Origin of the sequence: Pseudonocardia sp. Ae717_Ps2, assembly GCF_001932475.1 — a bacterium.
Taxonomy (GTDB): Bacteria; Actinomycetota; Actinomycetes; order Mycobacteriales; family Pseudonocardiaceae; genus Pseudonocardia.
In genome coordinates, this window is the sequence record NZ_MCIS01000001.1 from 1,739,678 (window position 1) to 1,797,348 (window position 57,671).

Annotated in this window: 49 protein-coding genes (2 of these 49 running past the window's edge); 37 read left to right on the top strand and 12 right to left on the bottom strand. The window is 75.5% G+C overall.

Features of this window, described 5'->3' with window-relative positions:
- Window positions 1–107, bottom strand: the 5' end (the start) of a protein-coding gene (locus Ae717Ps2_RS37265) for a cupin domain-containing protein (RefSeq protein WP_075305620.1). Its footprint begins 379 nt before the window's first position; only the first 107 of its 486 coding nucleotides appear in the window; its start codon is at window positions 105–107; its stop codon lies beyond the left edge, outside the window.
- A gap of 157 nt (window positions 108–264) precedes the next feature.
- On the opposite strand from Ae717Ps2_RS37265, the gene Ae717Ps2_RS37270 reads away from it, so the two are divergent.
- The 3 genes from Ae717Ps2_RS37270 (at window position 265) to Ae717Ps2_RS08380 (ending at window position 1,983) form a co-directional block, all read left to right on the top strand.
- Entirely contained in the window at window positions 265–603 is a 339-nt protein-coding gene (locus Ae717Ps2_RS37270) for a hypothetical protein (RefSeq protein ID WP_158071477.1), read from the top strand.
- An 82-nt stretch (window positions 604–685) separates the two neighbouring features.
- Window positions 686–1,333: a thioredoxin domain-containing protein gene (locus tag Ae717Ps2_RS08375; RefSeq protein WP_020626884.1), complete on the top strand. Its 648-nt coding sequence runs from the start codon at window positions 686–688 to the stop codon at window positions 1,331–1,333.
- Window positions 1,330–1,983 (top strand): vitamin K epoxide reductase family protein, encoded by a 654-nt coding sequence (locus tag Ae717Ps2_RS08380; RefSeq protein ID WP_083696105.1) that lies wholly within the window; start codon window positions 1,330–1,332, stop codon window positions 1,981–1,983. The genes Ae717Ps2_RS08375 and Ae717Ps2_RS08380 overlap by 4 nt, the downstream gene beginning before the upstream one ends.
- Before the next feature lie 100 nt (window positions 1,984–2,083).
- Here Ae717Ps2_RS08380 and Ae717Ps2_RS08385 read toward each other — a convergent pair whose 3' ends face one another.
- Window positions 2,084–3,742, bottom strand: coding sequence for an HAD-IC family P-type ATPase (locus tag Ae717Ps2_RS08385; protein WP_158071478.1), 1,659 nt, complete (start codon window positions 3,740–3,742; stop codon window positions 2,084–2,086).
- Between the two features lie 56 nt (window positions 3,743–3,798).
- Window positions 3,799–4,821, bottom strand: coding sequence for a cation-transporting P-type ATPase (locus Ae717Ps2_RS37275; protein WP_075333201.1), 1,023 nt, complete (start codon window positions 4,819–4,821; stop codon window positions 3,799–3,801).
- Window positions 4,822–4,907: 86 nt separating this feature from the next.
- Here Ae717Ps2_RS37275 and Ae717Ps2_RS08395 point away from each other — a divergent pair, with 86 nt between their 5' ends.
- The 3 genes from Ae717Ps2_RS08395 (at window position 4,908) to Ae717Ps2_RS08405 (ending at window position 7,426) form a co-directional block, all read left to right on the top strand.
- Complete coding sequence (locus Ae717Ps2_RS08395; protein WP_020627231.1) at window positions 4,908–5,258, top strand: helix-turn-helix transcriptional regulator; 351 nt, start codon at window positions 4,908–4,910, stop codon at window positions 5,256–5,258.
- A 221-nt stretch (window positions 5,259–5,479) separates the two neighbouring features.
- The gene (locus Ae717Ps2_RS08400) at window positions 5,480–6,724 is read left to right on the top strand and encodes an LCP family protein (RefSeq protein ID WP_083702555.1); all 1,245 of its coding nucleotides are present in this window, start codon (window positions 5,480–5,482) and stop codon (window positions 6,722–6,724) included.
- Window positions 6,725–6,805: 81 nt separating this feature from the next.
- Window positions 6,806–7,426, top strand: a complete 621-nt coding sequence (locus tag Ae717Ps2_RS08405; RefSeq protein ID WP_233147493.1) for a DedA family protein — start codon at window positions 6,806–6,808, stop codon at window positions 7,424–7,426.
- Window positions 7,427–7,444: 18 nt separating this feature from the next.
- On the opposite strand, the gene Ae717Ps2_RS08410 is transcribed toward Ae717Ps2_RS08405, so the two are convergent.
- On the bottom strand, window positions 7,445–8,125 hold the full coding sequence (locus Ae717Ps2_RS08410; RefSeq protein ID WP_075333204.1) for a DUF3153 domain-containing protein: 681 nt from the start codon (window positions 8,123–8,125) through the stop codon (window positions 7,445–7,447).
- Window positions 8,126–8,162: 37 nt separating this feature from the next.
- Window positions 8,163–8,774: an N-acetyltransferase gene (locus tag Ae717Ps2_RS08415; protein WP_075311555.1), complete on the bottom strand. Its 612-nt coding sequence runs from the start codon at window positions 8,772–8,774 to the stop codon at window positions 8,163–8,165.
- A gap of 326 nt (window positions 8,775–9,100) precedes the next feature.
- Between Ae717Ps2_RS08415 and Ae717Ps2_RS08420 the strand changes: the two genes are divergently transcribed.
- Window positions 9,101–9,421 carry a hypothetical protein gene (locus Ae717Ps2_RS08420; RefSeq protein WP_051050348.1) on the top strand — a complete coding sequence of 107 codons (321 nt, stop codon included), beginning with the start codon at window positions 9,101–9,103 and terminating at the stop codon, window positions 9,419–9,421.
- Window positions 9,422–9,865: 444 nt separating this feature from the next.
- Complete coding sequence (locus tag Ae717Ps2_RS38910) at window positions 9,866–10,345, top strand: SAV_6107 family HEPN domain-containing protein (RefSeq protein ID WP_233147494.1); 480 nt, start codon at window positions 9,866–9,868, stop codon at window positions 10,343–10,345.
- A gap of 84 nt (window positions 10,346–10,429) precedes the next feature.
- Here the strand turns inward: Ae717Ps2_RS38910 and Ae717Ps2_RS08430 are convergent, their stop codons facing one another.
- Window positions 10,430–11,260 carry a ParA family protein gene (locus Ae717Ps2_RS08430; protein WP_020623749.1) on the bottom strand — a complete coding sequence of 277 codons (831 nt, stop codon included), beginning with the start codon at window positions 11,258–11,260 and terminating at the stop codon, window positions 10,430–10,432.
- Window positions 11,261–11,387: 127 nt separating this feature from the next.
- Between Ae717Ps2_RS08430 and Ae717Ps2_RS08435 the strand changes: the two genes are divergently transcribed.
- The 3 genes from Ae717Ps2_RS08435 to Ae717Ps2_RS08445 all read left to right on the top strand — a co-directional run bounded on the left by Ae717Ps2_RS08435 (window position 11,388) and on the right by Ae717Ps2_RS08445 (window position 13,440).
- A complete protein-coding gene (locus Ae717Ps2_RS08435) occupies window positions 11,388–12,146 on the top strand; it encodes a bifunctional 2-polyprenyl-6-hydroxyphenol methylase/3-demethylubiquinol 3-O-methyltransferase UbiG (protein WP_233147495.1) in 759 nt (252 codons plus the stop codon).
- A gap of 312 nt (window positions 12,147–12,458) precedes the next feature.
- A complete protein-coding gene (locus Ae717Ps2_RS08440) occupies window positions 12,459–12,869 on the top strand; it encodes a DUF3040 domain-containing protein (RefSeq protein ID WP_020623751.1) in 411 nt (136 codons plus the stop codon).
- Window positions 12,870–13,173: 304 nt separating this feature from the next.
- Window positions 13,174–13,440, top strand: coding sequence for a hypothetical protein (locus tag Ae717Ps2_RS08445; RefSeq protein ID WP_075305623.1), 267 nt, complete (start codon window positions 13,174–13,176; stop codon window positions 13,438–13,440).
- Window positions 13,441–13,550: 110 nt separating this feature from the next.
- Here the strand turns inward: Ae717Ps2_RS08445 and Ae717Ps2_RS08450 are convergent, their stop codons facing one another.
- The 4 genes from Ae717Ps2_RS08450 to Ae717Ps2_RS08465 are packed head-to-tail and all read right to left on the bottom strand — an operon-like array spanning window position 13,551 to window position 18,862.
- Window positions 13,551–14,153 carry a TetR/AcrR family transcriptional regulator gene (locus Ae717Ps2_RS08450; RefSeq protein ID WP_075305624.1) on the bottom strand — a complete coding sequence of 201 codons (603 nt, stop codon included), beginning with the start codon at window positions 14,151–14,153 and terminating at the stop codon, window positions 13,551–13,553.
- A gap of 44 nt (window positions 14,154–14,197) precedes the next feature.
- Complete coding sequence (locus Ae717Ps2_RS08455) at window positions 14,198–16,546, bottom strand: DUF3488 and transglutaminase-like domain-containing protein (RefSeq protein ID WP_083696102.1); 2,349 nt, start codon at window positions 16,544–16,546, stop codon at window positions 14,198–14,200.
- A complete protein-coding gene (locus tag Ae717Ps2_RS08460) occupies window positions 16,543–17,907 on the bottom strand; it encodes a DUF58 domain-containing protein (RefSeq protein WP_083696100.1) in 1,365 nt (454 codons plus the stop codon). The genes Ae717Ps2_RS08455 and Ae717Ps2_RS08460 overlap by 4 nt, the downstream gene beginning before the upstream one ends.
- A gap of 1 nt (window position 17,908) precedes the next feature.
- Window positions 17,909–18,862, bottom strand: coding sequence for a MoxR family ATPase (locus Ae717Ps2_RS08465; protein WP_060712583.1), 954 nt, complete (start codon window positions 18,860–18,862; stop codon window positions 17,909–17,911).
- Between the two features lie 694 nt (window positions 18,863–19,556).
- On the opposite strand from Ae717Ps2_RS08465, the gene mraZ reads away from it, so the two are divergent.
- The 25 genes from mraZ to Ae717Ps2_RS36035 all read left to right on the top strand — a co-directional run bounded on the left by mraZ (window position 19,557) and on the right by Ae717Ps2_RS36035 (window position 52,361).
- Window positions 19,557–19,988 carry a division/cell wall cluster transcriptional repressor MraZ gene (gene mraZ, locus Ae717Ps2_RS08470; RefSeq protein WP_043276508.1) on the top strand — a complete coding sequence of 144 codons (432 nt, stop codon included), beginning with the start codon at window positions 19,557–19,559 and terminating at the stop codon, window positions 19,986–19,988.
- Between the two features lie 386 nt (window positions 19,989–20,374).
- Window positions 20,375–21,373 carry a 16S rRNA (cytosine(1402)-N(4))-methyltransferase RsmH gene (gene rsmH, locus Ae717Ps2_RS08475; RefSeq protein WP_075305627.1) on the top strand — a complete coding sequence of 333 codons (999 nt, stop codon included), beginning with the start codon at window positions 20,375–20,377 and terminating at the stop codon, window positions 21,371–21,373.
- Between the two features lie 64 nt (window positions 21,374–21,437).
- Complete coding sequence (locus Ae717Ps2_RS37285) at window positions 21,438–22,157, top strand: hypothetical protein (RefSeq protein WP_075305628.1); 720 nt, start codon at window positions 21,438–21,440, stop codon at window positions 22,155–22,157.
- Window positions 22,157–23,983, top strand: a complete 1,827-nt coding sequence (locus tag Ae717Ps2_RS08485) for a penicillin-binding protein 2 (protein ID WP_083702302.1) — start codon at window positions 22,157–22,159, stop codon at window positions 23,981–23,983. Before Ae717Ps2_RS37285 ends, Ae717Ps2_RS08485 begins: the two co-directional genes overlap by 1 nt.
- A gap of 367 nt (window positions 23,984–24,350) precedes the next feature.
- Window positions 24,351–25,961 (top strand): UDP-N-acetylmuramoyl-L-alanyl-D-glutamate--2,6-diaminopimelate ligase, encoded by a 1,611-nt coding sequence (locus tag Ae717Ps2_RS08490; RefSeq protein WP_060714742.1) that lies wholly within the window; start codon window positions 24,351–24,353, stop codon window positions 25,959–25,961.
- 94 nt (window positions 25,962–26,055) lie between these two features.
- Window positions 26,056–27,501 (top strand): UDP-N-acetylmuramoyl-tripeptide--D-alanyl-D-alanine ligase, encoded by a 1,446-nt coding sequence (gene murF / locus Ae717Ps2_RS08495; protein WP_075305629.1) that lies wholly within the window; start codon window positions 26,056–26,058, stop codon window positions 27,499–27,501.
- Window positions 27,498–28,568 (top strand): phospho-N-acetylmuramoyl-pentapeptide-transferase, encoded by a 1,071-nt coding sequence (gene mraY, locus Ae717Ps2_RS08500; RefSeq protein WP_020627574.1) that lies wholly within the window; start codon window positions 27,498–27,500, stop codon window positions 28,566–28,568. Before murF ends, mraY begins: the two co-directional genes overlap by 4 nt.
- Window positions 28,565–29,983, top strand: a complete 1,419-nt coding sequence (gene murD, locus Ae717Ps2_RS08505) for a UDP-N-acetylmuramoyl-L-alanine--D-glutamate ligase (protein ID WP_075305630.1) — start codon at window positions 28,565–28,567, stop codon at window positions 29,981–29,983. Before mraY ends, murD begins: the two co-directional genes overlap by 4 nt.
- A complete protein-coding gene (ftsW, locus tag Ae717Ps2_RS08510) occupies window positions 29,980–31,260 on the top strand; it encodes a putative lipid II flippase FtsW (RefSeq protein WP_075333205.1) in 1,281 nt (426 codons plus the stop codon). Before murD ends, ftsW begins: the two co-directional genes overlap by 4 nt.
- A 2,220-nt stretch (window positions 31,261–33,480) precedes the next feature.
- On the top strand, window positions 33,481–34,557 hold the full coding sequence (locus tag Ae717Ps2_RS08515) for a glycosyltransferase (protein WP_051050412.1): 1,077 nt from the start codon (window positions 33,481–33,483) through the stop codon (window positions 34,555–34,557).
- Complete coding sequence (murC, locus tag Ae717Ps2_RS08520) at window positions 34,554–35,969, top strand: UDP-N-acetylmuramate--L-alanine ligase (RefSeq protein ID WP_075305631.1); 1,416 nt, start codon at window positions 34,554–34,556, stop codon at window positions 35,967–35,969. Before Ae717Ps2_RS08515 ends, murC begins: the two co-directional genes overlap by 4 nt.
- A 77-nt stretch (window positions 35,970–36,046) precedes the next feature.
- Window positions 36,047–37,120, top strand: a complete 1,074-nt coding sequence (locus tag Ae717Ps2_RS08525) for a cell division protein FtsQ/DivIB (RefSeq protein ID WP_075305632.1) — start codon at window positions 36,047–36,049, stop codon at window positions 37,118–37,120.
- Window positions 37,121–37,333: 213 nt separating this feature from the next.
- Window positions 37,334–38,752 (top strand): cell division protein FtsZ, encoded by a 1,419-nt coding sequence (gene ftsZ / locus Ae717Ps2_RS08530; RefSeq protein WP_075305633.1) that lies wholly within the window; start codon window positions 37,334–37,336, stop codon window positions 38,750–38,752.
- 71 nt (window positions 38,753–38,823) lie between these two features.
- Window positions 38,824–39,546 (top strand): peptidoglycan editing factor PgeF, encoded by a 723-nt coding sequence (gene pgeF / locus Ae717Ps2_RS08535; protein WP_075311565.1) that lies wholly within the window; start codon window positions 38,824–38,826, stop codon window positions 39,544–39,546.
- A 64-nt stretch (window positions 39,547–39,610) separates the two neighbouring features.
- A complete protein-coding gene (locus Ae717Ps2_RS08540; protein ID WP_083696093.1) occupies window positions 39,611–40,393 on the top strand; it encodes a YggS family pyridoxal phosphate-dependent enzyme in 783 nt (260 codons plus the stop codon).
- 128 nt (window positions 40,394–40,521) lie between these two features.
- On the top strand, window positions 40,522–41,271 hold the full coding sequence (locus tag Ae717Ps2_RS08545) for a cell division protein SepF (protein ID WP_064485438.1): 750 nt from the start codon (window positions 40,522–40,524) through the stop codon (window positions 41,269–41,271).
- Window positions 41,272–41,292: 21 nt separating this feature from the next.
- Window positions 41,293–41,571: a YggT family protein gene (locus tag Ae717Ps2_RS08550; RefSeq protein ID WP_043278632.1), complete on the top strand. Its 279-nt coding sequence runs from the start codon at window positions 41,293–41,295 to the stop codon at window positions 41,569–41,571.
- Window positions 41,572–41,618: 47 nt separating this feature from the next.
- Window positions 41,619–42,473 (top strand): DivIVA domain-containing protein, encoded by an 855-nt coding sequence (locus Ae717Ps2_RS08555; RefSeq protein ID WP_020624184.1) that lies wholly within the window; start codon window positions 41,619–41,621, stop codon window positions 42,471–42,473.
- Between the two features lie 88 nt (window positions 42,474–42,561).
- Complete coding sequence (locus Ae717Ps2_RS08560) at window positions 42,562–44,187, top strand: hypothetical protein (RefSeq protein ID WP_075305635.1); 1,626 nt, start codon at window positions 42,562–42,564, stop codon at window positions 44,185–44,187.
- A gap of 275 nt (window positions 44,188–44,462) precedes the next feature.
- Window positions 44,463–47,648 carry an isoleucine--tRNA ligase gene (ileS, locus tag Ae717Ps2_RS08565; RefSeq protein WP_075305636.1) on the top strand — a complete coding sequence of 1,062 codons (3,186 nt, stop codon included), beginning with the start codon at window positions 44,463–44,465 and terminating at the stop codon, window positions 47,646–47,648.
- A 153-nt stretch (window positions 47,649–47,801) separates the two neighbouring features.
- Window positions 47,802–48,611, top strand: a complete 810-nt coding sequence (locus tag Ae717Ps2_RS08570) for a bifunctional 2-polyprenyl-6-hydroxyphenol methylase/3-demethylubiquinol 3-O-methyltransferase UbiG (RefSeq protein WP_075305637.1) — start codon at window positions 47,802–47,804, stop codon at window positions 48,609–48,611.
- Window positions 48,612–48,624: 13 nt separating this feature from the next.
- Entirely contained in the window at window positions 48,625–50,118 is a 1,494-nt protein-coding gene (locus Ae717Ps2_RS08575) for a potassium/proton antiporter (protein ID WP_075305638.1), read from the top strand.
- 43 nt (window positions 50,119–50,161) lie between these two features.
- The gene (lspA, locus tag Ae717Ps2_RS08580; protein ID WP_075305639.1) at window positions 50,162–50,710 is read left to right on the top strand and encodes a signal peptidase II; all 549 of its coding nucleotides are present in this window, start codon (window positions 50,162–50,164) and stop codon (window positions 50,708–50,710) included.
- Between the two features lie 10 nt (window positions 50,711–50,720).
- Window positions 50,721–51,632 (top strand): RluA family pseudouridine synthase, encoded by a 912-nt coding sequence (locus Ae717Ps2_RS08585; RefSeq protein ID WP_060714737.1) that lies wholly within the window; start codon window positions 50,721–50,723, stop codon window positions 51,630–51,632.
- 3 nt (window positions 51,633–51,635) lie between these two features.
- On the top strand, window positions 51,636–52,361 hold the full coding sequence (locus Ae717Ps2_RS36035) for a hypothetical protein (RefSeq protein WP_139318680.1): 726 nt from the start codon (window positions 51,636–51,638) through the stop codon (window positions 52,359–52,361).
- A gap of 379 nt (window positions 52,362–52,740) precedes the next feature.
- On the opposite strand, the gene Ae717Ps2_RS08595 is transcribed toward Ae717Ps2_RS36035, so the two are convergent.
- Window positions 52,741–53,388 carry an HAD-IA family hydrolase gene (locus Ae717Ps2_RS08595; RefSeq protein ID WP_083696088.1) on the bottom strand — a complete coding sequence of 216 codons (648 nt, stop codon included), beginning with the start codon at window positions 53,386–53,388 and terminating at the stop codon, window positions 52,741–52,743.
- 345 nt (window positions 53,389–53,733) lie between these two features.
- On the opposite strand from Ae717Ps2_RS08595, the gene dnaE reads away from it, so the two are divergent.
- A complete protein-coding gene (gene dnaE / locus Ae717Ps2_RS08600; protein ID WP_020623479.1) occupies window positions 53,734–57,282 on the top strand; it encodes a DNA polymerase III subunit alpha in 3,549 nt (1,182 codons plus the stop codon).
- 112 nt (window positions 57,283–57,394) lie between these two features.
- Here dnaE and Ae717Ps2_RS38915 read toward each other — a convergent pair whose 3' ends face one another.
- Window positions 57,395–57,671, bottom strand: the 3' end of a protein-coding gene (locus Ae717Ps2_RS38915) for a PaaX family transcriptional regulator C-terminal domain-containing protein (RefSeq protein WP_233147497.1). Its footprint extends 758 nt past the window's final position; 277 of the gene's 1,035 nt are visible here — the last part of the coding sequence; its start codon lies off the right edge, out of view — the gene reads right to left on this strand; the stop codon is at window positions 57,395–57,397.

Below are 57,671 nucleotides of genomic sequence, written 5' to 3' on the forward strand. Positions count from 1 at the left end.
TCCGTGCCGGGCGCGGCGAACCGGGTCCACGAGCCGGTCGGGGAGGTCACGGCGCGCTCGGTGGTCGCGGCGGGGCGCCACACCGCGCCGGGCTCGGGAAAGCTCACGCACCGAACGTAGCGGACCGATGACCGGGCGTCCCGGCGCTGTGGCCGGTCACCGCCCGCGCGGGGCCGTGGGGGAGCGCCGGGGCGGCGAGCGCCCCTCGGTATCGTCACCGACGCTGCCGGAGGCGTCCGGCCGTGGCCGGAGCGGAGAGGTGGGGTGAGGCACGTGCGCGTCCTCGCCCCGCTGACGTTGCTGGTCCTGGCCCTGGTGCTCTGCGCGGGACCCGCCGTCGCCACCGCCTCGGGCGGCCACGGCGCCGCGCCGGCGGTCGTCGTCGGCTCGGACTGCTCGCAGCACCCGCTCACGCTGCTGCACCCGGGGGACTGCGAGCAGGCCCCCCGCCGCGACGACGACGTGCCGGTCCCCACGCTGGTCCCGGTCGCCGTCGTCTCCGTCCTGCCCTCCGGGCACGCGGGCGTCGCGCCACCCACCGCACCGGAACGGACCCTGTGCGCGCCGTCGCCGGTGGAGCACCTCTGCGTGGACCGCAACTGAGGCGTGCGGTCACCCCGCCACCGTGTCCCCGCACCCGTTCCGACCCGGCCACCGTGCCGGGCCCCGTGGAGGAAGACTCCCGATGACCCGCAACGTGAAGATCTCCCTGGCCGCCCTCGGCGCGTTCGCGCTGATCGTGGCCGCCCTGCTGTTCGCGACGCGCCCCGACACCCCGGAGACCGGCGCCGCCGCCGGCACGCCCGACAGCCTCGTCACCGCCGACGCCGCCCGCCTCAACGACGCCCCGAACGCCTCGGCCACCCTGGTCGAGTTCGCCGACTTCCAGTGCCCCGCCTGCGGCCAGGTCCAGCCGATCATGGACCAGCTGGTGGCGCAGTACGGCGACCGCGTGCAGTTCGTGTTCCGCAACTTCCCGCTGCCGATGCACCAGAACGCCGAGGCGGCGGCACTCGCCGGTGAGGCCGCCCGCGCCCAGGGCGCGTTCCACCCGATGTACGAGCGGCTGTTCCAGACCCAGCGCGACTGGTCCGAGTCCCCGGACGCGGCGACGGTGTTCCGCGGCTACGCCCAGGACCTCGGCCTCGACCTGAACGCCTACGACGCCGCGATCGCCGACCCGGCGACCGCCGCGAAGATCCAGGCCGACAAGGACGCCGGGACCGCCGCGGGCGTCGAGGGCACCCCGACGATCTTCGTCAACGGCGAGAAGGTGCAGCTCCGCTCGGTGCAGGACATCACCGACGCCCTCGACGCCGCGGTGAACCGATGAGCGTCCCGGCGGCGCCCTCCGCGGCACGGACCGAGGAGTTCTCCCGCGTCACCCCCGATACCTCGGCCGTGCCGGGGCCGGTGCCGCGGTTCCTACCGTGGCTGCTCGTCGTCGGCGGCGTGCTGGGGCTGGTCTCGGCGTTCACACTGACCGTCGAGCGCATCGAACTGCTGATGGACCCGAGCTACACGCCGTCGTGCAGCATCAACCCGGTGCTGTCCTGCGGGTCGGTCATGACGACCCCGCAGGCGGCGTTCTTCGGGTTCCCGAACCCGCTGCTCGGGATCGGGGCGTTCGCGGTCGTGGTGACGACGGGTGTGGCCCTGCTGGCCGGGGCCCGCTTCCCGCGCTGGTGGTGGGTGGGGCTGACCGTCGGGTCCGCGCTCGGCGTCGTGTTCGTGCACTACCTGATCGTCCAGAGCCTGTACCGGATCGGCGCGCTCTGCCCGTACTGCATGGTCGTGTGGGTCGTGACGATCCCGATCTTCTGGTACTCGCTGCTCGCGACCCTGGACGCCCTCGGCGGCGGCGCGCGTGCGCTGCACGCCCGGATCGCCGGCTACCACGCGGTGCCGGTCGTGCTGTGGTTCCTGGTGATCGCGGCGCTGATCCTGCAGCGCTTCTGGACCTACTGGTCCTCGCTGCTCTGACCGAGCCGCTCCGAGCCGCTCCTGAGCTGCTCTGGGTTGCTCTGGGTTGCTCCGAACCGGTCCGCGGGGCCGGGGACGCACGTCCCCGGCCCCGCGACGGTCAGCGCTCCCGGCGGAGGTCCGCGGCGTCGATCCCCAGCACGTGACGCAGGTACAGCGGCCGGATCGCGGCCACGCAGGCCAGGAACGGCAGCACGACGGCCGCCAGCAGCGGCCACACCGCGGGCGGCGGCGCCGCCATCCCGAACAGGGGGGCGAGCGGGGTGTAGGGCACCGCGAGCCCGGCGAGCACGACGGCGCACACCGTCGCCACCACCGGCCGCGACGCGCGTCCCGCCCTGGTCCGCAGCAGGAGCAGCACCAGGACCTGGGACAGCATGCCCTCGGAGAACCAGACGGCCTGGAACACCGCCTGCTCCTGCGGGGTGTCCAGCCCCAGGAAGCGCCACACCGCCCAGAACGTGACCAGGTCGAACGCCGAGGCCAGCGGCCCCAGGACCGCCATGAACCAGAGCATCCCGCGGGTGTCCCAGCGCCGGGGCCGCGCCGTCCACCCCGGCTCCACCCGGTCGAACGACAGCGAGAGCGCGGCCACGCCGAACAGCACGCCCTGCAGCAGCAGCTGCGCGGGCAGCAGCGGCAGGAACGGCAGCACCGCCGAGGCGACCAGCACCGACAGCGTGTTGCCGACGTTCAGCGCGGCGGTCACGGTCAGGTAGCGGGTGGCGCGGCCCAGGGTCCGCCTGCCCTCCTCGACCGCGGAGACGACGACGTCGGGGCTGCGGTCGGCCAGCACGATGTCCGCGGCCGCCCGCGCGGCGGGCACCGCCCCGTCGACGCCGATCCCGACGTCGGCGATCCGCAGCGCGCCGACGTCGTTGAGGCCGTCGCCGAGGAACCCGACGGTGTGCCCGCGGGCCTGCAGCGCGCCCACGACCCGCTCCTTCTGCAGCGGTCCGAGCCGGGTGAACAAGGTGGTGCGCTCCACCGCGCGGGCCAGCGCGACGTCGTTGAGCCCGTCCAGCGCGGCGCCGTCGAGGACTCCGGTCACGGCGATCCCGGCCCGCGCGCACACCTGCTCGGCGACCGCGGTGTCGTCGCCGGTCAGGACCTTCACCGCGACACCCTGCTCGGCGAAGCGCTCCACCGCACGGGCCGCGGACTCCCGCACCGGGTCGACCATCCCGACGAAGCCCAGCAGCAGCAGGTCGCGCTCGGGGTCGTCGTCGTCACCGGCGCCGAGCGGCCGCAGCAGGGGCGTCCGCCGGGTGGCGACGGCGACGACCCGCAGCCCGGTCGCGCGGTGCCCGGCCACCGCGTCGGCGGCCGCGGCCCGCAGCGACGCGGTCAGCTCGACGGGCCCGCCCGCGCGCGCGACCCGGGTGCAGCGGGGGAGCACCGTGTCCGGGTCACCGCGCACGATCACCAGCTCACCGGGGTCGTGCGCGTCGCGCAGCACCACCGCGGAGCGGCGACGGGAGTGGTCGAACGGCAGCTCCTCGACCCGGGTGAGCAGGCCGTGGGCCAGCAGCGCCGACCCGTCCCGGTCGGCGGCGGCCATGGCGTCGTCGAGGCAGTCGCGCGGGGTGGTCTGGAAACGCACCGCGACCGCCGCCGCGTCCGCCGGGGCGGGTTCGGGACGGCCGTCGACGTCGATGGAGTGGGTGAACACCACCCGGTCCTCGGTGAGCGTGCCGGTCTTGTCCAGGCAGGCGACGTCGATCGACCCGAGGTCGTGGATGGCCTCCGGGCGGGTCACCAGCACCCCGGACTCGCGCAGTCGGGTGGTGCCGCGCAGCAGCGTGGTCCCGACGATCAGCGGCAGCAGCTCGGGGCCAGCCCCACCGTGACGACGACGGCGAACAGCAACGCCTGCCGCACGTCGCCGGACACCTCGACGTTCACCAGCAGCACCAGCGGCGCCGCGAGCAGCATGCAGCGCACCAGTGCCCGGCGCACCGACCGCAGGCCCCGGTCCACCTCCGACTCCGGCCGGGGACGGCGGCCGCGCCCGGCGAGCTCCTCGGTGTGGGTGTGCGCGCCGGTGGCCAGCACGACCGCCGTCGCGGTGCCGCGCACCACGGTGCTCCCGGCGAACAGCAGCGCCGGGTGCGCGGTGACCGGCCCGTCGTCGGACCCGGCCCGCGACGGCCGTCGCCGCGGCGCCGGGCGCGACCCCCGTGACGACGGCCCCCGTGACGACGGCGGGGCCTTCGCCACCGGCAGCAGCTCCCCGGACAGCGACGACTGGTCGACCAGCAGGTCCCGGGCGCGCAGCAGCCGCGCGTCGGCCGGGACGGGGTCGCCCGCGCCGAGCAGCACGACGTCGCCGGGCACCAGGTCCTCCGGCGGCACCTCGCTGTCCCGCGGTGTCGTCCCGGGGGCCGGGCGGCGGCGGACCGTCACCGTGGTCGCGGCGTGCGCCCGCAGCTCCCGCGAGAGCCGGTCGCTGCGGACGGCGTGCCACAGGCGCAGCACGACGCCGAGCGCGGCGACCACGAGCACCAGCGTCGCGCTGCCGGGGCTGCCGGCGACGGCGAGCAGCACCCCGAGCACCGTCATCAGGCCGGAGAACGGGCCGGCGAGCGCGCGGCGGGCACGGGCGGTCGCGCCCGTGCGTCGGACGGCGTCGGCGGCGTTGTCGCCGTGGACGTGCAGCCGCAGCGCGGCGGTGTCCTCACAGAGTCCGCGGCGCGAGGACTCCAGGCCCCGGAACAGCGCGAACGCGTCGGCGTCCGCCCAGTGCCGCAGCGCGGGCTCGCCGGGCGTGGCGGGCGGACCGGCGGGTGCGGGTGGTGGCCGCGCCGCGGCACCGTCGCGTCCGATCGTCCGGTCCAACGGTGCTCCTCCGGTCCCCGGCACCGCGTCCGGCACCGCCCGGTACGGTAACAGTTGCGTAAGTGACGCAACTGTCTGGAGGTCCGGTGGAGACCGCCCCCGAGGGCCCGCAGCCCCTCGACCCCGAGCTGCTGGCCGACGCGGCCGCGGCGTTCGGGATGCTCGCCGCGACCTCGCGGCTGCAGATCGTCTGGCTGCTCGCCGACGGCCCGCGTGACGTCGGCACGCTCGCCGCGGTCCTCGGCCAGCCGGTGGCGGCGGTGAGCCAGCACCTGGCGAAGCTCAAGCTCGCCGGGCTGGTCCGGGCCCGTCGCGAGGGCCGCCACCAGATCTACGTCATCGCCGACGCCGGCATGGTCGAGGTGGTCCGCACCGTGGTGGCCGCGCAGGACCGCCGTCGCGGGCCGGACGCCGTCCGCGACCGGGGGAGCGCGTGACGCCGCCGGGTCCGGTGCCCCCGGGCCGTCCGCGTCCGGACCGTGCCGGCACGCCCCGTCCGCCCGGCGCCCCGACGGCCCGGCGCGACACCCGGGCGCCGCAGGGGTGGCCCCGCTCCGGCGGACCCGCCGGACCCCGGTCGTCACCGGCGGTCCCCGGCGGTGCGTCGGCCGGTCCGCGGTCCCGGCCCACCGACCCCGGTGCCCGTCCCACCACGCCGATGCGCCCGGTCGCCCCCTGGCCCCGCGCCGAGCAGCGCACCCCCGCCCCGCGGTGGCACCGCGTCCGCGGCCTCGTCGCGGCGCTGTCGGTCGCGGTCTTCCTCGCCACCGGCGCCGGCTGGGCGATGGTCGGCGGCACCAGCGGCCTGACCACCGCCGACGTCACCGGCCCGCACGTCGCCGACGGCGCGACCGACATCCTGCTGGTCGGCAGCGACTCCCGGGTCGACGCCCGCGGCAACCCGCTCCCGCGCGAGGTCCTGGACGCCCTGGACGCCGGCGACGCCGACGGCCAGGACAACACCGACACCCTGATGCTGGTCCGGATCCCGGACGACCCCGACCTCGGCGCGTCCGCGGTGTCGATCCCGCGCGACTCCTGGGTCGACGTCCCCGGCCTCGGCATGCACAAGATCAACTCGGCGCTGGCGCGCGGCGCGGCGATGGCTCGGCCGGACCTGGTCCGCCAGGGCCTGAGCGGGCCGGACCTGGAGCGGGCGGCCAACGCCGCGGGCAGCAGGCTGCTCGTGCGCACCGTCGAGGAGCTCACCGGCGTCTCGATCGACCACTACGCCCAGGTCAACCTCGCCGGGTTCGCCGACATCACCCGCGCGCTCGGCGGCGTCCCGGTGTGCCTCAAGGCCCCGGTGCACGACAGCTACTCGGGCGCCGACTTCGCCGCGGGCCCGCAGACCGTGCAGGGCGCCCGGGCGCTCCAGTTCGTCCGCCAACGCCACGGCCTGCCCGAGGGGGACCTCGACCGGGTCCGCCGCCAGCAGGCGTTCCTCGCGGGGCTGACCCACCGGCTGCTGTCGGCGGGCACCCTCACCGACCCGACGGCCGTCGCCGACCTGATGCAGGCGATCAACGGGGCCGTCGTGCTCGACCAGGGCTGGGACCTCACCTCGATGCTCGCCCACGCCTCGCAGCTGCGCGGGGACCGGGTCACCTTCCGCACCATCCCCACCGGCCGGGCCGACTACCGGACCGGCAGCGAGGGTGTCGCGGTGAAGGTCGACCCGGCCCAGGTCACCGCGTTCTTCGCCGGGCTGACCGCGCCCGGGGCGCCGGCCGACCCCGGGGCCGGCGACGACGCGGACACCGCCGCGCCGACACCGTCGTCCCCGGCCCCGGCCACCACGGAGAGCAGGACCGGACGGGCCGCGGCGCCCCGGGGTGACCCGACCCCGGCCGCCGACACCCAGCCCGAGTTGACCGCCGACGGGGTGCCCTGCGTCGACTGACGCGGCCCCGTCACCCCGGCCGAGGAGCCTCCCATCATCACCGAGATCATCGACTTCCTGACCTCCGTCCCGTTGTGGGTGGTGGTGCTCGTCGCGGGGCTGGTCACCCTCGGCGAGACCACGATCGGCGTCGGGCTCGTCCTGCCCGGCGAGACCGTGCTCATCGGCGCCGCGATGGCCGTCCCGGACGTCCCGGCCGCGGTGCTGGTCACCGCGGTGGTCGCGGTCGCCGCGGCCTGCGGCGACTCGATCGGCTACGCGATCGGCCGCCGTTTCGGCCCGCGCCTGCGCGAGTCCCGGATCATCGGCCGGATGGGCCGCGACGCCTGGGACGACGCCGCCCGCACCCTGCTCCGCTGGGGTCCGTGGGCGGTGCTCTGCGCCCGGTTCCTGCCGGTGGTGCGGACGATGACCCCGGCCGCGGCGGGCGCGTCCGGACTGCCGCTGCGGCGCTTCCTGCCCGCCGTCGTCGTCGGGGCGACCGTCTGGTCGGCCGTGCACGTGACCGCGGGCTTCCTGCTGCGCGAGGCCGCCGAGCAGTTCGAGAAGGCCTTCGGGATCGCCGGCTGGGTGGTCCTCGCGTTCGTGGTCGTCGCCGGCGTCGTCGGGTGGCGGGTGCGGCGTCGTCGTGCGCAGGCCCGCCGGGCCGCCGCCCGCGAGACCGTCGCCGTGCTCGCCGACGACCGCCGCGACGCCGCCTGAGACCGGACGGGCGCGCCCTCAGCGCCGGATCGGCGGGTTCCGGTCGCGCCGGGCCAGCAGCACGGCGGCCCCCGCCGCGACGACGACGAGTCCGGCCAGCAGCAGCGACCAGCCCAGGATCGACGGCGCGTTCGGATCGGTCGAGATCACCGAGGCGTTGATCTGGGAGACCTCACCGGGGACGAACTCCCAGGTGACGGTGCCGCCGTCGGTCTCGCCGTCGGACTCGACGACCTCGCCAGGGAAGCTCATCGCGAGCCGCACGTCGGCCCGGTCCACCGGCATCGTGGTCAGGTCGGCCCGGCCCTGCACGGCGATCCGCTCCCCGACCCGGTGCAGCTCCAGGTTCGCCCGGCCCGACGCGTTCCCGCCGAGCAGGTTCAGCTGCGAGACCTGCGCGAAGGTGAGGTTCTCGAAGGCCGCGCGGGTGCCGACGAAGCCGTCCTGGTCGTACGGCGACAGCTCGACCTCGTCCGTGAGGTCGGCCGGGACCGCCAGCTGCGGGCCGCGACCGTCCGGCGCGCCCGCGGGCGTCGCGACGACGATCGTGCCGTCGACGGTGTCGTCCGGCTGGACGGCGAGGGCCACCTGGACCCGGGCACAGCCGGTCAGCGCGAGCAGGGCCAGCACCGCGAGCAGCACGAGCGCACGCGTCCGGGATCGACGGCGTGCGGGTGGCGCGGTGTGGTGCGACGGCATGGCGTCATCGTGCCACCCGGGTACGACGGTCCCGGTGTCACTCGGGGGCGTGTGTCGGGTGATCCGTGGGGAGCAGGGGAAGCTCGCGCCCGAGGACGGCGAAGGGGCGCGGGTCGCCGGTGAACAGGTGCTCGCGCAGCACGTCGACGAACCCGGCGCGACGGTAGAGCCGCCAGGCCCGGCCGGGCCTGGCGCGGCCGTACTCGGGGGTGGACAGCAGCATCCGGCTCCGGGCGGCGTCGCGGGCCAGCGCCCGCAGCAGCGCCTCACCGATGCCCGAGCCCTGGGCCTGCGGGTGGACGTGCAGCTCGGTCAGCTCGAAGTAGTCGGTCAGCCAGTCGGCGCTCACGGCGTCCGGCTCCCCGCGCCGGGCCCGCAGTCCGCGGCGGACCTCCTCGAACCACCACTGCCCGGGGCCGCCCCAGTAGCCGTAGCCGATGCCGGTGAGCCGGTCCTGCTCGTCGAGCCAGCCGACCGAGCGCCAGCCCGGCCGGTAGGAGTGCTCGAGCCACAGCGAGCGGCGCTGGCGTGCGGTCGACCGCGGGTAGCCCATCGCGGTGACGTAGACGTCGATCGCCTCGCCCAGCCGGTCGGCGAACTCGCTGCGGCCGAGACCGACCAGACGCGCCCGCGACGGCGCGGCGGTCACCGCGACCACCGGCCCCGGTGGTGACCGCACGCCCGCGCGGGGGCGGGGTCGGTGTCCGGGTGCATGTCCCCATCACACCACGCCCGGCCGGTTGCGGCGGGTCCGGACCGGGTGCCCCGCCACGGAGCCGGTGGGTGAGTGGCGCCACCCGGGCACCCGACTTGACGCGACGATCGAACACGCGTTCTACTGTCGTATGTCGAACGCGCGTTCGATGCCGGGGCGTCCGGTGGGCGGAGTGGGGGAAGCACCCCGTCGCCGGGCGTCCCGGAGACCGATTCCGGTGGTGGGAACCGAGGCCCGGCCACCGGGTGGAGGGCGTGGTGATGCCAGTGGGCGGCTTCTCGCGTTTGTTCCGGTCCCGCCAGCCGGCGGCGATCGACGTGCGCTGGCAGAACGGTGAGCCGGTCGAGTTCTCCCGGCGTCCGTCGCGCCGCGGGGAACATTTTCTGGTCACCGGGGTTCGAGACCAGTGGATCGAGGAGTCCCCGTGGCCGTTCCCGTCGCCGATGCCGGTGGGCGGGGACCGGCTGAGCTGTTGGCGGGTGCTCGCCCGGTCGGTGCAGGACCCGCAGGAGCCGCCGCGTGAGGTGGTGCTGCGGATGCGGTCCGGTCCGGGCGTGTGGGACCTGGTGAAGGTCGACTGAGTGGTGCGGGAGGTGCGGGAGGTGCACGTGCGGAGCAGGACGATGGAACTGGACCTGGCGCTGCCGGCGCCGCGGTCCGCCGGGACACGACGGCCGGGCGACGCCCCGGTGTCCGCCGCCCCACCGGCGCGGCGGTCCGCCCGGGTGCGGCCGGTCGCCGACGGGCTGTGGCCGCTGGACTGCGGCGCGGCACGGGGCTCGGGGCGGGGCTCGGCACGGGCCGCTGCCGACCGTACGGAGTCCGCGTCCGGGGCGGCGCCGTCCCGGCGGGGGAGCGGCCGGACCGGTACGGACCCGGCGGGGGCCGGGTGCACCGGACGGCCGGGTCGGCCCGGATCGACCGGAGCCGCCGGCCGGTCCGGGCAGGTGATCCCCCTGCCGGGCACGTCCGCGCCGGCGGGCGGCGGCGCCGCCCGACCGACCGGAGGTCCGGGACGACCGACCGTGGGCAGCACCGTCGTGCCCGGAGGCCCCGCACGACCGGATGGGGGCCCTGCACGACCGGCCGGCGAGACCGCGCGGCCGGCGGCGCCGCTCGGGTCGCCCGCGCCCGCTCCGCCGTCGCGGGACGCGCTCGGGCTGCTGCGCCAGGCTGCCGAGCAGCTCGCCGAGGCGCACCGGGAGACCGAGCCGCTGCGTCGCTACCCGGCGGCCTACCTCGCCGCGCTCCGTGCCGGGGCGGCGGTGCTGGCCATGCGGGCCCGGCCCAGGACCCGCCGGGGAGCCCCGCGCGACGTCTGGCGGCTCCTCGCCGAGGTCGCCCCGGAGCTGGAGGAGTGGGCGGCGTTCTTCGCCGGCTGCTCGCGGCTGCGGATCGAGGCCGAGGCCGGGATCGGGCGGCACGTCGACCGGCGCGCCGCCGACGACCTGCTGCGCCAGGCCGAGCAGTTCGTGACCCGGGTACAGCTGCTGCTGCCCCGGTGAGGCCCCCGCCGGAGCGGCGGACGGCGCCGGGGCAGGTCGGGCCGCCGGGATCGGGCGCGGCGAGCAGATCCGGGAGGAGGTCGGTCAGGCCGAGGCGGCGGGGCGCGAGGCACTGCGCAGCACCCGGCCCAGCAGCGCGGTGAACACCGCGGAGATCTCCCGGGCGCCCGGGGTGTCCCAGGCCTGGATCGGCAGGCAGGCGCCCTGGGCCTGCTGGACCGCCGAGCGGTCGGGCAGGACGCTGTTGAACACCAGGGGGCCGAACAGCTCGCGCAGCTCGGAGATCCGGAACTCGTGCTCGGTGTTGCGCGGCCGCACCCGGTTGACCAGCACGCCCAACGGCTGCAGGCGGTCGTTGGACCGCTCGCGCTCGGTCTGGACCGCGTCGAACGCGCGCTGCACGCCGGACACCGAGAACATCGTCGGGTCGGTCACCAGGATCGCCCGGTCCGCGGCCGACAGCGCGCTGCGGGTCAGCTGCCCCAGCGACGGCGGGCAGTCCACGATCACCAGCCGGTAGCGCTCCTCGGCGGGCTCGGAGCCGCCGGAGTCGTCGGTGATCAGCTCGCCCGCCAGCCGCTGCAGGGCGCGGTCGAGCCGGTACAGCTGCGCCGCCCCCGGGTCGGGGTGGTTGTGCCGCTCGGTCTGCTCCGCACCGACCAGCACGTCGAGGCCCTCGCCCCACGCCGACGGCGCGATGGCCCGCTCGACGACCGCGCGGCGCGGCTCGTCCAGCACGTCGGCGACGGTGGCCGTGGTCGGCTCCGGGTCGAGCGCGGTGGTGGCATTGGCCTGCGGGTCGAGATCCACCACGAGGGTGGAGACGCCGTGACGCTGCGCCGCGCCGGCCAGACCCAGTGCGACCGTGGTCTTGCCGACGCCACCCTTGAGACTGAGCGTGGCGACGACCTGCACTCACCCAACCTACCGTGCGGTCCGGCACGGTCGCCGGGCGGAGTCCACATGATCGTCGGCGCCCCGCCGTGGGTGTCGTGGCGGGCGGGCGGGCCGGGCACCGGCAGGGGCCACTAGTCTCGGCGCCGTGGGATCGCCGACACGCGAGCAGGCCGGAGCAGCGCGCGGGGCTGCCGTGTTCCGGGTGCTGGACAGGGAGATCGACCGTGTCCGCCGGGACACCGGGGCCGCGCCCCGGGTGCTCGACGTCGGCGGGGGCAGCGGCACCTGGGCGGTGCCGCTGGCGATCGCCGGCTGTGCGGTGACCGTCGTCGACACCAGCCCCAACGCGCTGGCGACGCTGGCCCGACGCGCCGGGGAGGCCGGGGTCACCGACCGGGTCACCCCGGTGAACGGCGACGTCGACACCCTCGCCGAGGTCGCCCCGGCCGACGGCGCCGACCTCGTGCTGGGTCACGGGCTGCTCGAGGTCGTCGACGGCCCGGACCGGGTGCTCGCCGCGCTCGCCGCGGCCGCCGCCCCGGGCGGAGCGGTGTCGGTGCTGACGGTGGGGCGCTACGGCGCGTTCATCGGGCGCCTGGCCAGCGGTCGGCTGGCCGAGGCCCGTGCCCTGCTCACCGACCCCGAGGGGCGCACCGGTTCCGACGACCGGCTGCTGCGCCGGTTCGACGCGCACCGGCTGCAGGAGCTCGCCGCCGGGACCGGACGCCTGCAGACCGAGATCCTCCAGGGCGACGGCACCCTCGAGGCGTGGCTGCCCGGCCCCGGTCAGGAGGGCGAGGCGGCGGGCCGCGAGGAACGTGACGAACTGGACGCGCTCGCGTCGCAGGTCGGCGCCCTCGCCGAGGTCGCCCCGCGGTTGCATCTGCTCGCCCGGCGGTACTGACGCCCGTCCCGCCGCCGGTGTCCGACGGTCGTCGTCCGGCTGCCGTCGGTGATCGGTCGACCGGCGTTCACTCGTCCGCCCACCCCCGTCCGGGTGGGTCCGCGACGGTCCGGGTGACCGACGACACGCCGCGCAACACCGTCCGCTCGACGATCAGCCGAGCGGGTTGGACGGTCCGGGTGGTCGCGGCACGATTCGCCTCGTACTCTTGTCCTCAGACGCCCAGGTTGGGGCGCCCGTCGTACCGGTCGGGGCAGGAAGCCCGGGCCGAATGCGGCCTACCGTCCGATTACGTGTGCCGGAGGTGAAGGCATGCCGCTCTCCGAGCACGAGCAGCGCCTGCTCGAACAGATCGAACGCGCCCTCTACCAGGAGGACCCCAAGTTCGCGTCCTCGGTCAGCGGTAGCCGGCGGAGCAAGCCCGCCCGGCGCCGCCGGATCCAGGGCGCCGTCCTGTTCGTGGTGGGCCTCGTGCTGCTCGTCGCCGGGATCCCCTTCCGGGCGCTCTGGCTCGGCGACCTGCCGATCCTCAGCATCGTCGGCTTCCTCGCCATGCTCGGTGGCGCGCTGCTGGCGGTCACCTCGATCGGCGCCCGTCGTGGCGGCGAGGAGACGACCGGCCAGGGCGGATCCGCCCCCAAGGACAAGCAGTCCGGCGAGAGCGGCGGTGGCTTCACCGGCCGGATGGAGGAGCGCTTCCGGCGTCGCTTCGAGCAGGAGTGACGCCCGGGCGCCCCAGGCGACTGCCCGCGTGACGCCCGGCGGGGCGGGACACCGACTCGGTGACCCGCCCCGCCGTCGTGTGTCCGGCACCGTCGCCGGGTGCCTGACGGTCGGGTAGGGGGGCGCGCTGCCCACGGCTGCCCACGGGGCATCGGCTCGGCGACCGGGATCCGGCGGTCGCGTCGTCAGGGGCCCGCTGCGCTGCGCCGGTGTCGCCGGAGAGTGGGCTCCGGACTTGACTTCACAGATCTGTGTACCTAGCGTCGACCCTCCACGAGTTCACTGATCTGTGAAGGGGTCTCGGATGCGTCAGGTTCTGCACGTGGTCATGGAGTTCCTGCGGGACGTCGCGTGGGGCGTCAACGCCGGCAGCGCGATCCGACACGGCGCCCCACCGCCTGCTCCACGGCGTGCCCGGCCCGTCCGGGAGTACGGCGGCGACGCGATCGGAGGTCGGGAGGCCGACCGGGACCAGGTGCACCCTCTGCGCTGGACGGTCGATGCCGGTGGGGGACTTCGCCTGGCCGGCGGCACGCTCCCCGGGGCGGGCCCGGACCCCGTCACACGCTGACGCGGAGGCCGGCCCACGTCGCCGTCGGAGCTGCGAGACGATGCGGTCGCCCCCGGTCCTCGGGGCCGGGTGCGAGCGGGCACGGCGCGTGGCCGGAGTGGCCTGCCTGCTCAGTGCAGCGCCGCTCGTTCGTCCCGCAGCAGGCGCTCGGCCGCCTCTCGCGCCCTGCGCAGGAGGTCGGGGTCGTCGCCGATGCCGTGGTGGGTGATCGCGCCTTCGAGGAGCAGGAACACCAGGTTGGCCGCCGCTTCGGGACCGGCGATCCCGGGGTGGTCGGCCCGGACGAGTGCTTCGAGATGCCGGCGCACCGCACGCTTGTGGGCGCGGACGACGCGATGGGCGGGATGGTCCGCGGGAAGCTCTCCCGCGGCGTTGATGAAGGCGCAGCCACGCCCGGAGAACTCGACGTCCTGGGTGTAGGAGTCCCAGAGCGCCAGCACTCCCGAGCCCGGGCTCGCAGCCACCCTCTGTTCCATCAGCTCCCACCACGCGTGGTGCCGAGCCTGCAGGTAGGCCTCGACCAGGCGGTCCTTCGAGCCGAACCGGTTGTAGAGCGTGCGCTTGGTGATGCCGGACTCGGCCGCGATGGTGTCGACCCCGACGGCGTGGATCCCGCACCGGTAGAAGAGCTCCGACGCCACGTCCAGGATCCGGCGCGCGCCCGGGGTCAGCGCCGGCGCACGCAGCGCCTCGTGATCCTCCGCGCTCGACATCGCCGACCCTCCTCCCCGTGTCGCCGTGCTCCCGACTTCACCGATCAGTGTACGTCGCCGTCGGGCCGAGACGTGCGGACCTCGTCCAGGTCGTCGGCCGGCGCGTCGTCGTCGGCCGGACGGCGCCCGCGCCGGACCGCCTCCGGCACGACCGAGGCCGGCAGCACCCGGGCCCGCAACGGCGTTCCGCCGGCCGCGATCGCCGTCCGGACCTCGTCCACCAGGCCGTCGAGCGTGCCGGGCCCGGGCAGCATCCCGCCGTACCAGCTCGCCTCGACCCGGCCCGCCAGCTCGCGCAGCGCCTCCGCGGGCCGCCCGGACAGGCCGTGCCGCTCGATGATGCGGTCGGCGGCCGCGCGGACGGTGTCCCCGGGCGGCACCGGGACCCCGTGGTCGCGGGAGGCGGCCAGGACCTCGTCCCACGCCGCGGTCGCCGCACCGTCGCCGCCGGCCCGGGCGAGCCCGGCCCGTCGGGAGTACTGGTGCCGGCGCCACAGGCCCGGGGTCAGCACGACGGCGAGCACCGCGGCCGCCAGCAGCAGCGCCACGACCAGCGGCCACCACGACCCGGTCGCGGCCGTCGGCCGGTCCGCCGCCTGCTCCTCGGTGGGCGGGGGCTCCGGGGTGGGACCGGCGGCCTCTGGGGGCGGGGGTGTCGCGGACGGCTCGGGCTGCGGGGTCTGCTCGGCGGCGGGCGTGCCGCTCTCCTGCTCCCGGGCCTGCTGGACGTAGGCCGGGTCGATGGTGCGGCCGTCGGCGAGCGGGGTCGGGTCGAAGGTCAGCCAGCCGTACCCGGGGAACCACGCCTCGACCCAGGCGTGCGCGTCCTCGGTCGTGATCGTCCGGGCCCCGGAGCCGTCGGCGTCGCCCGCGGTGAAACCGACCGCCACCCGGGCCGGGACGTCGACGGCGCGCAGCATGACGGCCATGGCCGAGGCGTACTGCTCGCAGTAGCCGGTGCGGCCGCGGGTCAGGAAGTCGACGAGGGCGTCGCCGTTGCTGCCCGGCGCGGTCGCCAGGCTGTAGGTGAAGGGGGAGCCGGGCCCGGTGAAGTGGTTCTCCAGCGCCATCGCCCGGTCGAACGGCGTCGCGGCACCGGCGGTCACCTCGCGGGCGATCGCGGTGACCCGCGGGTCGACCCCGTCGGTGTCGAGGTAGGCCCGGTCGACCGTGGTCGGGCCGGATGCCGCGCGCAGCTGGTCGGCCGAGGGCTCCGGCAGCCGCATCGACTGGGTCCAGCCGTCCTCGGACTGTGCGCGTTCGCTGTAGACGATGCCGCCGGCGGCGTCGTAGGCCCAGCTCGGCGAGGCGACCGCGATCCGGGTGGGGTCGCCGAACACCGGCAGCCAGTAGTCGCGGAAGCCGAGGTTCTCGACCTGCACGTCCTGCGCGGCGGCCGGCCCGGACGTCGACGGCGGCAGCGGCCCGGTCAGCGGCACCCCCGGCAGCGGACGGCCCGCCTTCCAGCCCTCCTGCGGCACGTAGGTCTGCAGGGTGAGCGCACGCAGGTAGGTCGGGGTCTCCAGACCCCGGACGCTGAACAGCGGCCGCGGCTCGCTGCGGGTCAGCTGTCCGCGCAGCGAGGTGAACGGGTTCAGCCCGATCGAGCCGTCGGCGTTGCCCCCGGTCCCGCCGGTGGCGTCGAAGCGACCCGAGGTCCCCACCGACGACGCCAGCAGCCCCACCAGCAGCGAGCCCACGACGGCCACCGCGACGACCGCGGCCCCGGCCGGGATCTGTCGCAGCCGGTCCGGGCGCAGGAGCAGCAGCACGCCGTAGCCGAGCGTCGCCGCGACGACGGTCCACCAGGGCAGCAGGTCCGGCTGCAGCGCGGTCGGCACCGCGAACACCACGAGCAGCGGCACCCCGGCCGCGGCCGGGGCGGCGACGGTCACCGCGAGACCGAACACCGCGATCGCGATCGTGCCGAACCCGAGGGCGACCAGCAGCAGGATCTCCGGGCTCGCCGGCACCGGCGGCAGGCCGCTGTCGATCTGCTGCCCGGCACCGCCGAGCAGGCCCGACAGCTCGCCGAACGCCGTGGGGCCCGGGAGCACCCCGAGCACACCGCTGCCGGTGAACCACGCCGTCACCAGCAGGATCAGGGCCAGCAGCTGCCCGGGCGCGACCAGCCAGGCCCGCAGCGGCAGCAGCAGGGCGCCGACCAGGGCGACCAGCACGACGGCGACGGCGGCGTGGGCGAACCAGGCCGCGCCCTGCACGACCGAGCTCATCGCCGTCCCGGCGAGCAGCACCGCGACGACGGTCGCGACCGGTCCCAGCACCACCGTCCAGGCCGGCGCGCCCGGCGTCCGGCCCGCCGGCGCGGTCTCGGCGACGGGCGCGGCGGGTGGCGGCGCGGGCCGCACGGGGGGCCGGGTCGGCGCGCTCATCCGGTCGCTCCCGCGGTGCCGGGCGAGCCGCAGGCGTCGGCCCAGGCCCGCTGGACGGTCATGTCGGAGGTGACGACGGTGGCGTGCCACCCGGCACGGCGCAGCGCGGCCGCCGCGACCGACGCCGGGCGGGCCCGCGTCGCCGCCGACCAGGTGTCGACGTCGAGGAGGACGGCGTGCCCGCCGCGCGGCCAGGCCGAGACCAGCGCGGTGACGTCCTGCGGCGCGGTCCCGCCGAGCACCGCGAGCACCCCCTCCGGATGCCCGGGCCCGGGGCCGGGTGCGGTGATCCCGGTGCTCGCCGAGGGCCGCAGCACCGCGAGCGACTCCAGCCGCGGGGGCACGGCGTCCGCGCCGGTCACACCGGGCGGCACGTCGCCGACGGTCTCGCCGGACTCGTCGACGAGCGCGACGGCCTCGCCGCGCTGGAGCAGGTGCACCGCGGCGCTGGCGGTGAACGCCACCGCCCACTCCAGGCTGGACGCGGGTCCGTGGCCGCGGTGGGCGCTGTCGCGCCGGTCGATCAGCAGGGTCACGCCGGACGGGTCGGGCCGGTCGTCGAGGCGGACCATCAGCTCGTCACGCCGGGCGCTGGAGCGCCAGTGCACGCGGCGCAGCTCGTCGCCGTGGCGGTAGGGGCGGATCAGCACGTCCGGGGTGCCGGGGCCGGGGCGGCTGCCGCCCTCGGCGCCACGCCCGGCGGCGGTGGAGGTCAGGGCGGGCCGCCCGGTGAGCGGGGTGACCCGGGGGAGGACCAGCAGCCGGTCGGCGGGCAGCAGGTCGTGGCGGAACTCGGCCAGGCCGAGTGCGTCGGTCCCGCGGCCGCGCAGCGGGCCGATCCGGTACGCGCCACGGACCGCGGGCCGCACCGGGTAGCCGACCCGGGCACCGCGGCGACCGAGCCGGTGCACGGTGAACCGTGGCGGGTAGCGGTCGGCGGGACCGGCGGCGTCGGGCACGTGGTCGGCGATCCGCAACGCGCCCAGCAGGGCGCCGCCGGCGATCCGCAGCAGCACCGTGCCGCCGTCGCCCGCCTCCAGCCGGGCCGGCTCCAGGGTGCGCGCGACCTGCAGCGAGCGGCGCGACCGCAGCGCGACGACGAGCGCGAGCAGCGGCAGGAGCAGCACGAACGCCCCGATCCGGACGAGGTCGCGCTCGTCGAGCGCGATCGCCGAGAGGACCATCGCGGCGCCGCCGGCGAGCAGGCAGCGCCCGCGCACGGTCAGCCCCGCCGGCCGTTCCCGGCGCGGTGCGCCGCCGGTCGCGAGCGGCGGAGAGGACGGCGGAGACGACCCGGACGCGGCCGGGGCGCCGGGCTCGGCGGGAGCCGGTGTCCGCGGCGGCGGCGCGGTCGGCGCCATCTCAGCCCCGCGGCGGGGACGGCACCGCGACCCGCGCGACGGCGGCCCGCACCAGGTCCGCCGGCGTGCGGCGGGCCGCGACCCCCTCGGGCCCCAGCATCAGCCGGTGCGCGAGGACGGGAACGGCGACGGCCTGGACGTCGTCGGGCACGACGTACCCGCGCCCGGCCGTCGCCGCCCAGGCCCGGGCGGCGCGCAGCAGGTGCAGGGTCGCGCGCGGCGACGCCCCGAGGCGGACCTCGGGCAGCCGTCGCGTCGCACCGACGACCTCGACGCAGTAGCGGCGCACCTCCGCCGCGGTGTGCAGACCACGCACCCCGGCGATCATCGACCGCAGCGTGCGCAGGTCGGTGACCGGCCGCAGCCGCTCCAGCGGGTCGGTCGAGCCGTGCTCCTCGAGCATCGCCAGCTCGGCCGCCGGGTCGGGGTAGCCGACCGAGACGCGGATCGTGAACCGGTCCTGCTGGGCCTCGGGCAGCGGGTAGGTGCCGTCCATCTCCACCGGGTTCTGGGTGGCGACGACCATGAACGGGTCACCCAGCGGGTAGGTGCCGCCGTCCACGGTGACCTGGTGCTCGGCCATGCACTCCAGCAGCGCCGACTGGGTCTTCGGTGACGCGCGGTTGATCTCGTCGGCGATCACGACGTTCGCGAACACCGGGCCGGGCCGGAACTCGAACTCCGCGGTCTGGCGGTTGTAGACCGACGAGCCGGTGATGTCGCCGGGCAGCAGGTCCGGGGTGAACTGCACCCGGCTCACCGCCCCGTCGACGGCGCGGGCGAGCGCCTTGGCCAGCGTGGTCTTGCCGACGCCCGGCACGTCCTCGACGAGCAGGTGGCCCTCGGCGAGCATCGCGACCAGGGCGAGCCGGATGGTGTCGGGCTTGCCGACGATGATTCGCGCCATCGCGGCGGCGATCCGGCCCGCCGCGTCGGCGACGGCGACGGCGTCCATCGGCTCGGGCGCGTAACCGGGGTGCGCACCGCTGGCCTCGGCCCGGCGGACGGGACCACCGGACGGCGACGGGACGGGCGGTACGGAGGGCGCGGACGGCGCGCTCGACGACAACGGGCCTCCTCAGGAGACGGCTCGGATGACCCCAGTCTGTCAAACGTCCCCCGATCGGGACCGGGCGCCGCCACCTGCCCCGCGACGCTGCTCCGTACGGCCGAACGCGGCGGGCCCCGCAGTGCCCCGGCCGGCGCCGTCGGCACCTCCGCCGCGGCGCCCCACGGCACTCCACGGCGGTTCCCCCACCGCGCCCCACCGTGGTTCCCCACGCCACCCCACCACGCGTCCGTCGGGCTCCCCACCGCCCCCCACCCGGCCTCCCCACGGTCGCCCCACCCTCTCCCCACTCGTCCCCACCCCGGACGCCCCGATCGGCCCGGAAACCGCCTCCGACCAGCCACGACGGCGGTGGGGGAGCGGTGGCGCCCCGGACGGGCGCGACGGGCCCGACACGGCCTCCGGACGTCGCGCGACCGGGTGGCGCGGCGCGCGCCCCCACCGTCCCCCACCGCTTCTGACCTGCGGAAACATTCGATGAACGGCGGAAGATCCCCCCGTCTCGGGTTGACGGTGGGTGAGTGTGGGGTAGTGTGGTGATCGCTGGGGCGAACAGGGGTCCCAGGTGGAGGTGGGGTCGGTGTTCCTCGGCACCTACACCCCGAAGTTGGACGACAAGGGGCGGCTCACGCTGCCCGCAAAGTTCCGCGACGAGTTGCGAGGCGGCTGCATGATCACGAAAGGGCAGGACCACTGCCTCTACGTGTTCACCCGTGACGCCTTCACCGAGATGGCGCGCAAGATCGCCGCGGCCCCGCTGACGAACGAGTCGGCGCGGGTGTTCCAGCGGAACCTCTTCTCGGGCACCGACGAGCAGAACCCCGACGGCCAGGGCCGGATCGCGATCCAGTCCGAGCTGCGCCGGTACGCCGGACTGTCCAAGGACTGCGTGGTGATCGGCGCGTTCACGCGTGCCGAGATCTGGGACGCGCAGGCCTGGCAGGAGTACCAGGAGCGGCACGAGGACGAGTTCGCCAAGGCCCAGGAGGAGGTTCTGCCCGGGCTGTTCTGAGTCCCGCTGGCGGGCGGGACGACGGACGGCGGCAGTACCGAGCAGGACAGCACGACCGACAGCGGACGACACCACCGTCGCCGCCCCGACCCGGGTGCCGTGATCGAGATGGCCCTGGCACACCTTCCCCGGTGCCAGGTCCGTCTCGGCACGGCCCCCGGGTGGGGACGGCGCCGGCGCCCACCCCGACTGGGGAGTTCGGGTGGCGCGGTGGAGCCCGCGCGTCTTCGGGCGTGGAGCGGACCGGTTGTGGGAGCCGGCACGCCACACCCACGGACATCGACCGTCCCGGTCCCGGCCCCGTGGCCGGGACCGGGGACGGACGCCGGCCGGCACGACACACACGCACACACCACGGGGACGGACGGCGCACCGGGGGGTGGGACGTGGACGGAACTTCCGGCGACGGCGCCACCCCGCGCGACGAGCGCGCGCCCGGTGACCGGCACACCCCGGTCCTGCTGGAGCGGGTGACCGAGCTGCTCGACCCCGCCCTGCGCGACCGGGACGCGGTCTACGTGGACGCCACCCTCGGCATGGGCGGCCACGCGGCCGCGCTGCTGGCCGCGCACCCCAGGCTGACCGTCGTCGGCATGGACCGGGACCCGCAGGCCCTGGAGCTCGCCGGCCGCAGGCTCACCGCCTACGCCGACCGGCTGCACCGGGTGCACACCGTCTACGACGACGTCGCCGGCGCACTGGAGCAGGCGGGGGTGCCCGCCGCCGACGGGATCCTGTTCGACCTGGGCGTGTCCTCGCTCCAGCTCGACGAGGACGCCCGTGGCTTCTCCTACTCTCGCGACGCTGACCTCGACATGCGGATGGACCCGACCACCGGGTCGACCGCCGCCGACGTCCTGAACTCCTACACCGCCGGTGAGCTGCGCCGGATCCTGCGGGAGTACGGCGAGGAGCGGTTCGCGGGCCCGATCGCGAACGCGATCGTCCGGACCCGGGAGAAGCGCCCCTTCACCCGCAGCACCGAGCTCGTCGAGCTGCTCTACGGCGTGGTCCCGGCCGCGTCCCGGCGCACCGGCGGGCACCCGGCGAAGCGGACCTTCCAGGCCCTGCGCATCGAGGTGAACCGCGAGCTCGAGGTCCTGCGCGACGCGCTGCCCGCGGCGCTGGACGCGCTCGCCCCGGGCGGGCGGATCGTCGTCCTGTCCTACCACTCGCTGGAGGACCGGATCACCAAGCGCGTGTTCGCCGAGCGCGTCCGCTCGCGGACCCCGGTGGACCTGCCGGTGGAGCTCCCCGGACACGGACCGGAGTTCCGGCTGCTGACCCGGGGCTCCGAACAGGCGTCCGACTCCGAGGTCGCCCGCAACCCGCGGGCCGCCCCGGTGCGGCTGCGCGCGGCCCAGCGCGTGGAGGACGGGCCGTGAGCACCCGTGGCACGGCCCCGAGCACGCAGGCAGTACCGGCACGGCGGAGAGGCAGGAACCCCCGATGAGCACACCCGTCATCGAGCGCCCGGGCACCCCGGGCGGTGGCCGGGCACGGCCCGACACCCGCCAGAGCCGTCGCACCGCGGCGCCCCCGCGGATCCCGGCCCAGCGCGGCCCCGGCGACGCCCGCCGGGTGGCCGACCAGCGCCGCCGCACCGCGGCCAGGGAGAACACCGGCCGCGCAAAGTTCGTGCTGGTCGTGATGGTGCTGCTGGTCTCGGGTCTGATCGCGACGCTGTGGCTGTCGACCGCCGCGGCGGCCGACTCCTACGCGCTGCAGGCGGCCCGGGAGCGGACCGCGTCGCTCACCGAGCAGTCCGAGGCGCTCCGCAAGGAGGTCACGGTGCTGCAGAGCCCCGGCTCGCTCGCCGACCGCGCCGCCGCCCAGGGCATGGTCCGGGTGACCGACCCGGCGCGCCTGGTCGTCGCCCCGGACGGACGCGTGGACGTCGTCGGGGAGCCGATGGCCGCCGTCGCCGCGGCCCCGGCCGTGCCACCCGTGCCGCCCGCCGCCGACGCACCGGCACCGCAGACCCCGCCCGCGCCGCCGGCGGGCCAGCCGGGTGCCGCCACCTCCGACCCGGCCGCCGAGGGCGGCGACGCCGCCCCGGGCGGGGCCGCGGGCGCCGGTCAGGGCGCCGGGCAGGATGCTGGTCAGGGTGCCGGTGAGGGCACCGAGCGCGAGGTCCCGGCCGACACCCGGGCGGCGGGCGGGAACTGATGGTCTACGCGCCGCCGCGCCCCCGGCCGCGGGGGCAGGGCCCACGGGGCGGACGGCGCCGGTCCCCGGCCGACGACCCGCGGTTCCGGCTGCGCCTGGCCTGGGTGGCGCTGGCCGCCCTGCTGCTGGTGTCCGGGGCGAAGCTCGTCGTCGTCCAGACGGTGCAGGCGGGCACGCTGACCGCGGACGCGGAGAAGCAGCGCGCCAGCCGGATCGTCGTTCCGGCCGAGCGCGGATCCATCACCGACCGCAACGGCGCCGTCCTGGCCTTCTCCACCGAGTCCAAGGCGCTCGTCACCAACCCGCGTCTGATCAACTCGACCAAGGGCGCGGACGCGGTCGCCTACAAGAACCGGATGGCCGAGGCCGTCGCCGCGGTGACCCACGGCGACCCCGAGGAGCTGAAGCGGGCGCTGAACAGCGACCGCGGCTACGTCGTGATGGCCACCGCGGTCGACCCCGGGCCCGCCCGTGACCTGCGCAGGCAGTTCCCGGAGATCGCCGAGGAGAGCCGCGAGGCGCGCCAGTACCCGAACGGGACGCTCGCCTCGAACATCATCGGCGCCGCGACCTGGAGCGCCGACGCGCAGAAGCTCATCGGCCGGATCGGCCTGGAGTCCTCCGACGACGCCCTGCTCGCCGGGCGCGACGGCTTCCAGATCGCCGACACCGCCGAGGGCAGCGGCACCGTCATCCCCGGCAGCGTGCGCTCCGAACAGGCCGCGGTGTCCGGCTCCGACGTGCAGCTCACCATCGACTCCGACCTGCAGTTCCAGGTGCAGCGGATGCTGGCCGACTACGCGGGCCGCGCCGAGGCGCGCAGCGGGTCGGCCGTCGTCCTCGACCGGGCGACCGGGCAGGTGCTCGCGCTCGCCGACAACACCTCGTTCGACCCGGCGCAGCTGCTGTCCGCGGACCCGAACACGCTGGGAAACAAGGGCGTCACCACGCCGTTCGAGCCCGGTTCGGTCAACAAGGTGGTCACCATGGCCGCCGCGCTGGAGGCCGGCGTCGCCAAGCCCGACGACGTGCTGGCCGTGCCCGGCAGCATCGAGGTCGCCGACCGGACGATCAAGGACGCCTGGGAGCACGGCCTCGACCACTACACGCTGACCGGTGTGCTGGCGAAGTCCTCCAACGTCGGCACGCTGATGACCGCGCAGAAGGTCGGCGAGGACCGCTTCTCGGACATGCTCGCGAAGATGGGCATCGGGCAGAAGACCGGTGTCGGGCTGCCCGGCGAGAGCGGTGGGCGCGTCCCGGCCCGCGCGACCTGGTCCGGCTCCACCTTCGGCAACCTGCCGATCGGGCAGGGGCTGTCGATGACCGTGCTGCAGATGGCCGGGATGTACCAGGCCATCGCCAACGACGGCGTCCGCATCCCGCCGCGGATCGTCGCCGCGACGACCGGCCCGGACGGCGTCCGGGTACCGACCGAGGCACCCGAGCCGGTGCAGGTGATGTCGCCGCAGACCGCGCAGACGCTGCGGACGATGCTCACCGCCGTCACCCAGAAGGCGCACGGCCAGTCCGGCACCGGGCCCGCCGCCGCGGTGCCCGGCTACGAGGTCGCGGGCAAGACCGGCACCGCCCAGCAGGTGGACCCGGCGACCGGGGCGTACTCGCGCTCCCAGTACTGGATCACCTTCGCCGGGATGCTCCCGGCCCAGGACCCGCGGTTCGTGATCGGGATCATGCTCGACGCCCCGAAGGGCGGGACGAGCGCGGCCCCGCTGTTCCACGACATCGCCTCCTACCTGGCCCAGCGCGACGCCGTGCCGGTGCAGACGGCGCCCGCCCCGGTGCAGACCCTGCAGATCAGGTGACGGCGCGGCCGGGTGCGGTCCGGCTGCGTCGGGCGGTCCCGGCCGCTGCCCACCCGTACGGGTGCCGGCCGGGCCGCCGTGCGCCCTGCCCGGCGGCCCGCCCACCGGACCGGAACCTGCGCCGGATGGCCGTATCCGGCTGGTCGGACGGCCGGGTGCCGGTCGTCTGTCCGCCGCCCGCCGCGACCGCCTCCGCGAGCGGTCGGGGGCGTCCGACCGGGGGAGGGGCGGCCCGTGCCGGTCGGTAACCTCCGGCCCTGTGCCCGACCTCCACACCGCAGCCACCGCCCGCTCCCGGAGCACCGGCGGAACCGCGCACGACGGCGGGCCGGGTGGCGTGGTCGGCGACCGGACGGGGACGGGTGACGTGGCGGGTCCGCTCGAGTCGCTGCCGGAGCGCCCCTCGCAGGTGCGCCCGGTCGACGTCGCGCTGCTCGGGCGGCTCGCCGGTGCCGAGCTGAACCCGCGCACCGCGGGCAGCGGCCCCGGCCCCCTGCTCGACCCCGCCGCCGGGCCGCACACCGTCACCGGCGCGACCCTGCGGGCGGGCTCGGTGCGCCCCGGCGACCTGTTCGCGGCGCTGCCCGGCGCCCGGGCGCACGGCGCCGACTTCGCCGCGCAGGCCATCGCCGCCGGCGCCGGCGCGATCCTCACCGACGCCGCCGGCGCGGACCGCGCCGAGATCCGGCACTCCCGGCTCCCGGTGCTGGTGCACCCGAACCCGCGCGAGGTCCTCGGGCCGGTCTCGGCCGCCGTCTACGGCGAGCCCACCGCCCGGCTTCGGGTGCTCGGGGTGACCGGCACCTCGGGCAAGACGACCGTCGCGCACCTGCTGGAGACGGGCCTGACCGCCGCCGGGCGGGCCACCGGCCTGCTCGGCACCGTCCGGACCCGGGTGCAGGTCCCCGGCAGCCCGGCCAGGGCGCTCCCCAGCGCGTTCACCACCCCCGAGGCGCCGGACCTGCAGGCGCTGTTCGCGGTCATGGTCGAGGCCGGCGTGACCGACGTGGCCATGGAGGTCTCCAGCCACGCGCTCGAGCTCGGCCGGGTCGGCGGCTCCCGGTTCACCGCAGGGGCCTTCACCAACCTGTCCCAGGACCACCTGGACTTCCACCCCACGATGACCGACTACTTCGAGGCCAAGGCCCGGCTGTTCGGCGGTGGCGGGGCGGGGGTGGAGGCCGCGCGGCACGCGGTCGTCTGCGTCGACGACGAGTGGGGCCGCCGGCTGGCGGCCCGCCACCGCGACGCGGTCACCGTCTCCTCCGAACCGCGCGGCCCGCACGCCACCTGGACGGTCCGCGACCTCACCGCCCACCCCGACGGCACCCAGACCTTCACCGCGGTCGGCCCCGGCGGGCTCGCCGTGCCGGTCACGCTGAGCCTGCCCGGCCGCTACAACGTCGCGAACGCGCTCGTCGCGCTGGCCGTGCTCGACGCCGACGGGATCGCCCCGGAGACGGCCGCGGCCGGGTTCGCCCGGGCATCGGTGCCGGGTCGGATGCAGCGCGTCGACGCCGGTCAGCCCTGGCTGGGCGTCGTCGACTACGCGCACAAGCCCGCCGCCGTCGCCGCCCTGCTCGACGCGCTGCGCCGCCAGGTCCGCCCGCACGCGCGGGTGATCACCGTGCTCGGCTGCGGCGGGGACCGCGACACCGGCAAGCGCCCGCTGATGGGCGCCGCCGCCGCGATCCGGTCCGACGTGCTCGTCGTGACCGACGACAACCCCCGCAGCGAGGACCCCGGCGCGATCCGCCGCGCGATGCTCGACGGCGCGTTCGCCGAGCCCGCCCGCGGCGACGTCATCGAGATCGGCGACCGGCGCAGCGCGATCGTCTACGCGGTCCGCTCCGCCCGCCCCGGCGACGCCGTGGTGGTCGCCGGGAAGGGCCACGAGGCGGGCCAGGAGATCAACGGCGTCAAGTACCCGTTCGACGACACCGACGAGCTGGTGGCGGCGATCCGGGCGGCGACGTGACGCGCCGCGGGACACCACGGCGGGCCGTGCCGGCACCCGGCACGGCCCGCGCACGGGCAGGAGGACGGATCGGACCGGTGGAGGCGAGCGGGCGATGATCGAGATGACGCCGGCGGAGATCGCGGCCGTGACCGGCGGGCGCTTGCACCGCATCGACGACGAGACCGCCGCCGCACCGGTCACCGCCGTCGAGTTCGACTCCCGGAGGATCGGGCCGGGCGGGCTGTTCCTGGCGCTGCCGGGGGAGCGGGCCGACGGCCACGACTTCGCCGCGCAGGCCGTCACCCGCGGGGCGACCGCGGTGCTGGCGGGCCGCGAGGTCGACGCCCCGGCGATCGTCGTGCCGCCGGTCGAGGGGCGCGACAGCCAGACCTACCTCGGTGCGGTCGACCCCGACGGGACCGGCGCCGCCGTCCTGGCCGGGCTCGGCCGCCTCTCCCGGCACGTGCTGGGCGCCCTGCCGGGGCTCGCCGTCGTCGGCGTGACCGGATCGGCGGGCAAGACCTCCACCAAGGACCTGCTGTCCGCGGTGCTGTCCCCGCTGGGGCCGACCGTCGCGCCGCCGGAGTCGTTCAACAACGAGCTCGGCACGCCGTACACCGCGCTGCGCGCCGACGCGGGCACCCGCAACCTCGTGCTGGAGTTCTCCGCCCGCGGGATCGGCCACATCGCCGCGCTGTGCGCGATCGCGCCACCGCGGATCGGGGTCGTGCTCAACGTCGGCTCCGCCCACCTCGGCGAGTTCGGGTCCCGCGCCGCGATCGCCACGGCCAAGGGCGAGCTGGTCGAGGCGCTGCCCCCGGGCGACCTGCCCGGCGGGCGGGGCGGCGTCGCCGTCCTCAACGCCGACGACGAGCTGGTCTCCGCCATGGCGTCCCGCACCTCCGCCCGGGTCGTCACCTTCGGACGCGCCGCGGACGCGCACGTGCGGGCCACCGACGTCGCCCTGACCTCGGGTCGGGCGTCGTTCCGGCTGGTCACCCCGGCCGGGTCGGCCGACGTCGCGCTGCGGCTGGTGGGGGAGCACCAGGTCTCCAACGCCCTCGCCGCCGCCGCGGTCGCCCTGGAGCTGGGCGGCACCCCGGACGGGATCGCGGCGGCGCTGTCCGCGGCGTCGCCGGCGTCGCGCTGGCGGATGGAGGTCACCGACCGCGCCGACGGGGTGACCGTCGTCAACGACGCCTACAACGCCAACCCCGAGTCCGTCCGCGCCGCGATCGACGCGCTCGGGCAGATCGCCGGTCCGGACCGCCGGGCCTGGGCGGCGCTCGGCCCGATGGCCGAGATCGGGGACGACGCGGCCGCCGAGCACGCCGGGGTCGCGGAGTACGCACGCGCCGCCGGGGCCCTGGTGGTCGCCGTCGGGGCGCCCGACTACGGGCCCGGCGCCGAGCACGTCGCCGACCTGCCCGCCGCCCTGACCCTGCTGCGGGAGCGAACCCGGCCCGGCGACGTCGTGCTGGTCAAGGCCTCCCGCAGCGCCGGGCTGGAGCGGCTCGCTGCCGGCCTGCTGACGACCGAAGGACCGGTGTACCGGTGAGAGGCCTGTTCCTGGCCGCGGGCCTGGCGCTCGCGGTGTCGATCCTGCTCACCCCGTACCTGATCCGCTTCTTCGCGCGGCAGGGCTTCGGGCAGGAGATCCGCGAGGAAGGCCCGCAGAGCCACCAGTCCAAGCGCGGTACGCCGACGATGGGCGGCGTGGCGATCCTGCTCGCCATCTGGGTCGGCTACCTGGGCTCGCACGCGTTCACCCGGGAGCCGATCACCGCCTCGGCGCTGCTGGTGCTGTTCCTGACCACCGCGCTGGGCGTCGTCGGGTTCCTCGACGACTACCTGAAGCTGCGCCGCAAGCGGAACCTCGGCCTCAACAAGACCTCGAAGATCGTCGGCCAGGTGCTGACCGCCTCGATCTTCGGCATCCTCGCCGTGCGTTTCGTCAACGAGCGCAACCTGGCCCCGGCCTCGGAGAGCCTGTCGTTCGTCCGCGACATCACGGTGCTGAGCTTCGGCGTCGTCGGGTTCGTGCTGCTGTGCAACCTGATCGTCGCCGCCTGGTCGAACGCGGTGAACCTCACCGACGGTCTCGACGGCCTCGCCGCGGGCACCGCCGCGATGGTGCTCGGCACCTACGTGATCATCGCGTTCTGGCAGTTCCGCAACAACTGCGCGATCGCCGCGACGGCCGGCTGCTACGAGGTCCGCGACCCGCTCGACGTCGGCCTGGTCGCCGCCGCCGCGATGGGCGGCTGCATCGGGTTCCTGTGGTGGAACGCCGCGCCGGCCCGCATCTTCATGGGCGACACCGGCTCGCTGGCGCTCGGCGGCCTGCTCGCCGGCCTGTCCATGGTGACCCGCACCGAGCTGCTGCTCGTCGTCATCGGCGGCGTGTTCGTCGTCGAGGCGCTGTCGGTGTCGCTGCAGATCATCGTGTTCCGCACCTCGCGGCGGCGGCTGTTCCGGATGGCGCCCTTCCACCACCACTTCGAGCTGGCCGGATGGGCCGAGACGACGGTCATCATCCGGTTCTGGCTGCTCGCCGCGATCTGCGCGGCGATGGGGCTGGGCATCTTCTACTCCGAGTGGTTGTCCATGTCGGGTTCCGGATGAGCGGCCCGTTCGGCGGGGGACCCGTCCTGGTCGCGGGGGCCGGTGTCTCCGGTCTCGCGGCCGCGTCGGCCCTGGTGGACGCGGGCAGCAGGGTGCTGCTGTCCGACGACCGGGAGGAGGCGCTGGCCTCGTTGCCCGACGGCGTCGAGCCGTGGCGCGGCGGCGGGATCCCCGAGGGGGTCCGTACGGTCGTCACCTCGCCGGGGCGACGCCCCGACCACCCGCTGGTCGCCGAGGCCGCCGGGCTCGGTGTCGAGGTGATCGGGGAGCCGGAGCTGGCCTGGCGGCTCGGCGCCCTGCGCGACACGCCGCCGTCCTGGCTGGTGGTGACCGGCACCAACGGCAAGACCACCACCACCGAGATGCTCGCCGCGATCCTCGCGCGCGCCGGGGTGGACGCCGTCGCCTGCGGCAACATCGGCCACCCGGTGGTCACCGCGGTCGCCGCGGGCCACGCGGTGCTCGCCGTCGAGCTGTCGAGCTTCCAGCTGCACTGGTCGCCGTCGGTGCGCCCGGCCGCGGGCGTGGTGCTCAACGTGGCCGAGGACCACCTGGACTGGCACGGCGGGATGGACGCCTACGCCGCGGCGAAGGCCCGCGCACTGGTCGGTGACGTCGCCGTCGGCGGGGTCGACGACGCCGTCGCGGCCCGGCTGCTGGCACGGGCCCCGGCTCCGCGCCGGGTCGGGATCACGCTGTCCGCCCCCGGGCCGGACCAGCTCGGCGTCGCCGACGGGGTGCTGACCGACCGCGCGTTCGGCGGCGGGGAGCTGCTCGCGGCCGACGCCGTCGTCCCTCCGGGGCCGCCCGGGATCACCGACGCGCTCGCCGCGGCCGCGCTGGCCCGCGCGCACGGTGTCGACCCGACCCACATCGGCGCGGCCCTGGCGGCGTTCACCCCCGGCCCGCACCGCAGCGCCCCGGTGGGCGAGCACGCCGGTGTCACCTACCTCGACGACTCGAAGGCGACCAACCCGCACGCCGCCGGGGCCGCGCTGGCCGCCGTCGCCGCCCGCCGGCCCGGCGCCCGCGCGGTCTGGGTGGTCGGCGGGCTGCTCAAGGGGGTGGACCCGGCCGAGTTCGGCCTGCTCGCCGCCGCGCACGCCGAGCGGCTGGCCGGGATCGTCGTGATCGGGACGGATCGGACACCGATCGTCGAGGCACTGACGCGACACGCGCCCGGCCTCCCGGTGCACGAGGTCGCGCCGGGACACGATGGCCCGATGGCGCCCTCCGACCTGCAGGACCCGATGCCGGCCGCGGTCCGCCGCGCGTCCGGCCTGGCCCGCCCCGGCGACGTCGTGCTGCTCGCCCCGGCCGCCGCCTCGATGGACCAGTTCCGCGACTACGCCCACCGCGGCGACGCGTTCGCCGCGGCCGTCGCCGATCTGGCCGCCGCCGGGGTGTCCCGGTGAGCCCGGCGGCGCCGGACCGCACGCTCGGCCAGGTCGCCGTCACCGGCGCCAGCGGGGCCGTGCGGCGGCTGCGGCGCTGGCTGCGCCGGCCGCTGACCTCGCTGCACCTGATCCTCGGCGTCTTCGGGCTGCTGACCCTGTTCGGGCTGGTGATGGTGCTGTCGGCGTCGTCGGTCGGCGACGGCTCGTCGTACTCGGTGTTCACCCGCCAGCTGATGTTCTGCGGGGTCGGGCTCGTGCTGTTCTACGTGGGGCTGCGTGTGCCGCCGCGACGCCTGCGGGCCGCGGCACCGGTGCTGCTGATCATCGGGCTGGTCGCGCTGGTCCTGGTGCTGATCCCGGGGATCGGCGCGCTGCGTGGGGGTGCCCGGTCGTGGTTCGCGTTCGGCCCGGTGTCGCTGCAGCCGTCGGAGGGCACGAAGATCGCGCTGACGCTGTGGGGCGCGCACGTGCTGGCCGCCCGCCGCGCGGTGATGCACCGCTGGAAGCACGCGCTGAACCCGGTCGTGCCGGTGACGCTGGTGATCTTCACGCTGCTCGTGCTGGAGCCCGACCTGGGCATGACGATCTCGGTCGGGATCATCATGCTCGCGCTGCTGTACTTCGGCGGTGCCCCGGTGAAGCTGCTCGCGCTGATCGCGGGCGGCGGCCTGGCCGGTGCGGTGATCCTCGGGCTGACCGCCGGCTACCGGGCCAGTCGGATCACGGCGTTCCTGTCGCCGTCGGCGGACCCGCTGGGTCCGGCGTACCAGGCGACGCAGGCGCTGTACGCGCTCGCCGACGGCGGCCTGTTCGGCGTCGGGCTCGGCCAGGGCCGGGCGAAGTGGGACTACCTGCCCAACGCCCACAACGACTTCATCTTCGCGATCATCGGGGAGGAGCTGGGGCTGGTCGGGGCGGGAGCGGTGCTCGCACTGTTCGCGACGCTGGCCTACACCGGCATGCGGATCGCCGCCCGCAACACCGACCCGTGGCTGCGGCTCGTCGTCGCGACGTCGACGGCGGGCCTGGTCGTCCAGGCATCGATCAACATCGGGTACGTCGTGGGACTGCTGCCGGTGACCGGGCTGCAGCTCCCGCTGATCTCCTCCGGCGGTACCTCGCTGGTGGTGACCATGTTCCTGTTCGGGCTGCTCACGAACGCGGCCCGGCACGAACCGGAGGCGGTCGCCGCGCTCCGGAAGGACGGGCAGGGGCGGCTGGCGAAGCTGCTGCGCCTGCCGTTGCCGCAGCCCTACCGCGCACCGGTCCCGGTGTCGCGGTGGGCGGCGCGTTAGGGCGCTCCCACCCCGGGTGGAAGCGGACACGACGGACGACGCAAGGGGCACGAGAGCGTGACGGGTACGGATCAGACCGGCGGGAACGACGGCACCGGCTCGGGCCGGGAGCCCGGCCGGCGTCCGACCATGGGCGGCCGTGCTCCCGGGCCCCACGAGGTCCGGCCGGACGGTGTGGTCTTCGGCGGGCCCGACGGAGCGGGTGGCACGGGTGGGCGCCCGGCCTGGCCTGCGGAGACCCCGTCGGGTTCCGACCTGTTCAGCGCCCCCGCGCAACCCCCGTCGGCACAGCCCCCCTCGTCGCCGCAGCCCCCCTCGGGACTGCCCTCCGCGGAGCCGGGGGAGCCGCAGGGCGCGCGTGGGCCGCAGCGGCTGCCCGGGACCGGGTGGGACCCGCACGCGCAGTCCCGGCGCCCGGGTGCCCGCCCGCTGAACGGGAGTGGGTCGCAGGGCACGAACGGCGTCGCGCACGGCGACCGCGGTGCGGCACGGCCGGTGGGCGGCGCCGCGCACGAGGAGCCCCGGCCGGACGGCACCGACCGCCACGAGGCCCCGCCCACCGGTGCTCCGCGCAACGACGGCCCCTCCAACGGCGTTCCGCGCAACGGCGACCCGGGCAACGGCGCTCCGCAGAACGGCGACCCGGGCAACGGCGCTCCGCAGAACGGCGACCCGAGCAAGGGGGCCCCGCTGAACGGGGCCCCGCGCAACGGGGCTCCGCGCGGCGCTGCCGGGGGCGGGGACCAGGGCGCCCCGCAGGGCCCGAACGCCGTGACCGGCGGCCAGGACGGCGCCCCGGACGGTGGGCCGCGCGGCCGCAACGGTGCCCCGCGTTCCGACGACGCCGGAGGGCAGCCGGGTGGCCTGCCGCGTCGTCGGCCCGGGCGACCGGTGCCCCCCGCGGCGATGCCGGCGCGACCCGGTGCGGCCGACGACCTGTTCACCCCGCGCGCGAGCACCGGACGCGGTGGATCGGCGCCGGCGGACCGCGGCCCGGCGGACGGCGCGGATCCGACCCGGTCCGGCGACCCGGTGAACGGCGTGCCGCGCACCGGCCCGGCGCAGGACGGCCCCGCCGCCGGTCCGGGACCCGAGGTCCCCGGCGGGTCCGCGACGGACACCGGCCCCACCGTCGCCACGCCGCACACCACGGTCCCGCAGGGCGCCGGTGCGGAGGGCACCGGAACGAACGGTGCCGTGCCGAACGGTGCCGTGCCGAACGGGGCTGCGCCGAACGGCACCGGCCCGGACACGGCCGACGCGTCCGGACCCGACGCCGGGACCGGCCCGCAGCGGCCCGTCGCCGACGCCCGGGGTGAGCAGGCGGCCCCCGACGAACCGCCGACCGTCGCGCAGGCCGCCGGTGACACCGCAGGGCTCCCGGCCGCCGCCTCGGCGGACGGGTCGTCGGGAACCGGTCGGCAGCAGGCCCGGCCCCCGTCGGCTCCGCAGCAGCGCCCGGGCCGGCCCGACGAGCGCGAGCACGCCGGCGTCACCGCCACCGGTCCGCAGAGCGGGCCCGAGCCGGGCGCCCTGTCGGCGACCGGCCCCCGCGGTCCGGTCCCGCCGCACGGCCGGTTCGCCCCCGGCCCGTACGCGCCCGGCCGTCCCGGCGTCGGCCCGCAGGGCCCCGGCCCGGTCCCCGGCGGACCCGGCCCGCAGCAGTTCGGGCGCCCCGGCCCGACCGGCCCGAACGCCCTGACCGGCACCGGTTCGCACCACCCCCACGCACCCGGCAGGCAGGGCCCCGGCCCGGCCCCGGGACAGCAGGGACCCGGTCCGGCCCCGGGACAGCAGGGCCCCGGACGACCGGGTCCCGCGGGGACCGGCCCGTTCCGCCCGGGCGGGTTCGGCTCGGCAGGTCCCGGCGCCCCCGGCCAGTACGGCCCCGGTGGACGGGGTGCCCCCGGTCAGTACGGCCCCGGCGCTCCCGGTCGGCCGGGCCCCGGCGCGCCCGGGCAGCAGGGCCCGGGTGCCCCGCAGAACCCCCAGGATCCCGGCGCCCCGCAGCCCCAGGGCTTCCAGGGACCCGGTCCCCAGCCGACCGGTCCCCAGCCGACCGGTCCCCAGCCGACCGGTCCGCAGCCGACCGGCCCGCAGCAGAGCCCGCAGGTCGAGGGTGTGCAGGGACCCGGCGTGCCCGGACCCACGGCCCCCGACGCGACCCGCACCGGCGGCCCCGCCACCACGCGTCCCGCCGGGGAGCAGGCACCGGGCCCGGTGTCGGGCGGCCTGTCGGTCGTCGTCGCCGGGGGTGGCTCGGCCGGGCACATCGAGCCCGCGCTGGCCGTCGCCGACGCGATCCGCCGGCTCGTCCCGGGGGCCCGGATCACCGCGCTCGGCACCGAGAAGGGCCTCGACACCCAGCTGATCCCGGCCCGCGGCTACCCGCTCGAGCTGATCCCGCCGGTGCCGCTGCCCCGCAAGCCCACCGCCGACCTGCTCAAGCTCCCCGGCAACGTCCGCGGTGCGGTGAAGCGGGTCCGGGAGGTGCTGGAGGCGGCCGAGGCCGACGTCGTCGTCGGGTTCGGCGGGTTCGTCTCGCTGCCCGCCTACCTGGGCGCCCGCGGCCGGGTGCCGATCGTCGTGCACGAGGCCAACGCCCGCGCCGGGCTCGCGAACAAGGTCGGTGCGCGGTTCGCCTCCGCCGTCTGCGTCGCGGTGCCCGGTACCGGCCTCGCGAACGAGGAGGTGGTCGGGATGCCGCTGCGCCGCTCGATCACCACCCTGGACCGGGCGTCGCTGCGGCCGGAGGCCCGGACGTACTTCAACCTGCCGCCGCACGGCCCGGTGCTGCTGGTCTTCGGCGGCTCCCAGGGCTCCCGGACGCTCAACGAGGCGGTCGCCGCCTCGCTGCCGGCGTTCACCGAGCGCGGCATCTCGGTGCTGCACGCGTACGGGAAGGGCGGCACTCCCGCCGACCCGCGGCCCGGCTACGTGCCGGTGCCCTACATCGAGCGGATGGACCTCGCCTACGCCGCCGCGGACGTCGTCCTGGGCCGCTCGGGCATGACCACCGTCGCCGAGCTGACCGCCGTCGGGCTGCCCGCGGTGTACGTACCGCTGCCGCACGGCAACGGCGAGCAGGCGCTCAACGCCCGTCCGGTCGTCGAGGCCGGGGGTGGCAAGCTCGTGCAGGACGAGGACATGAACGGCGACCGCGCGATCGACGAACTGATGCCGATGCTCACCGACCCCGACCTGGCCCTGGCCATGGGCCGACGCGCCCGCGCCGCCGGGCACGGCGAGGCCGACGAGAAGATCGCCCGCATCGTCCTCGAGGTGGCGGGCCGGTGAGTGTGCTCTCCGACCACGTCCACCTCATCGGGATCGGCGGCGCCGGGATGAGCGGGATCGCGCGGATCCTGCTCGCCCGCGGGGCCATGGTCTCCGGGTCCGACGCGCGGGACTCGCGCACGGTCACGGCGCTGCGTGCGCTCGGTGCCCGCGTCGAGACCGGGCACGACGCAGCCCACCTGCGGCACGACGGCGAGGCCCCGCCGACCGTGGTCGTCTCCACCGCCATCCGGGAGACCAACCCGGAGCTGGCCGCCGCCCGCGAGCGCGGCTACGACGTCGTCCACCGGGCGGTCGCACTGGCCGCGCTCACCGAGGGACGGCGGCTGGTCGCCGTCGCCGGGACGCACGGCAAGACCTCGACGACGTCGATGGTCACCGTCGCCCTGCAGCACGCCGGGGCCGACCCGTCGTTCGCGATCGGCGGCGACCTGTCGGTGTCCGGGTCGGGCGCACACCACGGCAGCGGCGACGTGTTCGTCGTCGAGGCCGACGAGAGCGACGGCTCGTTCACCGCGTTCGCCCCGTCGGTCGCGATCGTCACCAACGTCGAGCCCGACCACCTCGACCACCACGGCGACGAGGCCGCCTACCGGGCCGTGTTCGAGCGGTTCCTGGAGCGGCTCGTCCCCGGCGCCACCCTGGTCGCCTGCGCCGACGACCCCGGGTCGGAGGCCGTGGCCGTGCGGGCGGAGCAGGCCGGCGTCACCGTGCTGCGCTACGGCCGCACCGCGACCGGCCGCCACGACGCCCGGCTGATCGAGTTCACCCCGGACGGCACCGGCTGCCGCGCCCGGTTCCGCACCGGCGACGCCGAGCACGAGCTCACCCTCGGCGTCCCGGGTGAGCACATGGTCCTCAACGCGCTCGGTGCCTTGCTCGCCGGCCGCGCCGTCGGGGCCGACCCCGCCGTGCTGCTGGAGGGGCTCGCCGGGTTCGGTGGGGTGCAGCGCCGGTTCGAGTTCAAGGGCCGCGCCCGCGGCGTGTCGGTCTACGACGACTACGCCCACCACCCCACCGAGGTCGCCGCCACCCTGCGCGCCGCCCGCGAGGCCGCACCGGTCCGGAACGGGCGGCGCGGCCGCGTCCTGGTCGTGTTCCAGCCGCACCTGTACTCCCGCACCCGGCTGTTCGCCGCCGAGTTCGGCGCGTCGCTGTCGCTGGCGGACGAGGTGATGGTGCTCGACGTCTACGGTGCCCGGGAGGATCCCGAACCCGGGGTCGGTCCGGCGCTCATCACCGACGCGGTGACGTTGCCGGCCGAGCGGGTGCACCGTGCCCCCTCGTGGGAGCGGGCACCCGCGGCGATCGCCGCGCTCGCGACCGACGGAGACGTCGTGATCACCATGGGCGCCGGTGACGTCACCGCGCTCGGGCCGGAGATCCTGCGGGAGCTCGCCGGCGAGGGGTGAGCGCGCGGGCAGCAGCGCCACACCAGCGCCACGGCAGTGGGACAGCGGCGGCAGACCGGCGGCACAGCGGGGGCACGATGAGCAGCGACGAGCAGGACACCGGCGACGACCGGGCCCGGGACGGTGCCCGCTCGTCGGGCCGCCGTGACCCGGACCGGGAACGGCGCGCCGCCGAGCGTGCCCGCCGCATCCGCGAGCGCCGTGCCGCCGAACGCCGCGCCGGACGCCGTGGCACCGCCGGGACCCCCGCCGACACCGACGATCACACTGCCGCGGCCGACCACGCTGCCGCCGCCGACCACACCGCCGCCGACGCCGACGACGGGGCGACCGACGACGGGGCGGCCGGCACCGACCGGGCCGGGACGGCGGGCCGGGGGAGGGGACGCGGCGCGGCCGCCGCCGTCCGGGAGCGCACGGCGGCCCGTGCGGCCGAACGGTCGCGCAGCCGCGACCCCCGCTACCGGCGCCGCCGCCTCGTCGCCCTGCTGGCCACCGCCGCCGTCGTGCTCCTCGGGGTGTCCGCGGCCGGCTGGTGGGCGCTGGGGCGGTACGGCCCGCCGGTGGCCACCGTGCGGGTCGACGGCACCCGCCAGATCCCGGTCCGCGACGTCGAGGACGCCGCCGGCGACCAGACCGGGGTCCCGCTCGCGGCGGTGGACACCGACGGCGTCGCCGCCCGGGTGTCGGCCATCCCGGGCGTCGCCGCGGTGGAGGTCGACCGGTCCTGGCCGGACACCCTGGTGGTGGTCGTGACCGAACGCACTCCGGCCGCGGTGCTCGACACACCGGACGGACCGAAGCTCGTCGACGTCACCGGGTTCGTCTACCGCGACGCCCCGCCGGACGTGCGGCTGCCCCGGCTGCAGCTGCCGCGCATCGCCCCGGACGACCCCGCCACCCTCGCCGCGGTCGGCGTCCTGCAGGCGCTCCCGGTCCCGGTCCGCGACCAGGTCCAGACGCTGTCGCTCGGCGGGGGCGGTTCCACCTTCGAGCTGGGGCTCACCGAGGACCGGCGGGTCCTGTGGGGCCCGTGGGCGGACACCGGGCAGACCGCCGCCCGGGCCCGGGTCCTCGGGCCGGTGCTGCAGCGCCCGGGCGCCGTCTACGACGTCTCCAGCCCGTCGCTGGTCACCGTCCGGCAACGCTGAGCACCCGCCCGCTGCAGCGGGTGACCGGACGACGACCCTGCGCGTTTCCATCGGGGGAGAAGACGAACCACCCGAGCGGGGTGTTGTCGTTGCGCGGCGCGCCTGCTGGACCCGGGCACCGCACTCCACTTAGCGTGCGCGTTCGAAGGCCCGGGGCACCCGGAGCTTGACCCACCCGAACCCCGGACCCCGAGCGACTGGAAGGTGCCGCGCATGACGCCCCCGCACAACTACCTGGCAGTGATCAAGGTGGTCGGCATCGGTGGCGGCGGCGTCAACGCCGTCAACCGGATGATCGAGGTCGGCCTCAAGGGCGTCGAGTTCATCGCGGTGAACACCGACGCCCAGGCCCTCCTCATGTCCGACGCCGACGTGAAGCTCGACATCGGCCGTGAGCTGACGCGCGGCCTCGGTGCCGGCGCCAACCCCGAGGTCGGGGGCAAGGCCGCCGAGGACCACGCCGAGGAGATCGAGGAGGTCCTCAAGGGGGCCGACATGGTCTTCGTCACCGCGGGTGAAGGCGGCGGCACCGGCACCGGCGGTGCGCCCGTCGTCGCGTCGATCGCCCGCAAGCTGGGTGCGCTGACCATCGGCGTCGTCACCCGCCCGTTCACCTTCGAGGGGCGCCGTCGCGCCGGCCAGGCCGAGGAGGGCATCCAGGCGCTCCGCAACGAGTGCGACACCCTCATCGTCATCCCGAACGACCGGCTGCTGCAGCTCGGCGACGTCGGCGTCTCGCTGATGGACGCCTTCCGCTCCGCCGACGAGGTGCTCCTCTCCGGTGTGCAGGGCATCACCAACCTGATCACCACCCCCGGCCTGATCAACCTGGACTTCGCCGACGTCAAGTCGGTCATGTCCGGTGCCGGGTCGGCGCTGATGGGAATAGGGTCCGCACGCGGCGAGGGCCGCGCGGTGCAGGCCGCCGAGAAGGCGATCAACTCGCCGCTGCTCGAGGCGTCGATGGACGGCGCCCAGGGTGTGCTGCTGTCGATCGCGGGCGGCTCGGACCTCGGCCTGTTCGAGATCCACGAGGCTGCGTCGCTGGTCCAGGAGGCCGCGCACCCCGAGGCGAACATCATCTTCGGCACCGTGATCGACGACTCGCTCGGCGACGAGGTGCGGGTCACCGTGATAGCGGCCGGCTTCGAGGGCGGCACGCCGACCCACAAGAAGCTCGAGCCCGCCGTGTTCGCCCGCGGCAGCCAGAAGCCCGCCGGGTCCGCCCAGCAGGCCGCGTCGCCCGCGACCCCGCAGCAGTCCGAGCAGACCCAGCAGCACCAGGCCCAGCAGCACCAGAATCAGCAGCAGGGGCAGCAGCCGCAGGGCCAGTCCCGCTGGGCCGCGACGACCACGACCACCCCGTCGGCGCCGCACCTGCCCGCCACCACGCCGGCGCCCGAGCGCACCGGCGTGCTGCCGCCCGAGCGGCCCACCGCCCCGGCCCCGCGCCAGGGCGACACCCAGCAGCACGGCGGCGACGGCGCGTCCGTCCCGAGCGGCCCGATGTCCGCGCCGGCCTCGTCGACGTCGGCCCCGGCCCAGCACGGCACCGTCGGCGGGAGTTCCGCGACGCGCCCGGCCGAGCCGGTCGAGGACGAGGTGGACGTCCCGCCGTTCATGCGGCGCTGACCCGCGTGCCGGACTCAGCAGGCCCGGCCCCGACCACGGCGGCCCGCGCCGGCGGCACCCGCCGCGCGCGCATCCGCCGGGTCACCACCACCCGCGCCGGTGGCCGGTCCGAGGGCCCGTTCACCTCGTTCAACCTGTCCGCCGGGGTCGGGGACGACCCGGCCGCGGTGGCCGGGAACCGGGCCCGGGTCGTACGTGAGCTCGCGCTGTCCGGTCTGGTCTTCCTGAACCAGGTCCACGGCCGTGACGTCGCGGTGCTGCGCGAGCCCCCGCGGGCCCGCCCCGGCACGGGCGGCGTCGCCCCGGACATCGCCGACGTCGACGCCGTGGTCACCGACGTCCCGCTGCTCGGTGTCGCCGTGCTCGCCGCCGACTGTGTTCCGGTGCTGCTGGGCGACCCGGTCGCCGGCGTCGTCGGGGCCGCCCACGCGGGTCGCGTCGGCGCGGCCGCGGGGGTCGTCGACGCCGTCGTGACCGAGATGACCGCGCTGGGCGCGGAGCCCGCACGGCTGGAGGTCCTGCTCGGGCCGTCGGTCTGCGGCCGCTGCTACGAGGTGCCCCCGGCCATGCGTGCCGAGGTCGACGCCGTGCTGCCGGGCAGCGCGTCCACCACCCGCACCGGCACGGCCGGGCTGGACCTGCGGGCCGGTCTCGTCCGCCGCCTCGCCGACCTCGGCGTCACCAAGGTCGCGACCGACCCGCGCTGCACCGTCGAGGACCCGGACCTGTTCAGCCACCGCCGCGACGGCCGCTGCGGCCGCCAGGCCGCGGTCACCTGGCTCGACCCGCGCTGACCGGCACCCCGGCCCGGCGATTCTCACCACGCGGGGCTCGCGGGCGCTCCCGCGGGCGGGAACCATGGGCGCCGTGCCCGATCCCGTGCCCGATCCCGTGTCCGATCTCGGTACCCCCGCCGCCGACCGTGTCGGTGAACTGACCGACCGACTGGCCGCCGTCCGCGAGCGGGTGGCCGCGGCCTGTCGTGCCGCCGGCCGCGACCCCTCCGAGATCGACCTGCTCGCCGTCACCAAGACGATCCCGGCCGTCGACGTGGCCGCGCTGGTGGATCTCGGGCTGGACGCCTTCGCCGAGAACCGCGCGCAGGAGGCCGCGTCCAAGGTGGACGAGGTCGGGGCCCTGCGCCCGGACGCCGCCCCGGACTGGTTCTTCGTCGGCGGGCTGCAGCGGAACAAGGTACGGACGGTGCTCCCGTGGGTGACACGGATCGACTCCGTCGACTCGCCGCGGCTGGCCCGCGCCATCGACAAGGAGGTCGCGAAGGCCCGTGACGCCGGGGCTCGCGGCGGCCCGCTGCCGGTGCTCGTGCAGTACAGCGTGGACGGCGACCCCGACCGCGGCGGCGTCGCCCCGGACGGGCTCGTCGAGCTGACCGACCTGGTCACGGAGCTGCCGGGGCTGGAACTGGCCGGGCTGATGGCCGTCGCGCCGCTGGGCTGGGAGCCCGACGCGGCGTTCGAGCGGATCGCGCAGGCGCACCGGGAGACCGTCGGACGGCACCCCGGGGCCACGGTTCTGTCGGCCGGAATGAGCGGGGACCTGGAGTCGGCGATCGGTCACGGATCGACGGTGGTGCGTGTCGGTACGGCCCTTGTGGGGGATCGGCGGATAGCCTCCGAGTAATCGCTGGTGGGTGTGGGTACTGAGCACGAGGCGGACACCGCGCCGCCGGCGAGACCGTCGCCAGAACGCGGGGTGCGCGTGCGGTTGGGACGCGTACGGAGTCGAGCAGTACTGCGAGGGGACAGCGGATGAGCGCGATGTACCGGCTGAAGGCGTACTTCGGCATGGTCCCGGCCGACGAGATGGACTATGTGGACGAACCGGATCACTACCGGGGCGGCCACGAGCACCACGCCGGCCCGCGCGGTGACCGTTGGTCCGCCGGGGCCGGTCGGTTCGCCGACCAGGCGTCCTACGATGACGACCGCTACGAGCCCGCGGTGCGCTACGAGGACGGATGGGGAGCCCGCCCGGCGCGGGAGACCCTCCGCCCGGCGCGCGCCGTGCGGCAGGATCCACGCGGCGAGCGGGAGACGCTCGGGCTGGTCCCGGAGCGCGGGAGCCTCCCGACACCCCTCGGAGGGGGTGCCGGAGCGGCCGTCCGCGGGGCGCTGGCGATGGACCCGGAGAGCCTCCGGGGCCCGGCACGCGAGGAGCGGAGCGAGCCCGTCGTCGCCCCCGCGCCGGTGCCGGAGCAGCGCGACCGGGCCGCCGCGGGACCGGCGTCGATCACGACGTTGCACCCCCGCAGCTACAACGAGGCCCGCACCATCGGCGAGCGCTACCGCGACGGTGTGCCCGTCATCATGAACCTCACGGATCTGGACGGCGCGGCCGCGAAACGCCTGGTGGACTTCGCCGCAGGCCTTGCGTTCGCCCTGCGCGGGAGCATCGACAAGGTCACCGACCGGGTGTTCCTGCTCACTCCGGCCGACGTCGAAGTGTCCGCGGACGACGCGCGGAGACTCGCCGAGCGCGGAGCTTTCCGACAGGATTGAGTCGTGGCCGTCGCGATCCTGATGTTGATCTACTACATCCTGTTCTTCTTCTGGCTGCTGCTCGCGGCCCGGATCGTCGTCGAGATGGTCCGGTCGTTCGCGCGCCAGTGGCGACCCGCCGGAGTGCCCGCCGTGGCGCTCGAGGTCGTCTTCACCGTGACCGACCCTCCGGTCAAGTTGCTGCGGAGAGTGATCCCCGTGGTCCGTATCGGAGGCGTAGGACTGGACCTGTCGATTATGGTTCTGTTGCTGGTGGTGTTCATCTCGATGAGCGCCGTCAGATCACAGCTCCTGGGATGAGCCCCAGTCACCCGGGAGTGCCGCCGAGGACCGCATGAGGTGATCCGATGCCGCTGACGCCCGCCGACGTTCATAACGTCGCGTTCAGCAAACCCCCGATCGGGAAGCGGGGTTACAACGAGGACGAGGTCGACGCCTTCCTCGATCTGGTCGAGGCCGAACTGGCCCGGCTGATCGGGGAGAACGACGACCTGCGCGACCAGGTCGCGCAGCTGGAGCAGCGCCTCGGCGATGCCGAGGCCGACCTGGAGGAGGCACGGAGCCAGCCGGCTCCGGCGCAGACCCAGGTCATGGCCGCCTCGCCGTCGCCGATGGGCCGTGGTGCGGGTGCTCCCGCTCCGCAGCTGGCCGGTGCCGGACCCGCCGATGCCGACGGCGGTGACCACCACGTGCAGGCCGCCAAGGTCCTGGGCCTCGCCCAGGAGATGGCGGACCGCCTGACCGCGGAGGCCAAGAACGAGGCCGACACGATGCTGTCGGACGCCCGGAACAAGTCCGAGCAGCTCCTGTCGGACGCCCGGACGAAGGCCGACGGCCTGGTCAACGACGCGCGCTCGCGCGCCGAGACCATGCTCAACGACGCCCGCACGCGGGCCGAGACGCTCGAGCGCCAGTCGCGCGAGAAGGCGTCCGGCCTGGTCAGCGAGGCCGAGCGCAAGCAGAACGAGATCATGGGCGCCATCCAGCGCGACAAGTCCGTTCTGGAGAAGAAGATCGACGAGCTCCGGACCTTCGAGCGGGAGTACCGCACCCGCCTGAAGACCTACCTGGAGTCGCAGCTGCGTGACCTGGAGGGTCGCGGTTCCGCTGCCCCGTCGGACGGCACCGGTGCCACCAGGTCGGGCTCGAACGGCGGCTACGCCGCCTCCGGGTACGGCCAGCGGGCCGACACCGGGAGCTGACCGCCCCACGGCGCCGCCCAGGCGCCGGGGACGACCGACGACGACCGGGTAGCGGACAGGTGCCGCTGCCGACCGACGGAGTTCGCCGATGCTGGTGCTGGTCCTGATCCTCGTGGTCATCGCGCTGGTGCTGCTGCTCGCAGGATGGTTCCTGCACGTGGTGGCACTGGCGTGGACATCGGTGGTCATCAGTCTGATCGCGGGCCTGGTGCTCGCCTACGACTGGTGGCAGACCCGTGCCGCGGTGAAGGCCGGTGACCGGGCGGAGGCCGATGCCTCCGGTCGTGGCACCGGTGCCACCGCGGTGCCGGACCAGGCCGACCGGGCCTCGACGGAAGCGGGCCACGGCGCCGACATGGAGTCCGCGACGCAGGTCCTGCCGGTCGTCCGGCCGGACGGTGGCGCGGCCTCGGGTACGCCCGAGGCGGCCCACAATGCGACCGACGAGACCATCCAGATGCCGGTCGTCCGGCCGTCCGGCTCTGCGGAGGGACCGTCCGGCGCATCTCGTTCGGGTGGACTTTCGTCACGCACGGTGACCGATTCGGGGGCCGAGGCCGCGGTCGACCCGAGCGGGGTGGGCTCACACGCGGGTGCCCCGGCGGGCGCGGACGCGTCGGCGGGACCGGACGGGGAGGACGGTGCGGGTCGTGGCGGCGACCCGGCGCGGTCCGGACCCGCCGATCCCGGCACCGCGGAACCGCCCGCCGAGGCAGCGCGGGCGACCGACTCGCGTCCGACCGGATCCGGCGGCGCCGGCACGACGTCGGCCGTGACGGCGGCAGCTGCAGGCGCGGTCGCCGCCGGCACCGCCGCCGCGGCCGGACGTGACACCACGTCGGGTGCCGACCCGGCGGCGCGCTCCGGTGCCCGTGACGGCGCCGACGACCCGGGCTTCGGCTCGGGTACCGGCCCGAGTGGCACCGGTCCGAGCAGCAACGGCCCGGGCAGCAACGGCCCGGGCGCCCCGGCCGCGGCCGGCCCCGACCGCCCGGGCACCACGGACGGCCCGTCCGACGCGACCACCGCGACCCGTGCCCCGGGAGCGGCGGATGCGACGACCGCGAACGCTGTGCCGGGAGCGGCCACCGCGAACGGTGCTCCCGGAGCGGCGGACCCGACCACGGCGGACCGTGCCACGGCAGCGGCGGCCACGGGAGCGGCGGACGCGACCACCGCGACCCGCACCCCCGCAGCGGCCGACGCCACCACGGCGGCCCGCGCCACGGGCGCTCCCGGTGGCCCGGGCGGGGGCACCGACCGTGCCTCCGGCGGACCGGCCGGTGCGAACACCCCGTCCGGTGCGGGCCTTTCCGATTCCGCCGTGCCCGCGGGTGCCGAGGGCACGGGATCGGTCGCGCCGGTCGACGACCCCCGCGGCGGGGCTCCCGCGGGCGCGGCCGCCGGAGCCGGCGCGGACACCGGCGGCGGTCCGGCCGACGTGGGTGGGACCGACGGGGCCGCCGGCGCGGACGGCGACTCCCCGGAGGAGCCGCACGAGCCCACCCTCGCCGCACTCGCCGCGCGCCTGCCCGACGAGGTGCTCGTGATCGACGAGCACCCCCGCTACCACGTGCAGACCTGCCGGGCCCTCACCGGACGCCCGGTGATCCCGCTGCCCGTCAGCGAGGCCGTCGAGCTCGGGTTCACCCCGTGCGGCTGGTGCGCGCCGAACCGGACCCTCGGCGAGCGGCACCCCGCCCAGGCCCGCTGACCAGCGGCGGGGCGCGCCCCGCGGAATAACGGGGTGCGCATCCGCGCTACCCTGGTTCCACAGGCACCGATCCGGCCATCACCGGGGAGCCTCCGGAAGAAACGGCCACGTGATCCACCGGCCGGAGTAGAACCGGACGGGTGCGGCCCGTCATCGCCGTCGAACGAGAGGCTCGTGCACCCGTGCACGGGCAAACGGGGTGGTACCGCGGCCCGGCTCGCCAGAGCCGTCGTCGTCCCCGTGCGAAGCGAGAGCACGCACGAGGAGCGACACACGTGAGCGGCTATCCCGACGTCCCGGCGCACCCGTCGTTCCCGACGCTCGAGCAGGACGTGCTCGCGTCGTGGGACACCGACGAGACGTTCCGCGCCTCGGTCGACCAGCGGCCCGCCGGCGAGAACGGTGCGGACGAGTACGTCTTCTACGACGGCCCGCCCTTCGCCAACGGCCTGCCCCACTACGGCCACCTGCTGACCGGCTACGTCAAGGACGTCGTCCCGCGGTACCGCACCCTGCGCGGCCACCGGGTCGAGCGTCGTTTCGGGTGGGACACCCACGGTCTTCCCGCCGAGGTCGAGACCGAGAACCAGCTCGGCATCAAGCACAAGTCCGAGATCGACGAGATGGGCGTCGCCGCGTTCAACGAGGCGTGCCGCACCTCCGTGCTGCGCTACACCGGCGAGTGGCGCGACTACGTGACCCGCCAGGCCCGCTGGGTCGACTTCGACAACGACTACAAGACCCTCGACCTGGACTACATGGAGTCCGTCATGTGGGCCTTCAAGTCGTTGTGGGACAAGGGCCTGGTCTACTCCGGCTTCCGGGTGCTCTGGTACTGCTGGCGTTGCGAGACGCCGCTGAGCGCCACCGAGACCAAGATGGACGACGTCTACACCGACCGGCAGGATCCGGCCGTCACCGTCGGGCTGCGCCTGTCGACGCCGGGCCGTCCGGAGACCGACGGCGTCCTCGCCCTGGTCTGGACGACCACCCCGTGGACCCTGCCGTCCAACCTCGCGATGGCCGTGCACCCCGACGTCGACTACGTGGTGGTGGAGGCGAACTCCGAGCGCTGGCTGCTCGCGGAGGCCCGGGTCGCCGCGTACGCCCGCGAGCTGGGGGAGGAGCCGCCGGTCCTGGCGCGGGTGAAGGGCTCCGACCTGCTCGGCGCGAGCTACACCCCGCCGTTCGACTTCTTCACCGGCCGCGAGAACGCCCACCGGGTGCTGGCCGCGGACTACGTCACCACCGACGACGGCACCGGGCTGGTCCACATCGCCCCCGCCTTCGGTGAGGAGGACAAGGAGGTCACCGACGCGGCCGGCATCGAGGTCGTCAACCCGGTCGACTCCCGCGGCGAGTTCACCACCGAGGTCCCCCCCTACGCCGGCATCCAGGTCTTCGACGCGAACCCGCAGGTCATCCGCGACCTCAAGGACGGCAACGCACACGCCCAGGGCGTCCTGCTGCGCCACGAGACCTACGACCACCCCTACCCGCACTGCTGGCGCTGCGGCAACGCGCTCATCCAGCGCGCCGTCGACTCCTGGTTCGTGCGTGTCACGCAGTTCCGGGACCGCATGGTCGAGCTCAACCAGCAGATCGACTGGACCCCGGCGCACGTGCGCGACGGGCAGTTCGGCAAGTGGCTGGAGGGTGCCCGCGACTGGGGCATCTCCCGCAACCGCTACTGGGGCAGCCCGATCCCGGTGTGGCAGTCCGACGACCCGCGCTACCCGCGCACCGACGTCTACGGCTCGCTGGAGGAGATCGAGCGCGACTTCGGCGTGCGCCCGACCGACCTGCACCGGCCGTACGTCGACCAGCTGACCCGGCCCAACCCCGACGACCCCACCGGCAACTCGACCATGCGCCGGGTGCCGGAGGTCCTCGACTGCTGGTTCGAGTCCGGCTCGATGCCGTTCGCGCAGGTCCACTACCCGTTCGAGAACCGCGACTGGTTCGAGGACCACTACCCGGGCGACTTCATCGTCGAGTACAACGGCCAGACCCGTGGCTGGTTCTACACGCTGCACGTGCTGGCCACCGCCCTGTTCGACCGGCCCGCGTTCCGCAACTGCGTCGCGCACGGCATCGTCCTGGGCGACGACGGCGCGAAGATGTCCAAGTCGCGCAAGAACTACCCCGACGTCAACGAGGTGTTCGACCGCGACGGCAGCGACGCCATGCGGTGGTTCCTCATGTCGAGCCCGGTCCTGCGCGGCGGCAACCTCGTCGTCACCGAGCAGGGGATCCGCGAGGGCGTCCGCCAGGCGATCCTGCCGCTGTGGAACACCTGGTACTTCCTGTCGCTCTACGCCGGCGACGAGCGCGGCACGTTCCGCACCGACTCACCCCACGTGCTCGACCGGTACGTGCTGGCCAAGACCGCCGACCTCGTCGACGGCGTCACCGCGGCCATGGACGCCTACGACATCGCCGGGGCCTGCGACCGGATCCGCGACCACGCCGAGACCCTCACCAACTGGTACGTCCGCCGGTCCCGTGAGCGGTTCTGGTCCTCCGACGATGCCGTGCGCCGCGACGCCGTCGACACCCTGCACACCGTGCTGGAGGTGACCTGCCGGGTCGCGGCGCCGTTGCTGCCGCTGACCGCCGAGGCGATCTGGCGTGGGCTCACCGGGGGGCGGTCGGTGCACCTGACCGACTGGCCCGGGGGCTCCGACCCGTCGGTCTCGCACCGCCGGGCCGGTGCCGGGCTGCCGCACGACGCCGACCTCGTCGCCGGGATGGACCGGATCCGGCAGGTCGCGAGCGCGGCGCTGTCGCTGCGCAAGTCGGCGAAGGTCCGGGTGCGCCAGCCGCTGCCCGCGCTCACCGTCGCGGCGACCGACGCCAAGGCGCTGGAGGACTTCACCGGGCTGCTCGCCGACGAGGTCAACGTCCGCTCGGTCGAGCTGACCGAGGACGTCGCCACCCACGGTCGGTTCGAGGTCGCCGTCAACGCCCGGGTCGCCGGCCCGCGCCTGGGCAAGGACGTCCAGACCTGCATCCGCGCGGTCAAGGCGGGGGAGTGGACCCAGGAGGGCGACACCGTCGTCGCCGCCGGCATCACGCTGCAGCCGGGCGAGTTCACCGAGAAGCTCGTCGCCGCCGACCCGGAGCGCACCCAGGCCCTGCCCGGGAACGCGGGGCTCGTCGTCCTCGACACCACGGTGACGCCGGAGCTGGCGGCGGAGGGCACCGCCCGCGACGTCGTGCGCGTCGTGCAGCAGGCCCGCCGCGACGCCGGCCTCGACGTGTCCGACCGGATCGCGCTGACCCTCGACGGGCCCGACGCGGTGCTCGACGCCGTCCGGACCCACGAGGCGTTCGTCGCCGGTGAGGTGCTGGCGACCTCGGTCGCCTACGGCCCCACCGGGGCCGGCGCGTCGAGCGGGCAGGTCGTCGGTCCCGACGGCGCGTCGGTCACGCTGTCGGCCGCGGTCGCCCGCGCCTGACCGGCCCGGCGCCGACCACCGCTCACCGGCGGGGCGTCCCCGCGGGACGGACGCGGTGGTCGGCGCCGGGATCCCGGGCGCCCCGGGCGTCGCCGGGATCTCCGGAACCACCGGTCCGGGGTGCCGGCCCCACCGGGCCCTATCCTCACCCCCATGGGTGACGCGGCGGAACGGTGGCGAGAACGCCAGACCGCCCGCGGGATCCCCGACCACGTCCTCCGCCGGGCCCCCGCCGACCCGTGGACCCACGACCCCGCCGACTTCACCCCGCCCGCCCGACCTGCCGACACGCCGTCGCACCGGGCCGCACGGGCGATCGCCGAGCGCGCCGCCGCGTGGACCTGCGCCGGGGCGAGCGTGCTCGACGTCGGCTGCGGCGGCGGGGACGCCGCGTTCGGCGCGGCGTGGCCGGAGCCGTCGCCGGTGGCCCGGGTGGTCGGCGTCGACCGGCAGGCCGACATGCTCGCGGTGTTCGCCGAGGCCGCCCGCGCCCGGGGACTGCCGCACGCCACCGTGCACGGCAGCTGGCCCGAGGCGGCCGGGGACGCCGGGCGGCACGACGTCGTCGTCTGCCACCACGTGCTGCACAACGTCGTCGACCTGCCCCCGTTCCTCGCCGCGCTGACCGGTGCCGTCCGCACCCGGGGCGGGATCGGCGGTGTCGTGGTCGAGATGCTGACCGAGCACCCGCTGGCCTGGCTGGACCCGCTGTGGGAGCGCTTCCACGACGTGGTCCGGCCGCCGTCGGCCACCCATGACGACGCCGTCGCGGTGCTGCGCGAGCAGCAGGGCGTCGACCCGGAGGTCCTGACCTGGACCCGCACGGCACGCCTGCCGCACGACGCCGCCTGGGTCACCCGCAGGCTCTGCCTGCCCGCCGACCGTGTCGAGGAGGTCGCCGCCGCGCTGGTGGACCTCCCGCCGCGACGCACCGACGCCGTCACGCTGACCTGGTCGCCCTGAGCAGGGGGCCCCGGTGAGCCTGGAACTGCTGCTCGGCATCTCCGCGGGGGTGCTGCTGCTCGGCGTGCTCGCGGTGCGGGTGTCGGTGCGGCTCGGCCTGCCGTCGCTGCTGCTCTACCTGGGCATCGGGGTGCTGCTCGGCGAGTCCGTGCTCGGTATCCGGTTCGACGACACCGGCCTCACCGAGTCCCTCGGCCTCACCGCGCTCGTGCTGATCCTCACCGAGGGCGGGCTCACCACCCGCTGGTCGGCGGTGCGGCCCGCGCTCGGGCTCGGGCTGCTGCTGTCGACGCTGTCGGTGCTGGTGTCGATCGCCGTCACGGGCGGGCTGCTGCACCTGCTGCTCGACCTGGAATGGCGCACCGCGCTGCTGTGGGGCGCGGTGCTGTCCTCCACCGACGCCGCCGCGGTGTTCTCCGTGCTGCGCGGCGTCGCCGTCCCGCAACGCCTGGCCGGGACCCTGGAGCTCGAGTCCGGCATGAACGACGCGCCGGTGGTGATCGCCGTCGTCGTCCTGGCCGGGACCGAGGCCATCAGCTGGACGACGCCGCTGCTGATCGTCTACGAGCTCGTCGGCGGCGCCGTCATCGGTGTGCTGCTCGGGCTGGGCGCGGCCTGGGGACTGCGCCGCGCCGCGCTGCCCTCGACCGGCCTGTACCCGCTCGCGGCGATCGCGTCCTGCCTGCTCGCCTTCGCCGCCGGGCAGGGGGTGCACGCCTCCGGGCTGCTCGCCACCTACTGCGCCGCGCTGGTGCTGGGCAACTCCCGGCTCCCGCACCGCGGCGGCGTCGTCTCCTTCGCCGAGGGCACCGGCTGGATCGCCCAGATCGGGCTGTTCGTGCTGCTCGGCCTGTACGCGGTGCCCGCGCGGCTGCCCGCCGCCGTGGTGCCCGCGCTGATCTGCGCCGCCGTCGTCCTGCTCGCCGCGCGGCCGCTGTCGGTGGCCGCCGCCGCCCTGCCGTTCCGGGTGCCCTGGCGGGAGCAGGCGTTCCTGTCCTGGGCGGGGCTGCGTGGTGCCGTGCCGATCGTGCTCGCCCTCATCGCGGTCACCGAGGGCGGCGGGCAGAACCAACGGCTGGTCGACGTCGTGTTCGTGCTGGTCGTGCTGCTCACCCTGGTCCAGGGCACCACTCTGCCCTGGGTGGCGCGGCTGCTCGGGGTGGTCTCGCGCACCGACACCCGCGGCGTCGAGGTCGACGCCGCCCCGCTCGACGAGGTCGACGCCGAGCTCCTGCAGGTCAAGGTGCCCCCCGGTTCCCGGCTGCACGGCGTCTACCTGCGCGAGCTGCGGCTGCCCCGCGGAGCCACGGTCAGCCTGGTCGTGCGGGACGCCGAGGCGTTCTCCCCGGGCACCGACACCCGGCTGCGCGAGGGCGACCAGTTCCTCGTCGTCAGCACCCGGGACAACCGGGAGGACACCGAGAAGCGGATCCGCGACGTCGACCGCGGCGGCAAGCTGGTCCGCTGGCACGAGGGCGGGGGCCGGCCGGGCGAGCGGGCCGGTTGACCGGCCGGTCGGAGGTGTCGGGGCGACCCGCATAATCACGGGTGTGAGTGCCGACCCCCCACCCCCCACCGTGCCGATCGACCCCGCCGTACGACGGCGCGGTGTGGCGCTGTTGGCGGGCATCGCCGCGGTGTGGCTGGCGCTCGACCTCGTCACCAAGATCGCCGCCGTCGCCGCGCTGGAGGGGGAACGGCCGGTCACCGTGATCGACGGGTTCTTCTACCTCACGCTGCTGCGCAACCCGGGCGCCGCCTGGTCCATGGCCACCGGCTACACCTGGGTGCTGACGATCGTCGCCGTGGTCGTCGTCGGCGTGATCATCCGGATCGCGCGGCGGCTCGCCTCGACCGGGTGGGCCATCGGTCTCGGCCTGGTCCTCGGCGGCGCGCTCGGCAACCTGGTCGACCGGTTCTTCCGCGCACCCGGACCGATGCGCGGGCACGTCGTGGACATGCTGGCCTTCTTCTCCCCGGACGGGAGCGTCTTCCCCGTGTTCAACCTCGCCGACACCGGCATCGTGTGCGGCGGGATCCTGCTGGTGCTGATGGCCGTGCGGGGCATCGAGATCGACGGGAGTCGCGACCGTGGGTGAGGTACGGAGCATGCCGGTGCCCGACGGGTTGGACGGCATGCGCATCGACGCCGGGCTGTCCCGGCTGCTGGGGCTGTCGCGGACCGTCGTCGCCACCCTGGCCGAGTCGGGCCGGATCTCGGTCGACGGTCGTGAGGCCGGCAAGTCCGACCGGCTGCCGGGTGGGTCCTGGCTGGAGGTCGAGCTGCCCGACGCGCCCGCGCCCGCGGTCATCGAGGGCCCGGCCGAGGTCGTCGCGGGCCTGACGGTGCTGCACTCCGACGACGACATCGTCGTCGTCGACAAGCCGGTCGGGGTCGCCGCGCACCCCTCCCCGGGCTGGACCGGGCCGACCGTCACCGGCGGGCTCGCCGCGCTCGGGTTCCGGCTGTCCACCTCCGGCGCCGCCGAGCGGCAGGGCATCGTGCACCGGCTCGACGTCGGCACCACCGGGGTGATGGTCGTCGCCACCTCCGAGCACGCCTACACCGAGCTCAAGCGGGCCTTCAAGGAACGCACCGTCGACAAGCGCTACCACGCCGTCGTGCAGGGGCACCCGGACCCCTCGTCGGGCACGATCGACGCCCCGATCGACCGGCACCCGCGCCACGACTACCGGTTCGCGGTGATGCAGAGCGGCAAGCCCAGCGTCACCCACTACGACACCATCGAGGCGTTCCGCTCGGCCAGCCTGCTCGACGTGCACCTGGAGACCGGCCGCACCCACCAGATCCGGGTGCACTTCTCCGCGCTGCGCCACCCCTGCGTCGGCGACATCACCTACGGCGCCGACCCGACGCTGGCCAAGCGGGTCGGGCTGTCCCGGCAGTGGCTGCACGCCCGCACACTCGGGTTCGCCCACCCCGCCGACGGCCGGCACGTCGAGTTCACCAGCCCCTACCCGGCCGACCTCGACGCGGCGCTGGACGTCCTGCGGGACTGACGCGTGACCGGTCTGAGCACCCGGGCGCTGGGGTGGATCGCCGCGGCGATGGCGGTGGTGTTCCTCGGTGCCGTCTGGGCGGCCGGGTCCGGGCCGTCGGCCGGGCCCCCGGCGGCGACCGGGTCGGTGCGGCTGGGCCCCGACCCCGGCCAGGACGTCGCCGGCTACCTCGCCGGGCTGCCCGCGACCCTGCCCCCGCCCGGACCCGCGGTGCCCGCGCTCGTCCAGTTCGCCCGGCCGCTGACGGTCGACGCCGCGGCCGCGGTGCCCGCCGGGGTCGGCCCGGTCGGGACCGCGGTGTTCCGGGTGCCGATCGACCGGGTGCAGACCGCGCTGCGGTTCGAGCCGGTCACCGGCACCGGGGACGCCGCCGGCGCGCTCGGCGTCGCCCGCGAGCGGGCCGCGTACGGCGCCGGTGCCGACGCCGACCGGGCCGCCCACGACGGCGGGGGAGCGGGCACCCCGGAGGCCCGCGCCGCGCTCGCCCGGCGGGCCGCGGTGGCCGCCGCCGAGGGCCGCGCCCTCGGCGACCCGGGCTGCGCCTGCGTGGTCGCGCTGGTCGTGACCGCGGACCGGGCCGGGCTCGAGGCGCTCGCCGCGCGCCAGGGGGTGCGCGCCGTGCAGGCCGCACCGCCCGGGACCACCGCACCGGAGCTGGCGCTGTCGCCGCTGCTGCCCGAGCAGACCACCAGCGCGAGCCCACCCCCCGACGACGGCCCCGTCCCCTGAGCAGTCCTCCCGGTCCACCCACCGCCGCGAGCCGCCGGTGACGACGGTGGCCCGGCGCCGCCGCGGCCACCGGCTGCCCGGTCATGATCGCCACGACCGAGCCGATCGGTGCCGGATCCGGCACCCATCGCTGCATCGGTGGTGATCATGCGGTGCCCGGGCCCTGAGCCGCGGTCCCGCCCGCGATCTGCCCGGGCCCGGCTCGTCCGCCTCCCGCGCACGCACGTCCGGTCATGATCGCCACGGCCGAGCCGATCGGTGCCGAATCCGGCACCGATCACCTCACCGGTGGTGATCACGGCGCCGGCTCCCGAGGGGGGGTGCCGCCGGCCGGGCAGGAGGGTGCCGCACCCCTGCGGAGCACGGGCAGGCGGCCCGGTCAGCCGAGCACGCCGCGCTCGCGCAGCACCCGGACGGCCCGGGCGGCGCCCTCCCAGTGATGGGCGTCCCAGCCGTGCGCGACGGCGGCGCGGACGTTGTCGACCCGGTCGTCGAAGAACACCACCTGCTCCGGCGCGGTCCCGAACTCGACGTCGGCGCGTCGGTAGATGTCCTGCGACGGCTTCGCGGTCCCGACGTCGGCGGAGAACAGCAGCCGGTCGAACGGGCTGCTCCAGGCCGCCGCACGCACCGCGGCCGCGAGCCCGCGCGGGGCGTTCGACAGCACCGCCAGGCGCACCCGGGCCCGGGCGAGGTCGGCGATCAGCAGCGACGACGACGGCGGCAGCGTCGACCAGAAGGTCACGTCGACCCGTTCGGCGGCGTCGAGCCGGGTCCGCTCGGGCGCCAGGCCCAGCTCGGTGCAGACGGCGGTCCAGTAGCGGTCCGGCGGCTCGCCCAGGTCGTGCCGGGCCCGGTGGCGCCAGTACGCCTCGCGCAGGGCCGGCTCGGACACCCCGAGCACCGCGGCCAGGCGGCGTTCGAGCCCCGCGGAGGGGACGAGCACCTCACCGAGGTCGAACACGACCGTCCTCGGCATCGGCTGCAGTGTCGTCGGCGTCTGCGGCGGCTCGGGGGTGGCGGGCATCGTGGCCCGACCCTAACCCGCCACCGGGGGTCCGCGACACGCCGTCGTCCGGGGTGGACGGGGGGTGAGCTGGAGCGACACGCGGGGCCCGATCGTGCCCGCCCGCCGTCGCCGGAACCGTCGGACCCCACCGTTACGCTGAGGCCCTCACCGATCCGGTCGGTCCGGACCCGCAGGGTCCACCGGCTCCGGCGAGCGGGCCCCGCCAGGCCCGCACACCCGGCGCCGTCGTCCCTGCCCGGCCGTGCCGCCGGCCCGGTGCCGGGCACGTCCGCCCCGACGGGCGTGCGCACATCGTCAGGTCCGCGCCGTCCCAGCGGCGCGGGAGAGGAGCGCGGGACACACATGGGCAGTGCCGGATCCGGGAATCGCTCCTTCGTCCATCTGCACACGCACACCGAGTTCTCGATGCTCGACGGGGCCGCGCGGCTCGACGACCTGTTCTCCGAGGCCGCCAAGCACGAGATGCCGGCCATCGCGATGACCGACCACGGCAACGTGTACGGCGCCTTCGAGTTCTGGCGCAAGGCGAAGGCGCACGACGTCAAGCCGATCATCGGCATGGAGGGCTACCTCGCGCCCGGGTCGCGCCACGAGCGCAAGCGCACCGCGCTGGGGAACGGCAGCGAGAACAACCCCGACCTCATGTACACCCACATGACGCTGCTCGCGGAGAACACGGAGGGGATGCACAACCTCTTCCGGCTCTCCTCGCTGGCCAGCCTCGAGGGGTACTACTACAAGCCGCGTATGGACCGCGAGCTGCTCGAGAAGTACGGCAAGGGCCTGATCGCGACGACCGGCTGCCCGTCCGGCGAGGTCGCCCGCCTGCTCCAGCAGCACGACTTCGACGGCGCCTGCCAGGCCGCGAGCGACTACCGGGACATCTTCGGGAAGGACAACTTCTTCCTGGAGCTGATGGACCACGGCATCGAGATCGAGAAGCGGGTCCAGGAGGACCTGTTCCGGCTCAAGGACAAGCTCGACCTGCCCGGCCTCGCGACGAACGACCTGCACTACACCTACCCGGACGACACCAAGGCGCACGAGGTGCTCCTGTGCGTCCAGACCGGCAAGACCCTCGCGGACCCGAACCGGTTCAAGTTCGACGCGCAGGACTTCTACCTCAAGTCCGCCGCCGAGATGCGCGCCCTCTGGGACCCGATCCACCCCGAGGCCTGTGACAACACGCTGCTCGTCGCCGAGCGCTGCAACATCGACTTCACCACCGGCCAGGACCTCCAGCCCAAGGCGCCCGTCCCCGAGGGAGAGACCGAGGAGTCCTGGCTGATCAAGGAGGTCGAGCGGGGGCTGCACATGCGGTTCCCCGACGGCGTCACCGAGAAGTACCGGCGGCAGGCCAACTACGAGGTCGGCGTCATCATCAAGATGGGCTACCCCGGCTACTTCCTGGTGACCGCGGACCTCATCCAGCACGCCAAGTCGGTCGGCATCCGCTGCGGCCCCGGCCGTGGCTCGGCGGCGGGCTCGCTGGTCGCCTACGTCCTCGGCATCACCGACCTCGACCCGATCCGGCACAAGCTGATCTTCGAGCGGTTCCTCAACCCGGACCGTGTGTCGATGCCCGACATCGACATGGACTTCGACGAGCGCCGCCGCGGCGAGATGATCCGCTACGTCACCGAGAAGTACGGCGAGGACCGGATCGCGCAGATCATCACCTACTCCACGATCAAGGCGAAGGCCGCGATCAAGGACTCGGCGCGGGTGCTCTACGGCCAGCCCGGCTACTCCGTCGCGGACCGGATCTCCAAGGCGATGCCGCCCGCGGTGATGGGCAAGGACATCCCGCTGTCGGGCATCTTCGACCCGTCGCACAAGCGCTACTCCGAGGCGACCGAGGTCCGCGCCCTCTACGAGGCGGACCCGCAGGTCAAGGAGATCATCGACACCGCGCGGGGCCTGGAGGGGCTGAAGCGGCAGTGGGGTGTGCACGCCGCGGGCGTGATCATGTCCTCGACGCCGCTGATCGACGTCATCCCGATCCAGCGCCGCGAGTCCGACGGCGCGATCATCACCCAGTTCGACATGGGTGTCTGCGAGACCATCGGTCTGCTGAAGATGGACTTCCTGGGGCTGCGCAACCTCACCATCCTCGACGACGCCCTGGAGAACATCGAGCTCAACGGCAAGCCCGCCGTCGACCTGGACAAGGTCGAGCTGGACGACCGCAAGACCTACGAGCTGCTCTCCCGCGGGGACACCCTGGGTGTGTTCCAGCTCGACGGTGGCCCGATGCGGGACCTGCTGCGGCGCATGGCGCCCAGCGAGTTCGAGCACATCTCCGCGGTCGGCGCGCTGTACCGCCCGGGCCCGATGGGTGCGAACGCGCACAACGACTACGCCGACCGCAAGAACGGCCGGCAGGAGATCACGCCCATCCACCCGGAGCTGGCCGAGCCGCTCAAGGACGTGCTGGGTGAGACCTTCGGTCTGATCGTCTACCAGGAACAGGTCATGTCCATCGCGCAGGTGCTGGCGGGCTACACACTCGGCCAGGCGGACCTGCTCCGCCGCGCGATGGGCAAGAAGAAGAAGGAGATCCTGGACAAGGAGTACGCCGGCTTCGCCCAGGGCATGAAGGACAACGGCTACTCCGACGCCGCGATCAAGACGCTCTGGGACATCCTGCTCCCGTTCTCCGACTACGCCTTCAACCGCGCCCACTCCGCCGCCTACGGCGTGGTGTCCTACTGGACGGCCTACCTCAAGGCGAACTACCCGGCCGAGTACATGGCCGGCGTGCTCACCTCGGTGCGCGACGACAAGGACAAGGCCGCCGTCTACCTGGCCGAGTGCCGCCGGATGGGCATCACGGTCCTCCCGCCCGACGTCAACGACTCGGTGCGCAACTTCGCCCCGGTCGGCGACGACATCCGCTTCGGCCTCGGCGGCATCCGCAACGTCGGGCACAACGTCGTCGACGCGATCGTCGCCGCACGACGGGAGAAGGGGAACTTCGTCGACTTCTCCGACTTCCTGCGCAAGGTCGACGCGGTCGTCTGCAACAAGAAGGTCGTCGAGTCGCTGATCAAGGCGGGAGCCTTCGACTCGCTCGGGCACTCCCGCAAGGGCCTGCTGCTCGTGCACGCCGACGCCATCGACGCGGTGATGAGCACCAAGAAGGCCGCCTCGATGGGCCAGTTCGACCTGTTCGGGTCCCTGGACGGCCCCGGCGAGGGCGATGACGGCGGCCTCGGTGGCATCTTCGACGTGAAGGTGCCCGACGAGGAGTGGGACTCCAAGCACAAGCTCGCCGTCGAGCGGGAGATGCTCGGCCTCTACGTGTCCGGGCACCCGCTGCAGGGGCTCGAGCAGGCGCTCGCCGCGAAGTCCGACACCTCGATCGCCGACATCGTCGAGGGCTCGGTCGCCGAGGGCGCGCAGGTCACCGTCGGCGGCATCCTCGCCAACGTCAACCGCCGGGTGAACAAGAACGGCGAGCCCTGGGCCTCGGCGCAGATCGAGGACCTCGCCGGTGGCATCGAGGTGCTGTTCTTCCCGCGGGCCTACCAGGTGGTCGGCGTCGACGTCGCCGAGGACGCGATCGTGCTGGTCAAGGCGCGGGTCAACAAGCGCGACGACCGCGTGTCGCTGATCGCGAACGACCTCGCGGTGCCCGAGCTCGCCACCGGTGAGGCCGGACTGCCGATCAAGGTCAGTCTGCGCACCGACCAGTGCACCCCCGAGCGCGTCGCGAAGCTCAAGGAGGTGCTGACCCACCACCCCGGCACCTCCGAGGTGCACCTGACCCTGGTCTACGGCAGCAAGATGACCGCCCTGCGGCTGGACGACTCGCTCAAGGTCACGCACACCTCGGCCCTGATGGGGGACCTGAAGGCCCTGCTCGGCCCCGGCTGCCTCGGCGGCTGACCAGCCACACCTCTCAGCCGGCGTCCACACCCGTTGCAACGGGTGTGGGTACCGGGGACGGGGTGTGGATGCGGCACCGACCGGCCGCCGGCCCGGTCCGGTGGGGCGGGGCTCAGGCCCGGCGGGCCAGGTCGGCCCAGGCGGCGCGGGCGGGGGCGTCCCAGCGCTCGTGCAGGGTGGTGAACAGCTCCGTGGCACGGGACCCGGCCCAGTGCTCGGGCAGCAGCTCGGCGGGCAGCTCGGGGTCGAGGAACGGGAAGCGACGCCAGGCGTGGACCAGGCGGACCTGGCGGGCGAGGACGCCGTCACCGTCGTCGCCACCGCCGGCGTCGGCGGCGGCGGCGGTGGACGCGGCGGTGTGACCGGACGCGGCTGCACCGGCGCGAGCG

Coding starts and splice junctions, on each gene's coding strand:
- Ae717Ps2_RS08545 (WP_064485438.1), top strand. CDS start 40,522: ATGAGCGCGATGTACCGGCTGAAGGCGTACTTCGGCATGGTCCCGGCC.
- Ae717Ps2_RS08585 (WP_060714737.1), top strand. CDS start 50,721: ATGCCGGTGCCCGACGGGTTGGACGGCATGCGCATCGACGCCGGGCTG.
- Ae717Ps2_RS08450 (WP_075305624.1), bottom strand. CDS start 14,153: ATGTCGAGCGCGGAGGATCACGAGGCGCTGCGTGCGCCGGCGCTGACC.
- dnaE (WP_020623479.1), top strand. CDS start 53,734: ATGGGCAGTGCCGGATCCGGGAATCGCTCCTTCGTCCATCTGCACACG.
- Ae717Ps2_RS08420 (WP_051050348.1), top strand. CDS start 9,101: ATGCCAGTGGGCGGCTTCTCGCGTTTGTTCCGGTCCCGCCAGCCGGCG.
- Ae717Ps2_RS08380 (WP_083696105.1), top strand. CDS start 1,330: ATGAGCGTCCCGGCGGCGCCCTCCGCGGCACGGACCGAGGAGTTCTCC.
- Ae717Ps2_RS08525 (WP_075305632.1), top strand. CDS start 36,047: ATGAGCAGCGACGAGCAGGACACCGGCGACGACCGGGCCCGGGACGGT.
- Ae717Ps2_RS08595 (WP_083696088.1), bottom strand. CDS start 53,388: ATGCCCGCCACCCCCGAGCCGCCGCAGACGCCGACGACACTGCAGCCG.
- Ae717Ps2_RS08455 (WP_083696102.1), bottom strand. CDS start 16,546: ATGAGCGCGCCGACCCGGCCCCCCGTGCGGCCCGCGCCGCCACCCGCC.
- murF (WP_075305629.1), top strand. CDS start 26,056: ATGATCGAGATGACGCCGGCGGAGATCGCGGCCGTGACCGGCGGGCGC.
- Ae717Ps2_RS08460 (WP_083696100.1), bottom strand. CDS start 17,907: ATGGCGCCGACCGCGCCGCCGCCGCGGACACCGGCTCCCGCCGAGCCC.
- Ae717Ps2_RS08560 (WP_075305635.1), top strand. CDS start 42,562: ATGCTGGTGCTGGTCCTGATCCTCGTGGTCATCGCGCTGGTGCTGCTG.
- Ae717Ps2_RS08375 (WP_020626884.1), top strand. CDS start 686: ATGACCCGCAACGTGAAGATCTCCCTGGCCGCCCTCGGCGCGTTCGCG.
- Ae717Ps2_RS08410 (WP_075333204.1), bottom strand. CDS start 8,125: ATGCCGTCGCACCACACCGCGCCACCCGCACGCCGTCGATCCCGGACG.
- Ae717Ps2_RS08400 (WP_083702555.1), top strand. CDS start 5,480: ATGCGCCCGGTCGCCCCCTGGCCCCGCGCCGAGCAGCGCACCCCCGCC.
- Ae717Ps2_RS08465 (WP_060712583.1), bottom strand. CDS start 18,862: ATGGACGCCGTCGCCGTCGCCGACGCGGCGGGCCGGATCGCCGCCGCG.
- Ae717Ps2_RS08555 (WP_020624184.1), top strand. CDS start 41,619: ATGCCGCTGACGCCCGCCGACGTTCATAACGTCGCGTTCAGCAAACCC.
- murD (WP_075305630.1), top strand. CDS start 28,565: ATGAGCGGCCCGTTCGGCGGGGGACCCGTCCTGGTCGCGGGGGCCGGT.
- Ae717Ps2_RS08540 (WP_083696093.1), top strand. CDS start 39,611: ATGGGCGCCGTGCCCGATCCCGTGCCCGATCCCGTGTCCGATCTCGGT.
- Ae717Ps2_RS08440 (WP_020623751.1), top strand. CDS start 12,459: ATGCCGCTCTCCGAGCACGAGCAGCGCCTGCTCGAACAGATCGAACGC.
- ftsZ (WP_075305633.1), top strand. CDS start 37,334: ATGACGCCCCCGCACAACTACCTGGCAGTGATCAAGGTGGTCGGCATC.
- Ae717Ps2_RS08485 (WP_083702302.1), top strand. CDS start 22,157: ATGGTCTACGCGCCGCCGCGCCCCCGGCCGCGGGGGCAGGGCCCACGG.
- Ae717Ps2_RS37285 (WP_075305628.1), top strand. CDS start 21,438: ATGAGCACACCCGTCATCGAGCGCCCGGGCACCCCGGGCGGTGGCCGG.
- Ae717Ps2_RS08445 (WP_075305623.1), top strand. CDS start 13,174: ATGCGTCAGGTTCTGCACGTGGTCATGGAGTTCCTGCGGGACGTCGCG.
- Ae717Ps2_RS08550 (WP_043278632.1), top strand. CDS start 41,293: ATGTTGATCTACTACATCCTGTTCTTCTTCTGGCTGCTGCTCGCGGCC.
- Ae717Ps2_RS08570 (WP_075305637.1), top strand. CDS start 47,802: ATGGGTGACGCGGCGGAACGGTGGCGAGAACGCCAGACCGCCCGCGGG.